Below are 50,714 nucleotides of genomic sequence, written 5' to 3' on the forward strand. Positions count from 1 at the left end.
GTGCACGAGGAATCGGCGCTGCGCCCCGCCACTTTGTGGCGGGGCCCCTCAGCTTTTTCGTTCCTTACGCCTTATGGGCGAAACGCCTCACGGGGCGAGCGGCGGACGGTAGCCGTCGGCCGTGCCCGGGCCGGACGCCGGGGAACCGTCCTCGCGGATGACCTCACCCTGGACGATCTTGCCGTCGGGCTGGTGGATCCGCGCCTGCTGGAAGGCGTCGCCGAAGGTGCCGGCGGGCGCGGCGGCCATCTTGCGCTCCAGGGAGCGGGCGAAACGGCGGCCGACCAGGGCCCGCACGGGCGGGAGCAGCAGGAGCAGGCCCACCGCGTCGGAGATCAGGCCGGGCATGATCAGGAGCAGGCCGGCCAGCATCGTCAGCCCGTTTCCGCTGCCGGGCTGCTGCGGGGTGGGCTGCCTGCCCGCCTGAGCCTGCTGGAAGGTTTCCGTCAGGTTCTTGAAGGCACGCCGCCCGGCCCGCTTGATGACCACCACGCCGAGCACCATGGCGCCCGCGAGCAGTGCGGCGACGGTCACGCCGCCGGCCGCGCCCGCGACCAGGCTGAGCAGCCAGATCTCCAGGATCAGCCAGGCGGCGATCGCCAGGGGAAGGAGCGTACGGGCAGGCGAGCGCCGCCTGGGAGCCGTCGAAGGAGAAACGCCGGTCGTCATGATGACCAGTGTGCCTGGCGGGGCATAAAAGCGACCTCAGTCGGAGGTACCGGACATCCCCTAGGGGTGCCGGGACGGCCCGGCGTCAGGCCTTCCCGGCCTGCCCGGCCTTGCCGGCCTTGCCGGTCAGCTTCTCCACGCGGGCCTGGATGCCCCACTGGGTGACCCGCCACAGGGCCTCGCGCACGATGTCCTTGCTCATCTTGCTGTCGCCGAACTCGCGCTCGACGAACGTGATGGGCACCTCGACGACGCGGAAGCCCTTCGCCACGGCACGGCGGGCCAGGTCGACCTGGAAGCAGTAGCCCGCGGAGGCCACCTCGTCCAGGCCCAGGCCCTCGAGGGTCTCGCGGCGGAACGCGCGGTAGCCGCCGGTGACGTCCCGGATCGGGACGCCCAGCATGAGGCGGGAGTAGGTGGAGCCGCCGCGGGAGAGGAACTCGCGGCTCTTGGGCCAGTTGACGACACGGCCGCCCGGCACCCAGCGGGAGCCCAGCACGAGGTCGGCGCCCTCCAGGGCGGTCAGCAGGCGGGGCAGCTCCTCGGGCTGGTGGGAGCCGTCGGCGTCCATCTCGACGATGACCCCGTAGCCGTTCTCCAGGCCCCAGGCGAAGCCGGCGAGGTAGGCGGCGCCGAGGCCTTCCTTGCCCTTGCGGTGCAGGACGTGCACGTGGTCGTCGCCGGCCGCCAGCTCGTCGGCGAGCTTGCCGGTGCCGTCCGGGCTGTTGTCGTCCGCGACCAGGATGTGGGCCTCGGGCACAGCCGCGCGGACGCGGCCGACGATCAGCCCGATGTTCTCCGCCTCGTTGTAGGTCGGAATGATCACCAAGGCCGTGCCGAGCGGTCCGTAGCTCCGCTGTCCGCCGTCGCTCACTGGGTCCCCTTTTGCGTTCTCGTACGTCCCGTACGTCTTGTCACAGAGGATGATTTTAGAACAGCGATCGGGGCCAGCGGTCCTTCGGGCCGACCCGGCTCCCGCTGGCTGCGGAGCGCCATGGCCGTTGTCTACTGGACCGCCGGGCCCGACCTGGGGCCACCCTCCCCCAGCTACGGCTGGGGGTGCCCCCACCGGCGAAACCTTCCCTCGCCCCCGAGGCGCGGGCGCGGCAGAGCGGACGGGTCCGTCCGGCACGGACGTCCTGTGGTGGACCCGGCCGAACTTATCCGGATCCGACCGCCCTTACCGAACCGCGACCGGTCTCATCACCCCTGTGGCCGTACGAATACCTCCCGGCCGCCGACCACGGTGGCCAGGCACACCGGCAGATCGGCGCCGGGGGTCAGGTCGGGCAGTCCGGGGGTGCCCGAGCGGGGGTCCGTGGACCATCGGGCGACCCGGTCGTCGGGGGCCTGGACGATCAGTTCCGCGGTCTGCCAGACGGCGTAGTCGGCCGGGGCGCCGGGTACGAGGACGCCCGCGTCGTCCCGTCCGAGGGCCCGCCAGCCGCCGCGGGTGTGGGCGGTGAAGGCGGCCCGTACGGAGATCCGGTGCTCGGGGGTCCGGTGGAAGGCGGCCGCGCGGACGGTGCCCCAGGGGTCGAGCGGGGTGACGGGGGCGTCGGAGCCGAAGGCGAGGGGGACGCCCGCCTTGAGCATCGCGGCGTACGGGTTGAGCGTGCGGGCGCGCTCGGCGCCGAGCCGGTCGGCGTACATGCCGTCCTCGCCGCCCCAGAAGGCGTCGAAGGCGGGCTGCACGGAGGCGGTCAGGCCGAGCTCCGCGAAGGCGGCGATGGTGGCCGGGGTCATCATCTCGGCGTGCTCGACGCGGTGCCGGGCAGCCCGGACACGGGCGAGGCCGACCTTCTCGGCGGCCGCGCGGACCCCTTCGACGACGGCGGTGACCGCGGCGTCCCCGATGGCGTGGAAGCCGGCCTGGAGTCCCGCCTCGGTGCAGGCGGCGACGTGCTCCGCCACGGCGCCCGCGTCGAGGTATCCGGTGCCGGTGTGGGAGGCATCGGCGTACGGGGCGTGCAGGCAGGCGGTGTGCGAGCCGAGGGCGCCGTCGACGAACAGGTCCCCGGCGGCCCCGATGGCCCCGAGCTCCCTGGCCCGGTCGAGGTCGCGGTCGGCCCAGTAGCCGAAGACGCGCGGGCCGGGGTGGGTCCGGGCGAGCTCCAGCAGGGCGGTGAAGTCCTCGGCGGAGGAGATGTCGGGTCCCCCGCACTCGTGGACGGAGCCGATGCCGAGGGAGGCGGCCCGGTCCAGGGCGGCCCGCTGGGCCTCGGCGCGCTGGTGGGGGGTGAGGGCGCCGAGCGCGGCGCGGCGTACGGCGTGGTGGGCGTCGCGGGTGAGCGGGGCGCCGTCGTCACCGACCCCGGGGACGAGGTCCAGCAGGGCGGTGGTGACCACGGCCGAGTGGGCGTCGATGCGGCTGAGGTAGAGCGGGCGGCCGCCGGTGGCCAGGTCGAGTTCCTCCGTGCGGGGTGCGCGGCGCTCGGGCCAGCGGGCGGCGTCCCAGCCGTGGCCGAGGAGCACCCGGTCGGCGGGCCGGCTCCGTGCGTACGCGCGTACGCGGTCGAGGGCGTCGGCGAGGTCGACGGCCCCGGACAGGTCCAGGCCGGTGAGGGCGAGGCCGGCGGAGGTGGTGTGGACGTGGGCGTCGGTGAACGCGGGCGTGACGAGCGCGCCGTCGAGGTCGACGACCTCGTCCACGCCCTGTGCGAAGGCGTCGGCGGCGCCCTCGGAGCCGACCCAGGCGATGTGGCCGCGCTCGACCACCATCGCGGTGGCGAAGGGGTCGGCGGGGCTGTGGACCTCTCCCCCGCGCAGGAGGACGGTCCGGGCGGATCCGGTTGCTCCGGCTGCGTCGGCGGAGTCGGCGGTGCGGTCTGTCATGCGGACCAGTCTCGCGGGTCGGACCGCCCCACCGGACCGCGGCCCCCGCACGGACCCCGCGCGGACCCCGCCGGGGCGCGGTCGGGGTGCGGCGCGGACGCGGCACGGGAGCGTCAGGGCGTCAGACGCGCGGGGGCCGCGATTCGTACGGGGTGGAGAGGACCACCGTGGTGCGGGTGGAGACGTGGGCCAGGGCGCGCAGCCGGCCCAGCAGGTCCTCCAGCTCCAGCGGGGTGGCGACGCGGACCTTGAGGATGTAGTTCTCGTCGCCCGCGACGCTGTGGCAGGCCTCGATCTCGGGGACTCCGGCCAGTCGCTCCGCGATGTCGTCCGGCGCGCTCGGGTCGAACGGCTTGACCGAGATGAAGGCCGTCAGCGGCAGGCCCACCGCCTCCGGGTCCACCACGGCCGCGTAGCCGCGGATCACTCCGCGCTGCTCCAGACGGCGTACTCGCTGATGGACCGCCGATGTGGACAGTCCCGTGGCCTTGCCCAGGTCCGTGTAGCTCATCCGCCCGTCCCGCACGAGCAGATCCACGATCTGGCGGTCCAGCTCCTCCATTGCGCTCATAGCCGCACAACCTACGGCCAAGAGCGCTTCAGGCCCAGCGCTGTCCACGGACCGGCTGGCACCTGCACCAGGCATGTGACCAAGGCCACAGGGGTATGGAGGCGTAGGCCGGGCGGTTGTGGTTACTCGTGCCGCGCGACGGGAAGTGCTTGGTGTGGCCGAGGCCGTAGAACCTGCCCGCCCGGCCCACCCAAGGGGGAGTACATCCATGCTGAACACCAAGCGCGCCGGTCGCATCGAACCGGAGCCCCTGGAACTTCTCGATTCCGAGGAGGGTGACGAGCTCGAATACCTCTACGACGCAGAGGGCTTCGAGATCCACCACGCCATCTGCCCCGACTGCGGCCAGTCGATCGCCCTCGTCGCGGACGAGGAATTCCTGCCGCAGCACGCGCTGTGCCTGACCCCGTGGAACCCGTTCGGGCTCACGGTGTGCGCGGGCACCGGGCGGCCCGCGGCCGACGCGCTGCCCACCGTCGACTTCGGCGGCGAGGAGGCGCCCGAGCTGGAGCCCGTCGTGCACCTCACGCTGCCGCTCGGCCTGGACTGGCGGACGCAGCCGTTCTCGCACGTCGGCGGTCCGGGCTCGCGTCCGGTGCAGATGCCGGAGCCCGCGGTGCTGCCCCGGATGCGGCAGCACGCGCAGGCCGCCTGAGCGCGACCCGAGTCACCAGTACGTGCCCTGCACCATGGCGGCCAGGCTGGCGTGGTGCAGGATCAGGCCGTCCGGGTCCGCGGGGATCTCGACCTCGCCGAAGTGCGCCTGCCGGTAGGCGATGCGCAGCATGACGATCCCGTGCCGCAGGGCGGCGTACAGGGTGTGGAACTCCATGTCCCGCGGGGTGTGGCCGGTGAGTTCGGCGTACCGGCGTTCGATGTCCTCGCGGCGCAGGAAGTCCGGCAGGCCGGGCTGGCCGAAGCCGACGGTGAGGTCCTGGAAGAACCGGTGGAGGTAGACGGTCCAGCCGAGGTCGACCTCGCGCGGGGCGCATGCGGCCATCTCCCAGTCCAGGACGGCGACGGGTTCGAAGCCGTCGGCCCGGTAGATGACGTTGCCGATGCGGGCGTCGCCCCAGTTGAGGACGGCCTCGCCCTCGTCGGCCGGCCAGAGCTCCTCCAGGCGGTCGAAGGCCCGCTCCAGCAGCGGCGAGCGGGCCAGGCCCGCCACCACCCATGCGTAGTAGGCGCGTTGGGCGTCGACGTGACGGCGCAGCGGGCTGCCCTCGCCCGGCGGGAGGAGGAACTCCGCCTCCTTGGCCGGGAACTGCTCGTGCAGGCGGCCCAGCAGCGCGACGGTGGCCTCCTGGAGGGCCTCGCGTTCGGCGTCGGTCGCGGCGTGCAGCCAGTTGCCCTCGTACGTGTAGGGCATGACGTCGGGCGGTACGCGGCCCTCGGCGCGGGCCATGACGAAGAACGGCGCCCCGAGCGGGCCGGGGTCCTCCTCCAGCCACTGCACGCGGGGGACGGGGAGGTCGGTGTGGGTGGCGACCAGGCTCATCACGCGGTGCTGGCGGGCCATGTCGTAGGTGGGGAAGACGGTGTAGGCGGCGGGGTCGGCGGCGAGGCGCAGTGCGCAGGCCGTGATCGGGGTGTCGGGGTGCTCGATGTCGAAGAGCAGGGTCTCGCTGGACATGCCGTTGGAGCCGGGGACGCGGGCGCCCGCGACCTTGGCGCCGGGGAGCCGGATGTGGAGCCAGGCGGTGAGGCGCCGGGTGAGTTCCTCGGGTTCGCGGGTGGAGGTGCGGGGACGCGGTGCCGTTGCCATGGGTGGGTCCCTTCCTGACTCTCTACTGCGCGACGGAGGAGTAGTCGGCGAAGCCGCTCGGGTCGTGGCGGCCGAAGCTGCCGTGCTCGAAGATGCCGTGGCCGGTCTGCCCGTCGAGGGTGAAGCGGGCCGAGTGGTCGGTGACGCCGAAGGCTGCCATGGGGTGGGCCGAGGGGTCGGAGAGGTCGTAGACGCGGCGGTCGCTCCAGCCGCGGCCCTGCCAGGTGCCGTGCTGCCAGTCGGCGGCGGGCGGGTAGCCGGCGCCGACGGCGAGCGGGGAGGAGTTGAGGATCTCCACGCCGAGTTCGAGGGGTTTGCGGGCCGGGTCGGTGAGGTGGACGACGGCGCTTCGGGGGTGGCGGCTGCCGGGGCGGTAGCGGATCTCGGTGTGCGGCCAGCCGAGTTGGACGTCGTGGCGGCCGCTGTCCTCGGGGAAGACCTGGACGGCCTCGTTCAGGATGCGGTGGCCGTCGGCGTCCTCCTGGGCGATGACCATGAGGAAGCGGTCCTCGAAGCGGACGGGGATCCAGAGCCAGTGGAAGCCCTCGGGGCGGTGCTCCTCGGCGGCGCGGCCGCCGTCCTCGCCGGGTATGGGGCGTACGCCCCAGCTGCGGTCGCGGGTGCCGGTCCATTCGTGGGGCGTGAGGGTGAGTTCCTCGCCCTTGGCGCGGATGGTGCCGCAGGCGTTGCCCGCCTGGACGAAGCGGCGGCCTTCGAGCATGAGGCGGTCGCCGCGGCGCTGGATGTGGTGGGGCTCCCAGACGGCCGGGAACTCGGCGGTCCAGGTGATGTCGTACGAGAGCCCGTCCGGGTCTTCGGGGTCGGGGTCGCACTGGAGGGTGATCTGCTTCAGGGGGGTGTCGACGAGGATGCGCAGGGGGCCGACGGAGAGGTTCATGCGGTCGTCGGTGAGGGCGTCGGAGGCGCGGACGGCGAGGAGTTCGTCGCCGATGCGCAGGGTGGCGTAGGCGTCGATGACGCCGGCGTTGGGGTAGACGCCGAGGCCGAGGATGAGGACGGCTCGGCCGGCGTGGTCGAAGACGTGGAAGATGCAGCGGTCGTAGGCGTTCCGGTCGCCGCTGACGAGGTGCTTCATCGACAACGGGGCCTGGTGGACGGGGTATTCGTCGAGCGGTACGGGCCGGTCGGCGGGCATGGCGGACCTCCTGGGCACGGGCCGGGCTGGGCCGGGCGGGGCTGGGCCCCGGGCGGAGATGACGGTACGTCAGAAACTGCGCCGGGGGCCATACTTCTGGCACTCCTTGACAGCCCGGCACACCACGCCGTCGCTCTCCGAGGGCGCGCCACGCGGGTCGCCTCCGGCGGGGGCCGCAGGTACCGCCGGGCCGGGCCGCAGCCGGGCCGCCTACCCCCGGGGGAGACACGCCGGGCCACGCGGTCCTCGGCAGCGAGCGCAGACACCGCGCGGGAACCACCGGAGCTCCCCGGCCGCCCCCCGGCGGCGCCGCGCAGGGCCACCGGGGGACGAGGCACACCGGGGCTGCCGGCCACCGGCGGCGGGTGCCGGTGCCGCCGCAGACCGGGCTCCGGGGCCAGCCGGCGGTGGGTCGGCAGGGCCGCTGCTGGGGGACACAGCGGGCCCCGCGGGTCCTCGGCAGCGAGCGCAGGGAGCACCGGAGCTCCGCGGCCGCCCCCCGGCGGCGCCGCGCAGGGCCGCCGGGGGACGAGGCACACCGGGGGTGCCGGACCCCGGCGGCGGCTGCCGGTGCGCGGGAGCGGGCTCCGGGGTCGGTCCCCGGTGGTGGGCGGCAGTGCCGCAGCGGGGTTCCGCGCCTCAAACGCCGGCGGGGCCGTACATGCCGGTGAGGCCGGAAAGGGGAGAGTGGGAGGGGTCGAACGGATGGGCGGCGGCGGGGAGGGGTTACGCGGGGGCGCGGTGGCGCGTTGGCCCGGCATGACCACGATGGAGACCTCCACACCACGGGTGGGGCGTCGGCGGCGGCCGGCCTCGGACGGGTACGAAGAATCGGTTCGGCAGGCGGCGGCCCGACACCCCGACCCGCCCATCTACCTGGCCCTGCTGGCCCGCTGGACCGAGGACGGCCGGACCGTGCCCGGGCTCCGCGACCCGGAGTGGTCCCGGATCGCCTCCTCCCCGATCTGGCCGACCGGCCCCCTTTTCGGCGGCCAGTAGCCCGGGCCCGGCCGCGTCACGCGCGGCAGGGCCCGGGTACGGCTCACGGTCGGCGCGCGCCCTCGGCGCCGGACGTGCGGCTAGCGCGTCTCCGGCCCCGCCAGGTGGCGGGCGATCACCATGCGCTGGATCTGGTTCGTGCCCTCCACGATCTGCAACACCTTCGCCTCCCGCATCAGCCGCTCCACCGGGAAGTCCGCCGTGTAGCCGTAGCCGCCGAGGACCTGGACCGCGTCCGTGGTGACGGCCATCGCCGCGTCGGTGCAGAACAGCTTGGCCATGGCCGCCTGCCGGGAGAACGGCTTGCCCGCGTCCCGCAGCCGCGCCGCGGCCAGGTACAGCGCCCGGCCCGCCTCGATCTTCGTCGCCATGTCGGCCAGCATGAAGCGCAGCCCCTGGAAGTCCGCGATCGGGTGGCCGAACTGCCTGCGGTCCAGTGCGTACGTCAGGGCCTCGTCCAGCGCGGCCTGCGCGACGCCGACGGCGCAGGCCGCGATGCCGAGCCGGCCCGCGTCCAAGGCGGCCAGCGCGATGGTGAAGCCCTGGCCCTCCTCGCCGATGCGGCGGCTGTCCGGCACCCGTACCCCGTCGAAGTGCAGCTGGGCGGTGGGCGAGCCCTTCATGCCCATCTTCTTCTCCGGGACGGCCGCCGTCAGGCCCTGCGCGTCGCCGGGGACCAGGAAGGCCGTGATGCCCTTGGGGCCCTCGGCGCCGGTGCGCGCCAGCACCGTGTAGAAGTCGGCGACCCCGCCGTGGGTGATCCAGGCCTTGGTGCCGGTGATGACCCAGTCCCCACCGTCCCGGACCGCCTTGGTGGTCAGGGAGGCCGCGTCGGAGCCCGCGGCCGGTTCGGAGAGGCAGTACGCGCCCAGCAGGCCGCCGCCGAGCATGGCGGGCAGGTGGGCGCCCTGCTGCTCCTTGGTGCCGTAGCCGGCCAGGCCGTGGCAGGCCAGGGAGTGCACGCTGACGCCGAGCCCGACGGTGAGGCGGGCCGCGGCCAGCTCCTCCAGGACCTGGAGGTAGACCTCGTACGGCTGCTCGCCGCCGCCGAATTCGCCGGCGTACGGGAGTCCGAGCAGGCCGGCCTCGGACAGCAGGGTGAAGACCTCGCGCGGGAAGCGCCCGGCGTCCTCTTCCTCGGCGGCCCGGGGGCGGATCTCCCGCTGTGCGATCTCGCGTACGAGCGCCAGAAGGTCGCGGGACTCCTCGGTCGGCAGCTGACGGTCAACCGGCTGCGGGGCGCGGTCGGTCATGGCGGCGCTCTCCTCATTCGTGGGCACGGGGCGGCGCGTGAGGGTGTGACGCGACGCCGGGTCTCGGTGCTCTCACAGCCGATACTGCCCCGCCGGATCGCGGAAGGGGCTGTTCAGTGGCTGCGGCGGTTGAGTATGCCTGATCAGGAGCTTCCCGTCACGGGTACGAGATCGCCGTCCGGGACGGGCGGAGCCGGGCACTGCGGGACGAACTCCGCGATCACCGTCAGCGTCCCCCGCAGCTGGCGGACCAGGAGGGCCCCGAGCTGGGCGCGGTCCGGCTGGCCGTCGGCCCCCGCTGCCGCCGCACCCGCGCCCGCGCCCGCCGCGAGGGCGCCGATCCACTCCAGCGTGATTCCCTCGACTCCCGAGAGCCAGCCGACCAGGGCCAGCCGTGCGAGGGGCGGGAGGGTCCGGTGCCCGTACGCGCCTTCGGCGATGGTGGCGACCAGTTCCTCGCGGACGGCGTCGCGGATGGCGAGGACCTCGGAGTCGGAGCCGACCCCGCCGGTGACGATGGTGCGGTAGGCGGCCTGGTGGTGCTCGGCGTAGTACAGGTAGCCGTCGACGGTGCGGCGCACCCGTTCGGCGTTGGGGAGCTCGGTCTCCCCGCCGGCGCGGGCGACGAGCTCGGCGACCGAGTCCTCGACGATGGCCAGGTAGTAGCCGCGTTTGCTCTTGAAGTAGTAGTAGATGAGCCCCTTGGCGATGCCCGCCTGCTTGGCGATGTCGTCCACGGAGAGCGCGTCGTACGAGGTGTCGGCGAACAACTTGCGCCCGATGGCTATGAGTTCGGCCCGTCGAACCTGCGAACGCCTGCTCGTCCCACGCTGTTGACTATTATTCAAATTCGGCCCTAGCCTCGAACTGCCACAGGATGTCCGCAGTATGGCATCCGGGCACTTCCCCTGCGCACTGGACGAACACCTCATGGGCAAGGGCACGAGACCCCCCGCGGAGGGCCGGGTCGACTGTAAGAAGCTGAGCAGCAAGGGCCTGGCCTCTTACGTGCAGACGGACCGCTCCGTCGACGGCAAGGGACATCCGGTGGCGCTGCTCGGCATCGGCGAGGCCACCTGGCCGACATCTGCCAGGCGGCCGAGGTGGACACCCCGCTGACCGCCGGCGGTCCGGCCGGCAGGTCACCGCGAGCAGCCTCGTCATCGACGGCGAGGATCTCGACGGCCACGCCACCTTCGGGACGGCCCAGATCGGCCGGGACGCCTCCCCCCTCGACACGGTGCCCGGGGTCGCGGTCGGGACCGAGCTCTTGCTGGTCCCGCTCTCGCCGCTGACCGTGCTGGTCAGCCTGGGTCTCGGGGGGATCGCGGCCATCGGCATCGCGCTGATCGCCGCCGGGATGTTCCTGTGGTTCCTGCCGCAGACCCGGGCGTACGTCTCCGTCCACGCGCTGCTGCTGTCGGTGCTGTCGTCCGTGGCGACCAACCTCGGCGGGTTCCTGCTCGGGATGCTGCTCGGCTGGCGGCGCTGGTGACGGCCGCGCCGCCGGCGCGGGGCGCGCAGGGCGCACCGCGACCTGGCCAGGTTCAGCGGCTGCATCGAGGGGCTGCCGGCTCCGCCGGTCATCCCGCCGTTCGTGTTCATGACCCAGGTGAGCGCCGAGCAGGCGCTGGTCACCTCCGACGTGATCGTCACCGACGGACTGCGGCTGGAGGCCTCGTGATCCCCGTGCAGGCGGCGCCGCTGTGGGGGCCGGGTGCTGGGGGTATCTGCAGGCGGTGGCCGGGTATTTCCTGCTGATCTTCACCCTGATCCACGGGTGGGACGGCAGCGGGTACCGGCGGCTGCTGAGCGCTGATCCGCGGGCCTACGCCGGCTGGTCCGCGGACAGCGCGGTCAACAACGTGCCGGGTTTCGCGACTTCGGGAGGGCTGGCGGCTGCCGGGGGCGGCGGCGGACCTCAAGGTGCCCCGCCTGCCGGCCGTGGTGATCGCCGGGGCGGGGGTGTACGTGCTGCCGTTCGCGGGGGAGCTGGGCGCGAGTGTCCGGCCGGGCTGGTGCTGCTGCCGGCACGCTCGTCGGTGCGGCGGCTCTACGGGCTCGTGGGCGTTGCGGACCCGCACTGGCGGGCAGAGCCGCAGGAGGCGGGCGCCGGGGCCGGGGAGGCCGGGGCGGGGAGGTTAGAGCCAGCCGACCTGGGTGACGAACATGGCGACGACGACCACGAGGATCCAGCCGAGCACGTGCTCGAGCCAGGCGGAGTCCTCCTTGGGGCCACCGGTGCCCACGAGGTTGCGGGCACGGGCAGTGAGGGTGGCGCTGGAAGTCGTCATGCCGTCCAATGTGCCAGCGTTCGCCGCTTTCGCGGGAGAGACGATGGTCACTGGTGGCACGCGTCACGCGGCACACCTCGCACGGCATGCCGCCGGGCCCCGGCCGTGTCAGCCGGGGCCCGGCGGCGGCGGAAGCGTCCGCCCGGGCGGTGTCCGCTCAGGTGGCGGTGCCGCGCCGGTTGTCGCGCCTGCCCCCTGCCATGGCCGCCATGGCCAGGCCGAGGCACACGGCGACGGCGCCGGTGATGACATTGCTCGTCACGCTGCGGGTCGTGTCCATCTCACCGGCGATGACCCACGGGGCGATGATCGTCCAGGCCCCGATCGCGACCGCCGTCCAGGCCATCGCATGGGTGCGCTCGTACGCCGAGCCCAGTCCGCCCATGCACAGACAGAACGCCAGGCCGGCGATGAGGTTGTTGACGGCCAGCGGGCCGAGCACGCTGAACCCGGCGATCCATGGCGAAGCCGCCAGGTACAGGCCCGTGATCAGCGCCAGTGCCTCCACGGCCTGCGCGCTGGGAGTGGTGGTCACCCGCTCGAACCGAGTCCGCATCTCGGCAAGGTCCGGGTGGTGTTCGATGTTCGTGTTCGGATGGGTGGTCATGGTGGGCTGCCTCCTACGAGAAGCCTTACATGCCCTTTATGCCCACAATCTTCCCATTCAGCCCTTCGGACCAGCGGACGTTTTCACGGCGTTCACAGCACTCCTACCTTCCGCAGCGCCTGGATCTGTGCGGCGCTCGGGCGGATCGGGCCGTAGAGGTAGCAGACTCCCCCGGTGCCCGAGACGACCTTGCCCGCGGCGTTGTGCCGCTTGGTGCGCAGCCAGTTGTTCTCGAACTCGCGGCGCCGGTAGACCCGGCGCACGGCCGCGTTCGCGGCCGAGTTGGGGTCGTTGGCGATGACGTCACCGGACGCCGTGAAGCCGATCACGGTCATGAGGTGGCCGGCGGTGCCGTAGCCCGCGCCGGTGAGCTCCTCGGACCGGAAGGACTGGGAGGTGATGGCCGGGATGCCGGCCCGGACCAGCGTCTCCAGGTCGGTCAGCGAGCCGAGCCGGGTGACGAGGCCGGCGAGCTGGCGGTAGGTGGCGGCGTAGGCGGCGTTGAAGGGCCAGTTGCCGCAGCCCTTGTAGGCGGCGTCGTAGGTGGAGCGGGCGGCGTGGCAGACCTGCGGGTCGGCGTAGGTTTTGTTGACCCAGGCCAGGGACTTCGCGGCGGGCCTGCGGCCCCAGAACTCGATGATCATCTGCGAGGAGGTGGGGCTGCACCAGGCCTCGCCGCCGTTGTCGTACTCGGGGTACTGGCCGAGGTGGGTCTCCTGCGAGTAGCGGGGCACCTTCAGCTCGTGCGCCGCGCCCGACGGGGCGGAGGCGGGGACGGTGAACCGGTCCGGGACGTGGGAGACCATCGCTCCCGCCAGCCACACGGTGGGGCCGCGCAGGGCGCCCGGCTTGCGGTAGAGGGTCAGACGCAGCCGCCAGTCCTTGATCCGCAGGCCGCCGGCCGTGGTGGGTGCGTCCACGGCCAGGGTGTCGGTCCAGACGGTGGACTTGCCGTCGGTCTGGCCGTCCACCGAGGTGCGCCGGATGTCGCCGTCGCCGGAGGCCCAGCGGCCCATGACGTACCAGGGGGTGGCGGTGCCGTCGGTGTAGGTGCCGCGCAGCTCGGTCTGGATCCAGGTGCCGGCCGGGGTGCGGGCGTTCCACGAGGCGATGGCTTCGGTGGCGGGCACGGTGGAGACGTGCACCGGGGAGGTCCAGGTGGCGTACTCCCAGGTGCTCTTCTTGCGGGTGTGCGGGTCGGCGTAGTCCATGCGGCCGGCCGGGGTCTTGATCTCCAGGCCGGGGCGGGCGCCGCCGACGGCGGTGGTGCCCTGGTGGAAGCCGGCGCGCCAGTGGGCGTACGAGTACCAGAACCGGTTGTCCACGGTCTTGGCGGACGCCGCCGCGGCGGCGAGGGCCGGGGCGGCGCCCGGGGCGGCGGACGGTGCGGCGCCCGCCGCGGGGCCGGAGGAGGCCGCCGAGGCCCTCCCCCCGGGCAGGGTGGCGGCGGTGGCGGCCGCCAGGGCGACGGCGAGCAGGGCCCGGCGTGGCGTGGGTGCGGTCATCGGCGTGGCCCCCCAGGGGTCGGTGCGGCGGACGGTGCGGTGGTTCGGGCTTCCACGGCCTTCACCCTTGCAGTTCCCGGTGGCCGGACGCCGAAGCCACGCATCCGTGTCGGGGGTGACGCCGGGCGGCCGCCTGGTGCTGTGGCCGGAAAGGTTCACCGCACTACGCTGGCCGGGTGGAGTCACATCAGTCACCCCCCGCGCAGCAGTCACTCGAAACCCTCGCGAGCGCGCTCGCCGCGCTGCCGCCTTCCCTCGGGCCGGTGCGGCTGATCGGCATCGACGGGCACGCCGGGTCCGGGAAGAGCACCTTCGCGGCGCGGCTCGCCGGGGCGCTGGGCGGTGCGCCCGTGCTGCATCTGGACGACGTGGCCACCCACCAGGAACTGTTCGGCTGGGCGGAGCGGCTGCGTGCGCAGGTGCTGGAGCCGCTCGCGGCCGGCCGGGCCGCGCACTGGGCCCCGTACGACTGGGTGGAGCGGCGGTTCGGTCCGGAGCGGGTGCTGGAGCCGGCGGCGGTGCTGCTCGTGGAGGGGGTCGGGGCCGGGCGGCGGGTGCTGCGTCCCCATCTGGCGCGGCTGCTGTGGATGGAGCTGCCGCGCGTGACCTCGTGGGGGCGCGGGCGAAACCGGGACGGGCGTGAACTTTCCGACTTCTGGGACGGATGGGAGCGCGCGGAGCTCGCGCACTTCTCGGATGATCCTTCGCGCCCCTTCGCGGACGCCCTGGTACGCCAGAGCGGTACGGGATACGAGTGGACTTGCGGGACTGCCGTGCCCCCGGGAACGACCGCTTCCGTCACCGCGAGTGACGAGCTCCCCCGGGCCTGAGCGGCTCCTGGAATCCGCTCCTCCCAGGCTCCACCGGGCCGCTTGACCCGGGCGCCGCGGCGGCCTTACGTTCTCAAGGCGCGGTCTTCCAAGGCCGCAGCGGACACGAAGCCCCCGATTGTTCCCCCGTGATCGGGGGCTTCGTTCTGTCCGCATCCGCTCCGCTGCCGCGTCGCGCGGGCGAAACCGACCCCGAATCTTCACGCTGCGTCACCACGACCGCCCGGGGTACGCTCCCGACGCATGCCCGCCGCACCCTACGTAAGGTGCGTAACCGCAGGTACGATGCACCCCTGATTTCATCGGCGCTGGACAACTCGCGCGCACCACGCGGGGGTTGCCGCGCACCACGGGGGCAGGCTTGTGGGGGACGTGATGGATTTCGGCACGCCGGGCAGCACCCACGCCCCGGCCGAACTCGCCTGGCTGCGGGGGGTGGACGCCTGCACCATGGGCGCCTATCCGCAGGCCGAGGAGGAGTTCCGGGCGGCGGTACGACTGGATCCCGCGATGGCCGACGCCTGGCTGGGCCTGCACGCGCTGCGGGTCGACACGACCAACGCCTTATTGCGCATGTACACCCATCGGGACCGTTTCGGCGAGCAGCGGGCACGACACCGGCGGACCCTGAACTCCTGGTACTGGCTGGGCTGGTGGGTGCAGCCGGTCCTGGAGAGCCGCCGCGACCTGCTGCTGGCCCACGCCTCGCACTGGCTGGACGGGCGCCACGTGCCCGAGCTGGACCAGGCGTTGGCGGCGCTGCCCCCGGTGGACGCGGATCCGCAAGTGCGGTTCCTGCACGCCTGCCGGGCCTATCTGGTCAAGGACTGGGAGCAGTTGGTCCGGCACACCGAGCCGCTGGTGGACGATCCGCTGCTCGGCATCGAGGCGGGGCTTTTCGGGGGGATGGCCCGGGTCCGGCTGGAGATGTACGGGCAGGCCGAGCCCCTGCTGTCGGCGGCGCTGATGCGCTGCCGCAGCGAGCAGCCGCAGCGCAAGGAGTTGCGGTACTGGCTGGCGCGGGCGCACGAGGGCACGGGGCGCAGTGCGGCGGCGCTTCCGCTGTACCGGGCGGTGCACCGGGTGGATCCGGCGTTCATGGACACGGCGGCCCGGCTGACGGCCATCGAGGACAGCGATTGCATCGACGGGTACGACGGCTACGAGGGCTATGCCGGGGACTCCCGCGTCGGCGGGCACGGCTTGGCTCCCGGCGGCGGGGGCTTCGCGGCGGTGGCGCTGGGCGGCGGTCCCGTACAGGACATCGCGGCGGACGGGCAGGTGGAGCAGGACCCGCTGACGGCCGCCGATCCCCCGGAGCCGCGCCACGGCCCGGGAACGCCGCCCCAGCCGCCCGGCGCGGGCGGAAGCGGGGGCACGGGCGGGGGCGGGGGCCGGCTGGAGGGCGTACGGCGCAAGGTGTCGGTGCCGCCGCAGCCGGCGCCGGCGGGGCTGCCCACCGGGCCCGCCGATCCGGCGGCGCTCGCCGAGGCGCTCGCGGAGCTGGAGCGGATGGTGGGTCTGGAGCCGGTGAAGCGGCAGGTGAAGGCGCTCTCGGCGCAGTTGCACATGGCCCGGCTGCGGGCCGGCCAGGGTTTACCGGTACAGCCGCCGAAACGGCACTTCGTCTTCTCCGGGCCCTCCGGCACGGGCAAGACGACGGTGGCCCGGATCCTGGGCCGGGTGTTCTACGCGCTGGGCCTGCTCGGCGGCGACCACCTGGTGGAGGCCCAGCGGGCGGACCTGGTGGGCGAGTTCCTCGGGCAGACGGCGGTGAAGGCCAACGAGCTGATCGATTCGGCGATCGGCGGGGTGCTCTTCGTGGACGAGGCGTACAGCCTGTCCAACTCCGGTTACAGCAAGGGCGACGCGTACGGGGACGAGGCCCTGCAGGTGCTGCTGAAGCGGGCGGAGGACAACCGCGACCACCTGGTGGTGATCCTGGCGGGCTATCCGGCCGGGATGGACCGGCTGCTGGCGACCAATCCGGGGCTGTCCTCGCGGTTCACCACCCGGGTGGACTTCCCCAGCTACCGGCCGCCGGAGCTGACCGCGATCGGCGGGGTGCTGGCCGATGCGAACGGGGACCGCTGGGACGAGGAGGCGCTGGAGGAGCTGCGCAGCATCAGCGGGCACGTGGTGGAGCAGGGCTGGATCGACGAGCTGGGCAACGGCCGGTTCCTGCGCACCCTGTACGAGAAGAGCTGCGCGTACCGGGATCTGCGGCTGTCGGGCTTCGCGGGGGATCCTTCGCGGGACGACCTGGCGACGCTGCGGCTGGCGGACCTGATGCAGGCGTACGGGGAGGTCCTGTCGGGCCGTGGGCCGCAGGAGCGGCCGGAGCCGCCGACGCCGTGAGCCGGGCCGGTGTCCTTCCTGCGGCATGACCGGGGCCCCTACGGCATGACCGGGGGCGGACCGGAGAAGGCCGCGATCGCGGAGAGGACCAGGAAGGCGATGATCGCGGCGATCAGGAACCAGACCGCCGAGAGGGGCCGTCCGCCGTCTCGCTCCGCCCACTGCGCGTCCGCCTCGCCGTCACCGAGCCTTCCCCGCAGCAGGGCGCGGACCTGCGCCGCGAACGCCGGGTCCGCTGCCGCGAGTTCCGTCACGGCCGACTCGAGGTCATGGGCGGCGGCCGGTGCGTGCGGTGCGCGCTCGAAGGCGACGACGGCGCCCGCGCGATCGGCCGGCAGCCGGTCGAGGAGCACCTCCCGCAGGCGGCGTGCCACCGGGGAGGGCGCGTCGGGGTCCTCCCTCAGCCGGTCCAGTACCTCGCGGGCCGTGTCCCGGAACTCTGACCGCATGTTCGCGCCCCCTCACACCGTCGTGGCGCGAGTATGACGGACGGCCGTGGCCGCCGGACCCGTCGTGCGACGGATCCGGCGACGGGGTCAGGCGGAGAGCGCGCGCTCCGGGCGGAGTTCGGGCCTGCGGGCCTGCGGGGCCGTGCGGTGGGCGGGGTCGCGGACCTCGCCCACCAGCATCTCCAGGACGTCCTCCATGGCAACCAGGCCCAGGACCCGCCCCGCCGGGTCGGCGACCTGGGCGAGGTGGGTGGCGTCCCGGCGCATGACGCTGAGCGCGTCGTCCAGCGGGAGGGTGGAGCACAGGATGGTCATCCGGCGCCAGACCCGCTGGGGTACGGCCCGCTCCCGGTCCTCCAGGTCCAGTACGTCCTTCACGTGCAGGTAGCCCATGAAGGCGCCGTCGTCGGCGCGGACGGGGAAGCGGGAGTACCCGGTGCGGACGGTGAGCTGCTCGATCTGCCGCGGGGTGGCCGAGGGGCCGACCGTGACGAGCCGGCCCGGGGCGAGGAGGACGTCGGTGACCGGGCGGCTGCCCAGCTCCAGGGCGTCCTCCAGGCGCTCCTGCTCACCGGGGTCGAGGAGACCGGCCTGCCGGGAGTCCTCGACGAGCCGGCCGAGCTGCGCCGAGGTGTAGACGGCCTCGACCTCGTCCTTGGGCTCGACCTTGAAGAGCCGCAGGACGAGCTTGGCGCAGGCGCCGAGGGCGGTGGTGACCGGCCCGCAGAGCCGGGCGAAGGCGACCAGGCCGGGGCTGAACCACAGCGCGGTCTTCTCGGGCGCGGCCATGGCGAGGTTCTTGGGGACCATCTCGCCGATGACCAGGTGCAGGAAGACCACGGCGGCGAGCGCGAACGCGTAGCCGAGGGGGTGGATCATGCCCTCGGGTACGCGGGCCGCGTGGAAGACGGGCTCCAGCAACCGGGCCACGGTGGGCTCGGCGACCGCGCCGAGGGTGAGCGAGCAGACGGTGATGCCGAACTGCGCGGCGGCCATCATGCGCGGCAGGTTCTCCAGGCCGTGGAGCACCTGGCGGGCCCGCTTGGAGCCGGCCGCGAGGGGCTCGATCTGGCTGCGGCGTACGGAGACGAGCGCGAACTCGGCGCCGACGAAGAAACCGTTGGCCAGGACGAGGAGCAGGGCGAAGAGGAGCTGGAGCGCGTTCACCGGCGGCCACCCACCGGTTCCGGCTCGGCGGGCGCGGGCACGGCGCCCAGCGGCGTGGTGCGCACCAGCCGGACCCGTTCGGCCCGGTAGCGGCCGACCTGGCGGACGGACAGCTTCCAGCCGGGGAGTTCGGCACGGTCCCCGGGAGCGGGGATGCGGCCGAGCAGGTCGGCGACGAGGCCGGCGACGGTCTCGTACGGGCCTTCGGGAACCTCGAGGCCTATCCGGCGCAGGGTCTGGACGCGGCAGCTGCCGTCGGCCTCCCAGGAGGGGCGGCCGTCCTCGGCGGGTACGGCGGCCAGCTCGGGGCTCTCGTCCTCGGCGAGGTCGTGCTCGTCGCGGACCTCGCCGACGAGTTCCTCCACGATGTCCTCCAGGGTGACGACTCCGGCGGTGCCGCCGTACTCGTCGACGACGACGGCCATCGGCTGTTCGCTGCGCAGCCGCTCCAGCAGCGGCTGCACCGGCAGGGAGCCGGGTACCCGTAGCGGGGCGACGCAGATGCGGCTGACGGTGGTGCGGCCGCGCTCGTCCTCGGGGACGGCGAGTGCGTCCTTGAGGTGGACGACGCCGGTGATCTCGTCGATGCGGTCGCGGTAGACGGGGAAGCGGGACAGGCCGGTGGCGCGGGTCAGGTTGAGCACGTCGGCCGCGGTGGCCGTGTGCTGGAGTGCGCTGACCCGGATCCGGGGGGTCATGACGTGCTGGGCGGTGAGTTCGCCCAGCGAGAGGGTCCGTACGAAGAGGTCGGCGGTGTCCTGTTCGAGGGCGCCGGCCTGGGCCGAGTGGCGGACCAGGGAGACCAGTTCGCCGGGGGTGCGGGCGGAGGCCATCTCGTCGGTGGGCTCCACGCCGAGCGCGCGTACGAGGCGGTTGGCGACGGCGTTGAGGCCGGCGATGACCGGGCGGAAGGCGCGGGAGAAGGCGTTTTGGGGGCCGGCGACGACGCGGGCCACCTGGAGCGGCCGGGAGATCGCCCAGTTCTTCGGGACGAGCTCGCCGACGACCATCTGGACGGCGGAGGCGAGCAGCATGCCGATGACGACGGCGACGCCGGGGACGGCTCCTCGGGGCAGGCCCGTCGCGGCGATCGGCCCGGCCAGCAGGGCGGCGAGGGCCGGCTCGGCGAGCATGCCGACGACGAGGGAGGTGATGGTGATGCCGAGCTGGGTGCCGGAGAGCTGGAAGGACAGCTCCCGCAGGGCCTTGACCACCGTACGGGCACGGCGGTCTCCGTCGGCTGCGGCGCGTTCGGCCTCGGGTCTCTCCACGGTGACGAGGCCGAATTCGGCTGCCACGAAGAATCCGTTGGCGAGGATCAGAACGAATGCCGCCACGAGCAGGAGTAGCGGGGTGGTCATGCCGCCGCCTCCGGGGGGAGGGCGGCGCGGGTACTACCGGACGATCCGTCCATTGCTGGAGGGAGTCACTCCTCAAGTCGCAGGTGCCCACGGGCCTCGGGGTCCCGGGGCCGGTGGGAGGGCGCCGGTCCGCGCCCCGCCACCAGGGTAGTCACTGAGATCGCCGCCGCAATGGGACGCATCGACGAGCCTCGGCGGGGTCAGTGGTCGTTTGCACCGGTTCCGTGCGTTTCGGCCAGGGCGCGCAGCGTCCGGGCGTCACCGATCGCCTGCTGCTTGGCGACCCCGGGCTGGATGCCCAGTGCAGGCAGGCTCGTGCCGTCGCTGAGGTCGAGGAACACCCAGGGATCGCCGGGGCGGAGGTTGACGCGCAGGATCTGCGCCCACTCCAGGCGGTGGGTCCTGGTGAGGTTGACCACGGTCACGCCGCCCTCGTCGGCGACCACCTTGGGGCGGCTGAGCAGGACGAGGACGGAGGACAGCAGCACGGCGGTGAAGATGAAGCTGATCCGCTCACCCGGATGGAGGGTGTCGAGGAGCAGGGCGATGGCCGTGATGGTGAGGAACATGGCGGCGCCGACGCCCAGCAGAACGACCCGGGTGCGGGTCGGCCGGAAGGTGACCGGCAGGGCGGGCGGTACGTGCTGGGCGGCGGGCTCGGCCATGGGTGCGGTGCCTATCGGAGCGTCGGGACGGCGTACGGGTCAGAGCCGGCAGGCGTGGATCGAGGTGGTGAGGATCGCGCGCGCGCCGAGCGCGTACAGGTCGTCCATGATCCGCTGGGCTTCCTTGGCCGGGACCATCGCGCGGACGGCGACCCAGCCTTCGTTGTGCAGCGGGGAGACGGTCGGCGACTCCAGGCCCGGGGTGAGGGCGACCGCGCGCTCCAGGTGCTCGGCGCGGCAGTCGTAGTCCATCATCACGTAGCTGCGGGCCACCAGGACGCCCTGGAGGCGGCGCAGGAACTGCTGGGCCCGCGGGTCGTCGGTGTCGGTGCCGTTGCCGCGGATCACCACGGCCTCGGAGGTGAGGATCGGCTCGCCGATGACCTCCAGGCCGGCGTTGCGCAGGCTGGTGCCGGTCTCGACGACGTCCGCGATGATCTGGGCGACGCCGAGCTGGATGGCGGTCTCGACCGCGCCGTCGAGGTGGACGACGGCGGCGTCGATCCCCTTCTCGGCGAGGTGCTTGGCGACGATTCCCTCGTACGAGGTCGCGATCGTCATCCCGTGGAAGTCCTCGGGGCCCTTCGCGGTGCCGGGGATGGTGGCGTAGCGGAAGGTGGACCGGCCGAAGTTCAGCGGCAGGATCTCCTCGGCGCTGGCGCCGGAGTCGAGCAGCAGGTCGCGGCCGGTGATGCCGATGTCGAGCTTGCCGGAGGACACGTAGATCGCGATGTCCTTGGGGCGGAGGTAGAAGAACTCCACCTCGTTCTCGGGGTCGACGACCACGAGCTCCTTGGACTCCTTGCGCATCCGGTAGCCGGCCTCATGGAGCATCGCCGCCGCCGGTCCGGAGAGTGAACCCTTGTTGGGGACGGCGATGCGCAGCATGGGGCTTCCTTCGGCGTGGATACGTGAACTACGGGCAGGGGGTGCGGGCCGGTCAGAGGTGGGAGTAGACGTCGTCGAGGGAGATCCCGCGCGCCACCATCATCACCTGGACGTGGTAGAGCAGCTGGGAGATCTCCTCGGCGGCGGCTTCCTTGCTCTCGTACTCGGCGGCCATCCAGACCTCGGCGGCCTCTTCGACGACCTTCTTGCCGATGGCATGGACGCCCTTGCCGACGAGCTCGGCCGTGCGGGAGGTGCTGGGGTCGCCGTTGGCGGCCTTGAGCTGAAGCTCCGTGAAGAGCTCTTCGAAGCTCTTGGTGGGTTTGTTCGCCATGATGGTCCTCAGAATACGGGGTCCACGCCTGCCACTCAGCGCCAGGGTTCGCTGACGGTGCGCAGGGTCATGGCGGTGGAGACGGCGGCGGTGACCGCTTCGTGCCCCTTGTCCTCGTTCGACCCTTCGAGTCCGGCACGGTCCAGCGCCTGCTCGTCGTTGTCGCAGGTCAGTACGCCGAAGCCGACGGGAACTCCGGTGTCGATCGACACCTGGACCAGGCCTTGGGTGACGCCCTGGCAGACGTAGTCGAAGTGCGGGGTGCCGCCGCGGATGACCACTCCGAGGGCGACGATGGCATCGTAACCGCGACCGGCGAGTACCTTCGCCACGACCGGGAGCTCGAAGCTGCCGGGGACGCGCAGCACGGTGGGCTCGTCGATCCCCAGCTCGTGCAGGGCCCGCAGGGCGCCGTCCACCAGGCCGTCCATCACCTTTTCGTGCCACTGGGCCGCGATCACCGCGACTCGCAGGTCTCCGCAGTTCTTCACGCTCAGTTCGGGTGCGCCCTTGCCGCTCACAGCTCTGCTCCTCGGTGGTTCGTGGTGTCGGGGGTGTGGTGCGTGGTTACTGGTTGCCGCAGGCGGACGTGGTCACGGCCGCTTCCAGCCAGGGCAGGTCGTGGCCCATCCTGTCCCGCTTGGTGCGCAGGTAGCGCAGGTTGTGCTCGCCGGCCTCCATGGGCATCGCTTCCCGGTCGGAGACCTCGATGCCGTGCCGTACGAGGGCTGCGGACTTGTCGGGGTTGTTGGTCAGCAGCCGGACGCTGTGGACCCCGAGGTCGGCGAGGATCTGCGCCCCGGCCGCGTAGTCGCGGGCGTCGGCGGGCAGGCCCAGCTCCAGGTTGGCGTCGAGGGTGTCGCGGCCGCGCTCCTGGAGCTCGTACGCGCGCAGCTTGGACAGCAGTCCGATGCCGCGGCCCTCGTGGCCGCGCAGGTAGACGACGACCCCGCGGCCCTCGGCCGTGATGCGTTCCATGGCGGCGTGCAGCTGGGGGCCGCAGTCGCAGCGCTGGGACTGGAAGATGTCGCCGGTCAGGCACTCGGAGTGCATGCGGACCAGGATGTCCGTGCCGTCGGCGGCGGCGATGTCGCCGTGGACGAGGGCGACGTGCTCGACCCCGTCGACGGTGGAGCGGTAGCCGTACGCCGTGAACTCGCCGAAGGTGGTCGGCAGGCTGACCTGGGCCTCGCGGCGCACGGTCGGCTCGGCGGAGCGGCGGTAGGCGATCAGGTCCTCGATGGAGATGATCGTCAGGCCGTGCTTGCGGGCGAAGGGGATCAGCTCGGGCAGGCGCAGCATGACGCCGTCCTCGCCGGCGATCTCCACGATGGCGCCGGCGGGGCGCAGGCCCGCGAGGCGGGCGAGGTCCACGGCGGCCTCGGTGTGGCCGCCCCGGACCAGTACGCCGCCGGGCTTGGCGCGCAGCGGGAAGATGTGGCCGGGGCGGACGAAGTCGGCAGGTCCGCTGACCCCGCCGGCCAGCAGGCGCAGGGTGGTGGCCCGGTCGGCGGCCGAGATGCCGGTGGTGACGCCGTGGGCGCCGCTCGCGTCGACGGAGACGGTGAAGGCGGTCTGCATCGACTCGGTGTTGTGCTGGACCATCTGCGGGAGTTCGAGCCGGTCCAGCTCGGGGCCCTCCATGGGCGCGCAGATCAGGCCGCGGCACTCGCTCATCATGAACGCGATGATCTCGGGGGTGGCCATCTCGGCGGCGATGACGAGGTCGCCCTCGTTCTCGCGGTCCTCGTCGTCCACGACGACGACCGGGCGGCCGGCCGCGATGTCGCGGATGGCCTGCTCGACGGGGTCGAGACGGAAGGGCTCGTGGGTCTCGGCGTCGGGCACGGGCTTGAGGAGGGGGTTGAGGGTCATGCCGTTGCTCCTTCCAGGGCCTGGGCGGGGGTGGTGCGCGAGCGCTGGTACCAGTCGTAGGCGCCCCACAGCACGAGGGCGAAGTACACGACGTAGACGAGGCCGGAGAAGGCCAGGCCGCTGTTGAAGGCGAGGGGGACGCCGACGAGGTCGACGAGGAGCCAGGCGAACCAGAACTCGACCAGGCCGCGGGCCTGGGCGACCATCGCGACGATCGTGCCGACGAAGATGTACGCGTCGGCCCACGGGCTCCACGACAGCTTCGGGAACAGCGTGAACAGGCCGCCGACGGCGAGGGTGCCCAGCGCCGCGCCGGCCAGGAGCAGTCCGCGTTCCTTCCAGGTGGCGGTGCGCACGGCGATCGAGCCGTCCTGGGCCTTTTGGCTGCCGAGCTGCCAGGCGCGCCAGCCCCAGAGCGCCACGGAGATGACGAGGAGCTGCTTGCCGACGCCGCCGGCGAGGTGGGCGGAGGCGTAGGCGCCCACCAGGATCAGGCCGGACAGGAGCTGGGCGGGCCAGGTCCATATGGAGCGGCGCCAGCCGAGGGCGAGGGCGGCGAGGCCCATCAGGTTGCCGATCATGTCGGACCAGATGACCTTCTGGTCGAAGACCTCGAAGGCCTCCGTGTTGAGCCAGGTCAGGGCGCTCACCGTTCGGCTCCGTCCGTGTGCAGCGGGTCGACGCCGGCGGCGAGCAGGCGCTCGACGTACTTGGCGAGGACGTCCACCTCGAGGTTGACCGGGTCGCCGGGCTGCTTGATGCCGAGCGTGGTCAGCGCGAGGGTGGTGGGGATGAGGCTGATGGTGAACCAGTCGGCGGCGGCCTCGACCACGGTGAGGCTGACGCCGTCGACCGTGATGGAGCCCTTCTCGACGACGTAGCGCGAGAGGTTCGCCGGGAGGGCGATCTTGACGAGTTCCCAGTGCTCGGAGGGGGTGCGGGAGAGGATCTCGCCGGTGCCGTCCACGTGGCCCTGGACCAGGTGGCCGCCGAGGCGTCCGCCGAGGGCCATGGGGCGCTCCAGGTTGACGCGGGATCCCTTGGCCAGGGCGCCGAGGCTGGAGCGGTTGAGGGTCTCCTGCATCACGTCGGCGGTGAACTCGCCGTCGGCGGTCTCGACCACGGTGAGGCAGACGCCGTTGACGGCGATGGAGTCGCCGTGCTTGGCGCCCTCGGTGACGACGGGGCCGCGCAGGCGGAAGCGGGAGGCCTCGGCGAGCTCCTCGACGGCGGTGACCTCGCCCAGTTCTTCGACGATTCCGGTGAACACTCAGTGCTCCTTGAGGGCAGTGGGGACGGAGGGGGCGGCGGGGACTGCGGTGATGCGGATGTCCGTGCCGATGCGGACCGTCTCGGTGATCCGCAGCCGGAGCGCGTCGGTGAGGGTGCCGATGCCGGCGTCGGCGAGGGCGCTGCGGCCCGCGCCGAGCAGGACCGGGGCGAGGTAGCCCACGACCTTGTCGACGGCGCCCGCGGCGACGAAGGCGCCGGCCAGGGTGGGGCCGCCTTCGAGGAGTACGGAGCGGACGCCGCGCCGGTGCAGCTCGCGCAGCAGGGCGTCCACGGAGATCCCGTGCTTGTCGGACGGGAGGCGGACCAGCTCCACTCCGGCGAGGTGGCGGGTGGCTGCGTCTTCCAGGTTCTCGGCGACCGCGATCAGCGTGGGGGCGGCGTCGTCCAGGACGCGGGCGGTGGGCCGGATGGTGGCCTGGGTGTCGAGCACGACCCGCAGCGGCTGGTCGGCGGCGGTGAGGCCGGCGGGACCGCGCACCGCGAGGTGCGGGTCGTCGGCGCGCAAGGTGCCGGAGCCGACGATGACGGCGTCGGCCTCGGCGCGCAGCCGGTGGACGTCGGCGCGGGACTCCGGGGAGCTGATCCAGCGGCTGGTGCCGTCGGCGGCGGCGACGCGGCCGTCCAGGGTGGCGGCGTACTTCCACACGATGTACGGGCGCCCGAGGCGTACGGAGGTCAGCCAGGCGGCGTTGCCCTCCTCGGCCCGCTCGGCGAGCAGCCCGGTCTCGGTGGCGATCCCGGCGGCGCGCAGGGTCGCGGCGCCGCCGCTGGCCTGCGGGTTCGGGTCGGGGACGGCGTAGACCACGCGGGTGAGGCCGGCCTCGATGAGGGCGCCGGTGCAGGGTCCCGTACGCCCGGTGTGGTCGCAGGGTTCGAGGGTGACGTAGGCGGTGCCGCCGCGGGCGGCCCCGCCGGCCGCGGCCAGCGCGTGGATCTCGGCGTGCGGTCCGCCGGCCCGCTCGTGCCAGCCCTCGCCGACGACGGTGCCCGACGCGTCGGTGATCACGCAGCCGACGACGGGGTTGGGACTGGTGGAGCCGAGGCCGCGGGCGGCGAGCTCGATGGCCCGGCCCATGGCGGATGTGTCCGCTTCGCGGGCGGATGCGTCGCTGTCGTGCGCGTCGGCGTGTGTCGCCACCGGGTCCTCCTGCCTCATCGGGCACGGACTCCGGGGCCTGTCGGGATACGACAGATGAAGCGGGTTGCGCACAGGGGGACGCCGAGGCCGGAAATACGGCCCTCTCGCTCGCACGTCCCGAGGGACGTGCCGTGAGGACCGCCGGGCGGAACCCGACGGCGGCGTACCGGTGACTGGCCCGCCGCGCACTGCCTCCCATCCGGACTTTAACCGTCGGTCCAGGAGTTTCACCTGGTCAACCGGCCGCTGGCTGCGGACGGGTCGCGGACTATAACCGCCGGTTCGGAATTACACCGACCCCGGAGTGCGCTGCTTACTGGTACTAGGGCCAGTGTGCCACGGGTGATCCGCGGCCATGCGGGTGAGTCAATGTGGCCTGGGTCACAGAACGGTCACTCTTGAGCGGCTTCATCGCGCCACTCGAGCGACCTCGGACGGGACCCCGCTTTGGTCCAGACCTATTGACGGGTTGGTCTAGTCCTCTTAACGTTCCCTTCATCTTCCCCGGGAGACGGCCCGTCAGATGTGCGCACGTCACGGGCCGACACGCACCACATTTCCGCATGTTGTGTCCTGCCACCTCCCCTCCCCAGGAGGCACAATGCCGTCTCCCACACGCACGAGAGCGATGCTCCTGGCATCCGGCGCCGCAATCGCCGGAATGCTGGTCGCGGGCCTCTCCGCGGGCGTCTCGCACGCCGCCGACAATGAATCCTGTCGCCCCGACGGGCTGTACAAGACGGCCGGAGTCGACGTCCCGTACTGCTCGGTCTACGACACCGAAGGCCGCGAGAAGATGGGCGCCGACCACCAGCGGCGCGTCATCGGCTACTTCACCGGCTGGCGCACCGGCAAGGACGGCATCCCCGCCTACCTGCCCGGCAGCATCCCGTGGTCCAAGGTCACCCACCTGAACTACGCCTTCGCCCACGTGGGCGGCGACAACAAGATCTCGGTCGGCGCGGACAACGCGAACAACTCCGCCACCGGGATGACCTGGCCCGGCGTCGCGGGCGCCGAGATGGACCCCGCCCTCCCCTACAAGGGCAACTTCAACCTGCTGAACAAATTCAAGAAGCAGCACCCGAACGTCAAGACGCTGATCTCCGTCGGCGGCTGGGCCGAGACCGGCGGCTACTTCGGCGACGACGGCAACCGCGTCGCCTCCGGCGGCTTCTACTCGATGGCCACCAACGCCGACGGCTCGGTCAACCAGGCCGGCATCGACACCTTCGCGGACTCCTCGGTCGAGTTCGTCCGCACGTACGGGTTCAACGGCGTCGACATCGACTACGAGTACCCGACCACCATGAAGGACGCGGGCAACCCGCTGGACTGGCAGCTGTCCAACGCCCGCCGCGCCGGCCTCGTCAAGGGCTACGCGGCGTTGATGAAGTCCCTGCGCGAGAAGCTCGACCGCGCGGGCGCCGCCGACGGCAGGCACTACCTGCTCTCCGTCGCCGCCCCCTCCTCCGGCTACCTGCTGCGGGGCATGGAGACGTTCCAGATGCAGAAGTACCTGGACTACGTCAACGTCATGTCCTACGACCTGCACGGCGCCTGGAACGAGTTCGTCGGACCGAACGCCCAGCTCTTCGACGACGGCAAGGACGGCGAACTCGCCGCCGCCGGCGTCTACTCCACCTCCCAGTACGGCGGCATCGGCTACCTCAACTCCGACTGGGCCTACCACTACTTCCGCGGCTCCATGCCGGCCGGCCGCATCAACATGGGCCTGCCGTACTACACCCGCGGCTTCAAGAACGTGCAGGGCGGCACCGACGGCCTGTGGGGCAAGGCCCCCGCCACCACCTGCCCGGCCGGCGCGGGTCTGACCAAGTGCGGCGACGGCGCCGTCGGCATCGACAACCTGTGGCACGACCTGGACACGAACGGGGCCGAGTCCCCCGCCGGGTCCAACCCGATGTGGCACGCGAAGAACCTGGAGAAGGGCGTCGTCGGCGACTACGTCACCAAGTACGGCTTCCCCGCGAACACCACCCTGACCGGCACCTACGTCCGCAAGTACGACTCCACCCTGGTGGCGCCGTGGCTGTGGAACGCCCAGAAGAAGGTCTTCCTCTCCACGGAGGACGAGCAGTCGGTGGCCGCCAAGGCCGACTACGTGGTCGACAAGGGCATCGGCGGCACCATGGTCTGGGAGCTGGCGGGCGACTACGCGTACAACGCGGCCAAGGGCCAGTACGAGACGGGCGACACGCTCACCACGACGATGTACGACAAGTTCAAGTCGGCCTCCCCCTACGGCGCCAAGCGCGCCACGATCACCATGCCGACCGAAACGATCAAGGTGGACACGGAGCTCGGGCAGTTCCCGCTCGGCGACTCCAACTACCCCATCAGCCCGAAGCTGAAGATCACCAACAACACGACGGCCACCCTGCCGGGCGGTACGGAGTTCCAGTTCGACTACTCCTCCTCCGCTCCGGGCAATGCCAAGGACCAGTCCGGCTGGGGCACGAGCGTCATCCGCAGCGACCACACGGGCAGCAACGTGGGCGGGCTGAAGGGCGACTACAACCGGGTCTCGCTCAAACTGCCGAGCTGGCAGTCGCTGGCCCCCGGCGCCTCGGTGGAGCTGGACTTCGTCTACTACCTGCCGACCTCGACCCCGTCCAACTGGACGGTGACCTTCGGCGGCAGGACGTACGGCATCACCGGCGACCTGGCACGCGGCGCGACGGTGGTGGAGCCGGGCGGGGCGACGCAGCCGCCGACCACTCCCCCGACCACGCCGCCCACCACCCCGCCGACGACGCCTCCCACGACGCCGCCGACCACGCCGCCGGGCGGGATCTGCACGAACCCGGCGTACCTCGCGGGCCAGACCTACACCGGCGGCAGCCTCGTCTCGCACAAGGGCCACAACTGGAAGGCCCAGTGGTGGACGCAGAACGAGGAGCCCGGCACCACCGGTGAGTGGGGCGTCTGGAAGGACCAGGGCGTCTGCTGACACCCGGAGCGGGCATGTGAGGTGTGAGGACCCGGTGGCCCGGCGGCCACCGGGTCCTCGTCCGTGCTCCTCGTACGATTCCGTCGTGGACACACAGGTCGCCGCGACCGTCGCGGACTTCGAGGAACACCGGCCCCGGATGTTCGGCATCGCGTACCGCATGCTCGGCTCCGCCGCGGAGGCCGAGGACACCGTCCAGGACGCCTGGCTGCGCTGGAGCTCCGCCGATCGCGGCGGGATCGAGCGCCCCGGGGCCTGGCTCGCCAAGGCCGTCACCCGGCTGTGCCTCAACCGCCTCGACTCGGCGCGGGCGCGGCGCGAGACGTACGTCGGCCCCTGGCTGCCGGAGCCGGTCCTCACCGGCGGCGGGGCGCTGGGCCCGCTGGAGTCGGCGGAGCAGCGCGACGGTGTGTCGATGGCGCTGCTCGTGGTGCTGGAGCAGCTGACGCCGGTGGAGCGGGCGGTGTACGTGCTGCGCGAGGCCTTCGCGTACGGGCACCGGGAGATCGCCGACCTGCTGGACCTCTCCGAGGCCAACTGCCGCCAGCTCTACCGGCGGGCGGCGGCCCGGGTGACCGCGGATCCGGAGGCCGGGCCGAAACCGCGCTTCGCGCCGGATCCCGCGCAGTGGCAGGGCCTGGTGGAAACCTTCCTGGCGGCCGCGCGCAGCGGGGACCTGGCCCGGCTGGAGAGCCTGCTCGCGGCCGACGCGCGGTACGTGGCGGACGGCGGCGGGATCGTCAGCGCGGCACGGCGGCCGGTCCTGGGGCGGGAGAACGTGGCCCGCTTCCTGCTGGGCGCGCTGGAGAGGTACGTGGCAGATCTGCCGGTCTCCTCCACCGAGGTCAACGGGGCGCCCGCGCTGGTCTTCGGCGAGGTGGCGGTCTTGGTCGTGGAATTCGAGAATGGGCTGGTCAGCGGTCTGCGGACGATGCTCAATCCGGAGAAGCTGGAATTTCTCCTGCGCCAGTTGTCACATTCCTGAGGGCTGTCCGGTCCCAGCTGGTGAACCCACCCACGAGGGAAGGAACGGACACCATGAGCAGCAGCGAGAACACCGTCCTGGTCACCGGCGGCACCGGGAACCTGGGCGCGTTGGTCGTGACACGGCTGCGGGACGCGGGCCACGAGGTGCGCGTTCTGAGCCGGCACGCCCCGCACTACCCCGTCGACCTGCGGGACGGCAGCGGGCTGGACGCGGCGATGGCGGGCGCGCAGGTGGTCGTGCACTGCGCGTCCACCCCGCGCGGTGGTGACGACGTGGCCGCCGGGCACCTCGTGGAGGCGGCCCGGCGGGCCGGGACGGTCACGAACATCCTCTACATCTCGATCGTCGGGGTGGATGTGGTGCCCGTCGGCTACTACAGGATGAAGCTGAAGGTGGAGCGGATCCTGGAGCGGTCGGGGCTGGGTGTGACCATCCTGCGCACGACGCAGTTCCACGATCTGGTGGCACAGGTGGTGGGTGCGGTCTCGAAGCTTCCGGTGGCGCCGCTGCCCAACGGGGTGCGGGTGCAGCCGATCGCGGTCGAGGAGGTCGCGGACCGGATGGCGGAGCTCGCGGTCCCGGTCCCGGCCGGGCGGGTCGCGGACATGGGCGGCCCGGAGATCCACACCCTGCCGGAACTGGGCCGCGCGTACCTGACGGCCATCGGCCGCCGGCGCCGGGTGGTGCCGCTGCCGCTGGCCGGGAAGGCGTACGCGGGCCTCAAGCGCGGCGGGAACCTGACGCCCGCGCACGCGGTGGGCAAGGTGACCTTCGCCGAGTTCCTCGCGCGGCGGGCGGCGGACGGCCGCTGATCAGCGCCGGGGCAGCCTCGCGAGGGCGGCGGTCAGGGCGGAGTCGCGGCGCCGGTCGAACTCCTCCTCGGTGAAGACCGGGGTGGTGTGGTCGACCGGGATGCCCGGGCCGTCGAAGGTCTTCCCGGCGGCGGTCAGGAACTGTTCGTTGGGCAGGCCGAGGCTCCAGCCGTTGGGGAGGGTGCGGCCCAGGACGTCGGAGAAGACCCCCTGGGTCGGCTGCCCGATGCGGATCGTCCGGCCGGGGCGGTCGAGGAGGGCCTGGGTGAAGGTCTCGCCCGCGCTGACGGTGGATCCGCCGGTCAGCACGGCGATCGGGCCGGTGTAGCGGGGGCCCCGGGCCGGCTGGACGTGGAGGGGCTGGGGGCGGGTGAACCGGGTGGCGTCGGCGGGGTCGTTGCGCACGCGCTTGGCGTAGGCGAAGTACGGGCGGTCCGTGAGCCGGGCCGCCAGCTGGAGGCCGAGTGCGTCGTGGCCGCCGCCGTTGATCCGCAGGTCGATGACCAGGCCGCGCAGGCGGGCGGTGCGCTCGGCGGTGAACACGGTGTCCAGGGCGCGGTCGAGCTCGGCGCTCTCGGCGGCGAAGTCCCCGCTCTCGGTGTAGCCGCTGAAGCCGGACAGCCGCAGGTAGCCGCGGCCGTCGGGGAGGTCGGCGTAGGAGATCCGGCCCTGGGCGAACTCCTGGGGCGGGCGGCCGGCGAGGTCCACGTCCTGGATGTACGCCTTGACGCGCGTGTCGAGTTCCCGGCTGGGGATGGCGGTGCCCGGGCGGCCCTCGGCGAAGAACCGGTTGCCGGCGAGGAGGTGGACGTGGGCGTCGTGGAGGGGGGCGAGCATCTCCTGGAAGACGGCGAAGAGTTCGGCGTCGGTGGTGCCGGCGTGCACACGCGGGCGCTGGCGGTCGCGCACCGCGTTCCAGTCGATGCCCTTGGCGGCGAAGAAGGGGTAGTTCTCCGCGAAGGTCTGCCAGAACACGTCGAAGGTGGCGACCGGGTCCGCGGCGGGGCCGGGGGCCGGGGCATCGCGGCACCGGTCGGGCAGGGCGGCGAGGCGGCGGGCGGCCCGGTCGCCGGCGGAGCCGTCGATGTGCACAGACCCGGGGCGCACGGTGAGGATCTCGCCGTCCTTGGTGGCGTAGCGGAAGGGGCCGCCGCCCGGGAGGCGCCGGGCGCTGTCGCCGGGCAGGCAGCTGACGCCGGTGAGCTGGTACTCCTGGAGGCGGCCGGACTCCACGCGCAGCACGGTGCCGTAGCCGTCGAGCTGCCATACGCCGACGGGGCTCGCGGCCGGGGCACCCGTGTGCGCGGTGGCGGCCGCGGCGGGGCCGGCGAGGGTGGCCGCGAGGGCGAGGAGCACGGCGGTGGCGGCCGTGCGGCGGAGCGTGCGCCCGGGTGTGCGTGTGCCGGCTGTGCCGGCTGTGCTGGTCGTACTGGCTGTGCTGGTCGTACTGGTTGTACTGGTCATCGTGCTGTCCCCGTTCTCGGAAGTCCCTTGCCGGTGCCCAGGATCCGGGGTGGCGAGGGGGCGGGGACATCCGGCAGCCCACCCGGCCCGGGGTGGGGGTAACCCGACGGTGGCGGGCGGGACTCAGCCGAACAGGACCGCCTGGGCCGCCTCGCGGGCGGCGAGGCGGGCGCCCGCCAGGACCGCCGGGTCGCCGAGGGCGGTGGCGCGGACCTCGGTGGTGACGGGGGTCAGGGTGGCGAGCCGGCGGGCGACGCGGGCGGCGAGGTCGGGCCCGCCCGCGCGGCCGAGTTCGCCGCCGAGGACCACGCACCCGGGGTCGAGGATGGCCGTGACGGCCGCCGCGCCGAGGGAGAGCCGCTCGGCGAGGGCGTCGAGGAAGGCCTCCCCGGCGGCGCCCGCGACGGCTTCCTCGGCCGGGCCGTGGAAGCCGTGTTCCGCCGCCAGGGCGGTCACGGCGGCGCGGCTCGCGAGGGCGTGGAACCCGCCGTCGCAGTCGGTGGCCGAGGGCAGTTGGCCGGCGCCGGGCACCGGGAGGAAGCCGATCTCGCCCGCCCCGCCGGAGGCGCCCCGGCGCAGCCGGCCGTCCAGGACCACGGCCGCGCCGACGCCCGCCCCGAGCCACAGCAGGACGAAGGAGTCGATGTCCCGGGCGGCGCCCAGGCGCTGTTCGGCCAGGGCCGCCAGGTTGGTCTCGTTCTCCACCACCACCTTGGCCGGCAGCCGCCGTTGCAGGGCCGCCACCAGGTCCCGGTGCCAGGACGGCAGTCCGATGGTGTCGCCGAGTTCGCCGCTGGCCGGGGCGACCAGGCCGGGGGCGCCGACGACGACGGTGTGCAGGAGGTCCGCGCCGGCCGTGCGGGCCAGGTCGACGAGCCGGTCCACGGCTTCCTCGACCGCGTCGACCGGCAGCGGCGCCTGGGCCAGGGGGGTGCCGAGCAGGTCCGCGACGACCGCGGTCGCGCTGTCGGTACGTACGTCCAGTGCGGCCAGGTAGGCCCGTCGGGCGACGATCCCGTACAGCCGGGCGTTGGGGCCGCGCCGCTGTTCACCGGACTCTCCCACGACCTCGATGAGCCCGGCGTCGGTGAGCCGTTCCACGAGGTCGGCGACGGAGGGGCGGGAGAGGCCGGTCAGCTTCTTGAGCTGGGTGGCCGTCAGCGCGCCCTCGTCCTGGAGGAGTCCCAGCGCGAGACGGTCGTTGATGGCCCGGGCCGTACTGGGCGAAGCCGGGGAAGCGGGGGAAGTCACGGCGCCCATCTTAGGGAGCTTCGGGGCCCTAACCATCAGGAAGGGTCCCTGATAGTTTATGGCCCATGACCGGGGAAACCGACCTCAGCCCGGCGCGCCTGCGCCATGCCCGCCTCGCCATCGCCGCCGTCTTCTGCGCGCACGGCGCGGTGACGGGCTCCTTCGCCACCCGCATCCCCTGGATCCAGGAGCATTCCCAGCTCAGCTCGGGCACCCTGGGCCTGGCCCTCGCCTTCCCCGCCCTCGGCGCGGCGCTCGCGATGCCGCTGGCCGGGCGGGTGGCCCACCGCTTCGGCGCCCGGACCGCCCTGCGGGGCCTGCTGGCGATGTGGACCCTGTCGCTGATCCTCCCGAGCCTCGCCCCGAACCTGGTGGCGCTGTGCTTCGCCCTCTTCGTCTACGGGGCCACCTCCGGGATGGCGGACGTGGCGATGAACGCGCTCGGCGTGGAGACCGAGAACCGGCTCGGCCGCTCGATCATGTCCTCGCTGCACGGCATGTGGAGCGCGGGCGCGCTGGCCGGCTCGGCCGCCGGTACGGTCGCCGCGCACGCCGGCGCCGACGCGCGGCTGCACCACCTGGTCGCCGCCCTGGCGTTGACGGTGGCCGGGCTGGTCGCCGTACGGGGCGTGCTGGACCTGCGGCCCGGCCAGGACGCGCAGGCGCCGCCGCACTTCGCGCTGCCGCCCAAGTCCGCGCTGTACATCGGGGCGATCGGTTTCTGCGCGGTCTTCGCGGAGGGCGCGAGCATGGACTGGTCCGCCGTGTACCTGCGGGACGTGCTGCACACCGAGGCAGGACTCGCGGCCGCCTCCACCACGGCCTTCGCGCTGACCATGACGGTGGCGCGGCTCGCCGGGGACCGGGTGGTGGACCGGTTCGGCGCGGTACGCACGGTCCGCGCGGGCGGCGTACTGGCCACGGCGGGCGGGCTCCTGGTGATCGGGGTCCGGCACCCGGCCGCGGCGATGGCCGGCTTCGGGCTGATCGGGCTCGGCATCGCGGTGGTGGTCCCGCTGGCCTTCGCGGCCGCGGCGCGCAGCGGGCCGGCCCCGGCGCAGGCCATCGCCGGGGTCGCGACCATCACGTACACATCGGGGCTGATCGCCCCGTCGGCGATCGGCGCGGTGGCCGACGCGAGCTCGCTGGTGGCGTCGTTCGGTCTGGTCACGCTGTTGGCGTTCGCGCTGACAGCGGGGGCCGCCGTACTGCGCGGGCGGCCCGCGGCGGGCGGCGGGTCCCTCGCCGCCAATCGGGACGAACCTGCCGGTATCCAGCCGTAATATGGCCGCTGGCCGCACGGCGGCCCGGCAGCTTGACCCGGCACCGGACGACCCGGACGACCCGGACGACAACGGAAGTGGTGGAACATGGGCCTCGGCGTGCGCTGGACCCTGCACGGAGACGGGCGGACCCCCGCCCCCGGCGCGGTGGTCCGGCCGGACGAGCGGCTGTCGTGGCCGCGTACCGCCGGGCTGGGCGCCCAGCACGTCGTGGCGATGTTCGGGGCGAGTTTCGTCGCGCCGGTGCTGATGGGCCTGGACCCGAACCTGGCCATCATGATGTCCGGCGTCGCCACGGTGATCTTCCTGCTCGCGACGCGCGGCCGGGTCCCCTCGTACCTGGGCTGCTCGCTCTCCTTCGTGGGTGTCGCGGCGGCGATCCGGGCGGGCGGCGGGGACAGCGCGGTGGTCACCGGCGCGGTGTTCGTCGTCGGCGCGGCGCTGTTCCTGGCAGGGCTCGCGGTCCAGCGGTTCGGCGCGCGGATCATCCACGCGGCGATGCCGCCGGTGGTGACCGGCGCGGTCGTGATGCTGATCGGCTTCAACCTGGCGCCGGTGACGGCCTCGACGTACTGGCCGCAGGACCAGTGGACGGCGCTGCTGACGATGCTGTTCACCGGGCTGGCCGTGGTCTGCCTGCGCGGCTTCTGGTCGCGCATCGCGATCTTCCTCGGCCTGCTCTTCGGGTACGGCATCTCGTGGGTCTTCGACCGGGTCTTCGGAAAGATCCACTCCACGGCGGGCGGACCGGAGGCCGTGGATCACTGGCGGCTCGACCTCTCCGGTGTCGGCAAGGCCGACTGGATCGGTCTGCCGAGCTTCCACGCGCCGTCCTTCGAGTGGTCGGCGATCCTGATCGCGCTGCCCGTGGTGATCGCGCTGATCGCCGAGAACGCCGGGCACATCAAGGCGGTCGGCGAGATGACCGGCGATCCGCTCGACGACGAGCTCGGCACGGCCATCGCGGCCGACGGCGCCGCGTCGATGCTCTCCACGGCGGTGGGCGGCCCGCCGAACACCACGTACTCCGAGAACATCGGCGTCATGGCCGCCACCCGGGTCTACTCGACGGCCGCGTACTGGGCGGCGGCGGGCTTCGCCCTGCTCTTCGGGCTGTGCCCCAAGTTCGGCGCGGTCGTCGCCGCGATCCCGGGCGGGGTGCTCGGCGGGATCACCGTCATCCTGTACGGCATGATCGGCCTGCTCGGCGCGCAGATCTGGATCAACGGACGGGTGGACCTGCGCAATCCGCTGAACCTGGTGCCGGCCGCGGCGGGCATCATCATCGGCATCGGCGGGGTCAAGCTGCACATCTCCGACAGCTTCGAGCTGGGCGGCATCGCGCTCGGCACGATCGTGGTGATCACCGGTTACCACACGCTGCGGTACTTCGCCCCCGCGCACCTGAAGCAGCAGGAGCCGCTGCTCGACGCGGGCACCTCCGGGTACGACGAGCCCGACGGCGACGCCCCTCAGGACAAGCGGGGTTGACGAAGCTTCGCCCGAACCGGGGAAGCGTACGGCCAAGTTCCCCGCAGGAGCCCCCGCGGCTGCGACGCTGCCACCCATGGAAGCGGTACTCGCGCGGATGCGCGCCCTGGACGAGCGGCTCCCCGCGCAGGACGGCGTGGCCGTCTTCAACCGGGTGTACCTGACGGTGACGCAGACCCTGCACAGGCAAGTGCAGCGCGGGGAGTTCCCGGCGCCCCGGGCGGCGCGGACGCTGAGCGTGCGGTTCGCCGAGCGCTACCTGACGGCGGTGGAGGCGGACCGGGCTCCGGCGTGCTGGCGCCCGCTGCTCCAGTACCGCCGCCACCCGGGCATCCGGCCGCTGCAGTACGCGCTGGCCGGGATCAACGCCCACATCGGGCACGACCTCGCGCTCGCGGTGGTCTCCACCTGCCGGGCCCTGGACTGCGAGCCCCGGGCCCTGGAAGCGGACTTCGACCGGGTCGGGGACACCCTGGTCTCGCTGGAGGAGCGCATCCGCGAGGACCTGATGCCGGGCCCGGACCTGCTGGAGATCGCCGACCCGCTGACCCACCTGCTCGGCTCGTGGAGCCTGGAGCGGGCCCGCTCCGGCGCCTGGGCGGCGGCCCGCCTGCTGTGGACCCTGCGCCGCTCCCCCGACCTGGCGGAGGAGTTCACGCAGTCGCTGGACGCCGGCGTCGGCCTGGTGGGCCGCTGCCTGCTCACTCCGACCCCCTTGAAACCCCGCGCGGCCTGCGCGTACGCCCCCTGAGGGCTGTCCCGTACGACCACCGGCTCGGAGTTCGCCACGTACGGGCTCCGCGCGGCGGACGTGGGTGGCCGGGGACGCTCCCCGGCGGGAGTCGCGCCGCGCCGCCGAGGTGCGGGCATGAGTACGGGCCGCCGCCGCGTCGTTGCGCGGGGGCGGCCCGTGGTCACGGGGCCTGGAGGGGTCAGTCCTCCGGGAGTTCGACCGGGGCGATCTCGTCGTAGAGGTCGCCCGGGCCCGGGTTGGTGGCGTCCGTGGAGCCGCCGAGGTGGTGCATGACGCCCCAGACCGCGTTGAGGGCCGTCTGGACCGCGCCCTCCGCCCAGCCCGCCGTCCAGGAGATGTCGTCGCCCGCGAGGAAGATGCCGCGCTTGTCCTCGGGGAGGCGGTCCTGCATGAAGTGGGTGAACAGGCGGCGCTGGTAGCGGTAGTGGCCCGGGAGGTTGGCCTTGAACGCGCCCATGAAGTAGGGCTCGTTCTCCCAGGACACCGTCACCGGGTTGCCGATGATGTGGCGGCGGATGTCGACCTTCGGGTAGATCTCGCCGAGGGACTTCAGCATGACCTCCATCCGCTCGTTCGCGGACAGCGGCAGCCACTTCAGGCTGTCGTCGCACCACGTGTACGAGAGGCAGATGACGGCCGGCTTGTCCGGGCCGTTGTCCAGGAGGTACGTGCCGCGGGTCATCCGGTCCGTGAGGGTCATCGACATGACGTCGCGGCCCGTCTCCTCGTCCTTGTCGAGCCAGAAGGGGCGGTCGACCGGGATGAAGAGCTTGCTGGACTCCATGTAGTGGGTGCGCTCGATCGCCGTCCAGTGGTCGATCGGGAAGAGCGTGTCGTCGCACGCGATCTTCGACAGGAGCATCCAGGACTGGGCCGTGAAGATCGCGGCGCGGTACGTGCGGATGTCGCCGGACGCGTCCGTCACCGTGATGCGGTTGCCGGCCGTGCGGTGCAGGCGGGTGACCGCGGGGCGCGGGGCGCCCTCGTGCAGGGTGGACAGCGAGGTGCCCTGGGCCCAGTGGACGATCTTCTCGGGCTCGCGCTCCCACAGGCGCAGCGGGAGCTGCTGCGAGCCGCCCACGATGCCGCGGTGGTGGTCGTCGGCCTCGGTGTAGACGACGCGCAGGATCTCCAGGATGGAGTTCGGGAAGTCGGTGTCCCAGCCGCCCGTGCCGAAGCCGACCTGGCCGAAGATCTCGCGCTTGCGGAAGGACTGGAAGGCCTCGGACTTGCAGAGGAAGCCGTAGAAGGTCTCGTCGTCGAGCTTCTCGACGAGCTTCGCCCAGATCTCGCGGATGCGCGGGACGTCCCGCTCGCGCATCGCGGTGTTCATGTCGGAGAAGTCGGCGCCCTCGTCCAGGCAGGCGTTCCACGCGGCGGACACGTCGCGGTAGACCTGCGGCAGGTCGGCGATGGTCTCGGCGTAGTGGGTCTCGCCCTTGAGGTCGACGACCGTGGAGGGGGTCGACTCGGCGAGCGGGTTCGGGAAGGGCTCCGTGACCAGGCCGACGAGGTCGATGTAGTGCTGGAGGGCGGTGGAGGACGGCGGGAAGCGCATGGCGCCCATCTCCGCCGTCAGCTCCTCGGTGCCGGCGCCCTCGAAGCCGACGGTGCGCAGCCGGCCGCCGATCTGATCGGCCTCGTAGACGACGGGCTTGAGGCCCATCTTCATCAGCTCGTACGCCGAGATGATGCCCGACAGCCCGCCGCCGATGACGGCGACCTCGGTGCCGTGCTCCGTCGCCGGTATCTGGCCGAGGCCGGCCGGGTGGGCGAGGAAGTCGTCGTACGCGTAGGGGAAGTCCGGGCCGAACATGGTGATCGGCGGCTGTCCGTCGCTGTGCGGGACGGCGGTGGTGGGCACCGTGGACGTCATGGGGTACGGCTCCTTGCGGGGTCGGGCAGGGGGGAGGGGTCAGACGAGGGAGGCGTACAGCCCCGGGCGCCGGTCGCGCAGGTATGGGTTGGTCTGGCGCGAGGCGTGCAGCAGCTCGGGGTCGGCCTCGCCGAACACCAGCTCCTCACCGCGGCCGGCCCGGGTCCGGGTGACCCCGTCGGGGCTCGCCAGGCAGCTGAGTCCGACGAACTCGAACTCGCCTTCCGGGCCGGTGCGGTTGACGTAGGCGATGTACATCTGGTTCTCGAAGGCCCGTACGGGGACGAGCTGTTCGGCGACGAACTGGAACGGGTGCATCTGCGCGGTCGGCACCAGGAGGAGGTCGGTGCCGGCGAGCGCGTGCGCCCGTACGTTCTCCGGGAACTCCACGTCGTAGCAGATCATGAGGCCGATGCGCAGGCCTGCGAGGTCCGCCTGGACGACGGGGGTGTCGCCGGGGGTGAAGGCCTCCTGCTCGAAGCAGCCGAAGAGGTGGGTCTTGCGGTAGTTCGCGAGCGCGGTGCCGTCGGGGCCGATGAGCTGGGCCGCGTTGTAGACCGCCTCCCCCGCCCGCTCCGGGTAGCCGTACAGGACGGCCAGCCCGTGGCGGCGGGCGATCTCGCCGATGGCGCGGGCGGACATGCCGTCGGCCGGTTCGGAGAGACAGGCGATGTCCTGCACGTCCAGCGCGTAGCCGGTCAGGAACATCTCCGAGGTCACGAGGAGCCCGGCCCCGCCCTGTGCGGCGCGCGCCGCGGCCTCGTCGAGCGCCTTGAGGTTCTCGGCGGTGTCGCCGAGCCGTCCGGAGCTCTGGAGGAGTGCGGTGCGCAGCGGGGGCATGGGCGTACCTCTGTGGCAGGAGGGGTGGGGGTCATCAAACGGTACGTTTGCGCGTTCGACCGCGACAAGCCGCGACCGTTGCTCCGCGCATCGAATCGTTGCGTGTTTCCGGGCCTGTGCGGCGATTCGTTGCGCGGGGCCCGTGGTGACCCCGTGGCGACCCCCGTCGCCCCCGCTGCGGGGAGTCTACGAGGCTTCGCGGAAGGCCGGGTCCGCGCTCAGCCGGCACAGGTCGTCGAGGATGTCGGGGGTGTGGTTGGAGACGACGCGGCCGCTCCAGGTGTCGCACAGGGCGGGGACGGCGAGCGGGCCGGCGTGGTGGTGGCCGGTGGCCTCGTAGGCGCGGCGCAGTGCGGCGTGGCCGTCGGAGGGGTCGGCGGAGGGGTCGGCGGAGGCGCCGGCGGAGGCGCCGGAGTCCGCGGCGAGGAGGGTGGTGGCGACGGAGCCCTCCAGGCCGAGGAGGACCAGCGCGCGGGACACGCTCAGGGACAGCGGACACCCGGCGGAGAGGTACAGGCGGTAGCGGTGCGGGACCGGCGAGAAACCGGCCCCGATCCGCCCGCGTAGGACCGGGGCCGGTCCGGTACGGGACAGACGCGCCGGCGGGACCGGGACCGCGACGGGGCCCGCGGACGCGGCGCCGGCCCCGGCCTGCGGGGTGACGGACTCGGGCGCCTGCGGCAGGGCGGGCCGGGGCAGACGCGCCGGCGGGACCGGGACCGCGACGGGGCCCGCGGACGCGGCGTCTGCCCCGGCCTGCGGGGTGACGGACTCGGGCGCATGCGGCAGGGCGGGCCGGGGCAGAGCGGACGGGGACACGGCGCACTCGGGCTGGGGCAGAGCGGACGGGGACACGGCGGTCTGGGACATGGCTCTCCTGCGGGCAGCGGCGCGGACGGAAGTGGCGGAACGGGGAGGCCCCGGGTCGGCGCAGATCCGGAGGACGGGGAGGACGGGGGAACTGGAGGACGGGGAGGACGGGGAGGACGGGGAGGACGGGGGGGGGACGGGGAGGACGGGGAGGACGGGGGACCCGGAGCTTCGAGGATCCGGGGCGGGGGATCCGCTAACCCGGGGGTCCGGGGAGCCGGGATATGGGCGATCAGCGCTCCGGACAGGGATCACCGCTCCAGGCCGAGAGCACCGCTCCGGGCCGGGAGCACCGCCCCAGACGAGGAGCACCGCTCCAGGCCGAGAGCACCGCTCCGGGCCGGGAGTACCCCAGAGGAGGAGCACCGCTCCAGGCCGGGAGCAGCGCTCCAGGCGCGGAGTGCCACTCCAAACGAGGAGCACCGCTCCGAGCCCGGAGCAGCGCTCCAGACAGAGAGCGCCGCTCTGAGCAGGGAGCGCCAATCCAGACGAGGAGCACCACTTCGGGCTGGGAGCACCGCCCCAGACGGAGAGCACCGCTCCGGGCCGGGACCACCGCTCCCGACGAGGGCACCGCTCCGGGGCGGAAGCACCGCTCCGGGGCGGAAGCACCGCTCCGGGCCGGGATCAGCGCTCCAGACGGGGAGCAGCGCTCCGGGCGCGGAGCACCCCCCAGACGGGAAGCACCGCTCCAGACGCGGAGCACCGCTCCGGGGAGGCCGGCGGGGGTGGGGAGGTCAGCCGCGTGCGGCGAATGCGCTGCACACGCGCAGGAGGTCAATGTGCAGGCGCCGGGTCAGCCACCAGCGGCGGAGGGTCCGTGCCCCCGCGCTCGCCGTCCAGGCCTGCTCCACCGGTGCCGTCCCGTCCCGCTCTCGGTGCCCCGCCCCCGGATGGTTAGGCTTTCCGGGGCGGGCACATGTCTTTCGTGGCCGTCTCCCCGCAGTCTCGTGGTGGCGCCGGGGGCCGTCAAGAAGGCGGTCACCGCCGACTTCGGCGCCCCGCTCGGCGCCGACGGAAGGAAACTCCCCTCCATGTCTCTTGAGACCCCGTCCGGTACGGCCCTCAGCGCGCCCCTCGACACGGCCCTCGACGCACCCCTCGACAACCCCGTCTGGGCGGCGCTGACCGGCCCGCACCGCGGCTTCGCCGAGACCGGGCCGCGGGGTCTCGCCGCCCGCTACAGCGCCGACGCGTCGCCGTTCGCCGCGCTCGCCGACCCCGCGGACCCACGGGCCTGGGCCGATCTGGCCGAGCTGACCGGCCCCGGGGAGGGCGTCTGGGTCACCGGGCTGCTGACCCCGCCGGCCGGGTGGGTCACGGTCGTGTCGGTGCCGGGCGTACAGATGGACGGGCGGGCGGTACGGGCCGAGGCCGACCCCGAAGCGGTCCGGCTGGGCCCCGGCGACGTGCCGGAGATGCTGGAGCTGGTCTCGCTGACCAAACCCGGACCGTTCTTCGACCGCACCGTCGAGCTGGGCACGTACCTCGGGCTCCGGCACGAAGGCCGGCTCGTCGCGATGGCCGGCGAGCGGATGCGCCCGGCCGGCTGGTCGGAGATCAGTGCGGTGTGCACCCATCCCGCGCACCGCGGCAAGGGGCTGGCCGGCCGGCTGGTCCGCGCGGTCGCCGCCGCCGTCCGCGAGCGCGGGGACAGCCCGTTCCTGCATGCGGCCGCGGAGAACGCCCCGGCGATACGGCTCTACGAGGCGATGGGTTTCACCGTGCGCCGCGAGCCGCAGTTCATCGGGCTTCGCACCCCCGAAAAGAAGCCTTAACACTGGTTAACACGACTTAACACAAGGGCCGTTGCATACGGCAGGCACCTCGCATAGCGTCCGAACGGGCCGGGCGATGAACACCGGGGACGGGCAGGAGGCGGACGTGATCGCACAGACGAGAAGCGCCCACCACCCCACCGCCCCGGTGCCGGGCGCGGGCCAGGCAGTCCTCTGCAAGAACTGCCTGGCCCCGCGCGGCCTGCCCCCGCACGGCCCGGCCCCCGCTCCCACCGCCCCGCACTCCCACCGCCCCGCACTCGCCGCGCCCGGGGCGTCCGGTGCGGCTTCGCTCCCGGACCCACATCGACCTTCAGCGGGTGGCCGCCGCACTCTGTCGCTCCCGATCCGCGGCTGCTGAAACTGCACTGCCGGGGGCCGAGCCGCAGGCCTACGCCGGGCAAGTGGGCGACGTACTGGCCCTGTTGCGCGGGGAGTACCGACCGGCTGCGGTTCGCGACGAATCGCCACGTCAGCCCGGCGAGCGCACTGGAGGCGGCCGAGGGCGGCGCGGGAGCCGGCCACCGGGTACGAGCCCTGGGCACGAGCCCCGGGTACGGGCCCTGGGTACGGGCCCTGGGTACGCAGCATCCGTACGGCTGAGGGCCGCGAGCCCTTCCCGGCGCCGGACGAGGCCCGTGCGCTGACCGGGAGCTGGAGGGCGGCGGACCACGCGCTGGTCGCCGACCGGGTGGAGACCCGGTTCGCCCAAGCCCCCGCGACGGTGGCCGACCACCTGGAGTGCCTCCAAGAGGCCACGGGCGGCGACGAGTTGCTCATCACCACGATCACGTACGAGCACGCGGACCGGGTCCGCTCGTACCGGATGCCTGGCGCAGGAGTGGCACCGGCGCCGGTAACCGGACCACTTTGCCCACGGCAGGTTTCGGGGCGCGCTGCGCGGTCAGACGCGGGACAATCCACGGAAAGGAACTGCCATGACCGACGTCACCCTCCTGCCCGGCTCCGCGCTGCACCACTGGCAGTGGCAGTCCCACGCGGCCTGCCGCGACCTGGGCTCGGCCCGCTTCTTCCACCCCGCGGGCGAGCGGGGCGAGGACCGCGAGGAGCGCGACGAGGCGGCGAAGCGGGTGTGCGCCGCCTGCCCGGTCCGCACGGCCTGCCTGGCCCACGCCCTGCGCACCCGGGAGGCCTTCGGCGTCTGGGGCGGCCTGACGGAGGAGGAACGCCACACCCTCCTCACCGCCCCGGGCTCGCCCCGCCGCAGCGCGTACGCGCCGGTCAGGCAGGGGCGCCCGAGGTGAAGCGGCGCAGGAGGGGGGAGAGGACCAGGACGGACTTGGTGCGCTCCACGAAGGGCTCGCCCGCGATGCGCTCCAGGACCCGCTCGAAGTGGCGCATGTCGGAGGCGAAGACCTGGACGAGGGCGTCCGCGTCACCGGTGACGGTCGACGCGGACACCACCTCGGGGTACCGCTCCAGACCTCGCCGGATGTCGTCCGGCGAGGTGTTGTGGCGACAGTAGATCTCGATGAAGCCCTCGGTCTCCCAGCCCATCGCGGCGGGGTCCACGCGGACCGTGAAGCCGGTGATGGCGCCCTCGGCGCGCAGCCGGTCCACGCGGCGCTTCACGGCGGGGGCAGAGAGCCCGACCTCGGAGCCGATGTCCGCGTAGGAGCGGCGGGCGTCCTCGGCGAGGGCGTGCACGATGCGTTCGTCGAGATCGTTCAGTCGCACTGCGGGTGGATCACTTCTCTGCTGTGGCCAGACGGGAGCGGCGGATGCCGTACAGGAAGTAGACCACGAGGCCGACGGCCATCCAGCCACCGAAAGCGACCCACGTGGCGACCGGCAGGCTGTACATCATGTAGGCGCAGGCGAGGAAGCCGAGGATCGGCGTGACCGGGAAGAGCGCCACCTTGAAGGTGCGCGGCATGTCGGGCTTGGTGCGGCGCAGGATCACGACGGCGATGTTGACGAGGGCGAAGGCGAAGAGTGTGCCGATGCTGGTCGCGTTCGCGAGCTCACCCAGGGGGATGAAGGCCGCCAGCGCGCCGCAGAACAGGGAGACGATCACCACGTTGGCGCGCGGGACGCCGGTCTTCGCGTCGACCTTGGCGAACACCTTGGGGACGAGGCCGTCGCGGGACATCGCGAAGAGGATGCGGGTCTGGCCGTAGAGGACGGCGAAGACGACGGAGAAGATGGCGATGACCGCGCCGGCCGCGAGGACGACGCCCCAGAAGCTGTCGCCGGTGACGTTGGTCATGATCTGCGCGAGCGCGGCCTCGGTGCCCTCGAAGTCCTGCCACGGCATGGCGCCGACGGCGACGAAGGCGACGAGGACGTACAGGACGGTGACGATGCCCAGCGAGAGCATGATCGCTCGGGGCAGGTCCTTCTTCGGGTTCTTGGCTTCCTCACCTGCGGTGGAGGCGGCGTCGAAGCCGATGTACGAGAAGAAGAGCGTGGAGGCGGCGGCGCTGATGCCGGTGACGCCGAGCGGGGCGAGCGGGGCGTAGTTGCCGGACTTGATGCCCATGACGCCGATGCCGATGAAGAGCAGCAGGGTGACGATCTTCACGCCGACCATGATCGAGTTGACCCGGGCGCTCTCCTTGGCGCCGCGCATCAGGAAGACCATGGAGAGCAGGACCACGACCAGTGAGGGCAGGTTGATCCAGCCGCCGTCGCCCAGCGGGGCGGCGGAGAGCTTCTCGGGGATGGTGATGCCTATGGTCCCGTCGAGCAGCTCGTTGAGGTATTGGCCCCAGCCGACGGCGACGGCCGCGACCGACACGGCGTACTCCAGGACCAGGCACCAGCCGCAGACCCAGGCGACGAGCTCGCCCATGGTCGCGTAGGAGTACGAGTACGAGGAGCCGGAGACCGGTACGGAACCGGCCAGCTCGGCGTAGGACAGGGCCGAGAACAGGGCGGTCAGGCCCGCGATGATGAAGGAGATCGTGACGGCCGGGCCGGCCTTGGGGGCCGCCTCGCCGAGGACCACGAAGATGCCGGTGCCGAGCGTGGCGCCGATGCTGATCATCGTCAGCTGCCACATGGTGAGCGAGCGGCGCAGGGACCCGCCCTCACCCTGGCCGCCCTCGGCGACGAGCTGCTCGACGGGCTTGCGGCGCAGCAGCGGGTGCGCGGGCTTGCGGGGCTCGGACGTGAGCGGTGGCGCCTGGCCGTGGTCGAGCACGAGGGGACTCCTTGTTCGCTGCGGGTGGGGATGGTCGGCGTCGACCGCAGCGGTCCGGAGCAGTTCCAGGGCAGGGCAGGGCCTGTCTGGGCATGGGGGGACCGCCGAGCAGGCGGTCCGCGCCACTCCACGTACAGCGAGTGAGCCTACGAGCTGAGGGATACCGCCCGTAATGCACCATCCTTGCACATTGGCGCACGATCGTTGCGCGGATCTGTCCCGGATGGTCCTTTGTTGCGTGCGGATGATCGATCAGTGCGCGGGGGCTCCATTTCGTCGTTCTTGACACTTCGTCAGATCTGCCGCAGCGTGCCGTCATGGATCTGGACGTGCTCTATGAGATCGACGTGCCGCGGCCCTGGCACGAACCCCATCCGCACGGACAGCGGACCGCCGAGCAGCGCGCCTACCGCGAAGCGGTCGAGCAGATCCGGCTCGCCGACCGGATGGGCTTCCGCACGGTCTGGGCGGTGGAGCACCACTTCCGCGAGGGGCGCTCCCACTGCCCGGCCCCCGAGGTGCTCCTCGGGCACCTCGCCGGGCTCACCGAGCGCATCCGGCTCGGCTTCGGGGTGACCCTGACCCCCTTCGGCTTCACCCCGCCCCAGCGGATCGCCGAGAAGGTGGCCACCGTGGACGTGCTCTCCGGGGGCCGGGTGGAGTGGGGCACCGGGCGCTCCACGCCCATGGAGCAGGCCGCCTTCGGCGTGGACCGGGAGAAGTCCCGGGACGACTGGCGCGAGGCCATCGGGATCGTGACCGGGATGTGGCGCGAGGAGTACTTCGAGTACGCCTCCGAGCGCTTCCGCTTCCCGCGCCGCATGGTCACCCCCAAGCCGGTGCAGGACCCGCACCCGCCGGCCTGGATGGCCGCGACCTCCGCCGGCTCGGCCGAGGTCGCCGGGGAGAACGGCCTCGGGCTGCTCTCCTTCTCGATCATGCAGCCGCTGGAGGCGATGGCCCGGCAGGTGGCCGCGTACCGGGCCGCCGCCCGCGCCCCGCGGCCGCTCACGGACGTCACGACGAACCGGGTCAGCGCCTACACCCTGGTCCACGCGACGGCGCCGCGCACCGAGCCGGGCGCCCGCGTCTGGGACTCCGTGGCCTGGTGGTACTCCAACCTGGCGCGCTTCACCCTCGACTGGGAGCTGCCCCACCTGACCCCCGAAGAGCGCGAGCGGACCTTCCCGCTGCTCACCCCGATCCTCGAAGGGAACGTGCCCGTACGGGAGTTCAGCGACGGGGACATGATTTTGATCGGGGACGCGGAGGCGATCGTCGCCAAGGCCAAGCGGTACGCGGACCTCGGCGTGGACCAGCTCATCTGCTACGTCCAGTGGGGGTACCTGGAGCACCGGGAGATCCTGCGGACCCTGGAGATCCTGGGCAAGGAAGTCATCCCGGAGCTGGCCCGCTACCGGCCCCGGACGGCTGCCCCGTGAGCACCGAGCCCCTCGACACCTCCTTCGACGCCTCCTTCGACACCTCCCCCGTCCCCGACTACCCGGCCCTGCACCGCCTGGACGGCCGCGGCTTCGTCCTCCTCGGCGCCGGCAACGGCATCGGCCGCCAGAGTGCCCACGCCCTGGCCGCCGGGGGCGCCCGCGTGCTGTGCGCGGACGTGGACGCCGGGCGCGCCCGGGCCGTCGCCGCCGAGGTCGACGGCGTCCCGTACGCCGTCGACGCCACCCGGCGCGAGGCCGTACGGGACCTTTTCGACCAGGCCCCGCGGCTGCTCGGCGGCCGCCCGGTCGGCGGAGTGGTGGACGTCATCGGCATGGCCCGGTACGCCGCGCTGCCCGAGATCGACGACGCCGGCTGGGACTGGCACTTCGACCTGGTGCTGCGGCACGCCTGGCTCGCCGTCCAGTACGGCGGCGAGGCCGTCGCGGCGGCCGGGGGCGGCCCGCTGGTCTTCGTCGCCTCCGTGTCGGGGCTCACGGCCGCCCCGCTGCACGGCGCGTACGGGGCCGCCAAGGCCGGGCTGATGTCTTTGGTGCGCTCCGCGGCGGTCGAACTGGGCCCGCGCGGGGTACGGGTCAACGCGGTGGCCCCGGGGGTCGTCTGGACCCCGAGGGTCGCCGCCCTGCTGGGCGGCGAGGGCCGGCGGCGCAATGCGCAAAACGCCCCGCTGGGCCGCGTCGCCGAGACCTCGGACATCGCGGCCGCCCTGTACTTCCTCGCCTCGCCGCAAGCTTCGTACGTGACGGGGCAGACGCTGGTGGTGGACGGCGGGGTCGGCGTGAAGTTCCCGTACCCGACGATCGGAGGCGAACAATGAGCGCGCAGCCCCCCGGGCGGACCGAACCGGCCCACGACGGCTCCGGAGCCTCCCCCGGCCACTGGCTCGACCCGGTCCCCTTCCTGCGCGGCGTGGCCTGGCTGGACAAGGGCCGCCCGGTGCGCGCCGACCCGGCGGACACCATGCGGCTGCCCTGGGACACGGGCGAGCGGGCCACCCTGCCGATTGGGGTGCGGCTGGAGTTCACCGCGCAGGGCGCGCGGGCCGTGGAGATCCGCTACCGGGCCACCGTGCCCGGCCCCACCGACGCGCTGCGCGACGTGGCCCACGGGTTCGCGCTCTGGGACCGGCACGGGGTGGTCCGCGAGGTGTTCACCGAGCCGGCCGCGGAGGCCGTCGTACGCATCGAACTGCCCCGGTCGCACGGGCCGTTCACCGTGCACCCTCCCGAGACGCAGTCCCCGCTGATCCTCGGCCTGCGCGGGATCGGCGGCGCCGTCACCCCCGCGCCGCCCGCCCGGCGCTGGGTGGTGCACGGCGACTCCATCACCGAGGGCTGGTGGTCCACCCGCCCCGCGCACGGCTGGCCCGCGGTCACCGGCCGTGCGCTCGGCTGGGACAGCGTCAACCTCGGGTACGCGGGCGCCGCGCGGGGCGAGCTCGCCACCGCCGAGCAGCTCGCGGAACTTCCCGCCGACGTCCTGACGCTCGCCTTCGGCACCAACTGCTGGTCCCGGGTGCCGTTCTCGGCCCCCCTCCTGTACGAGACCACGCGCGTGTTCCTCGAACTGGTCCGCCAGGGCCACCCCCGGACTCCGCTGCTGCTGGTCTCCCCCGTGCTTCGGCCCGACGCGGAGCGCACCCCGAACAAGCTGGGCGCCACCCTGGGGGCGTTGCGCGATGCGATGGAGCGGGCCGCCAGGGACCGGATCGCCGCCGGGGACGACCGGCTCTCGCTGCTGCCCGGGCGGGACGTGCTGGGGCCCGAGCACCTCGCGGACGGGCTGCACCCGAACGACTCGGGACACCTGACGCTCGGCCTCGCTGTGGCCACGGCCCTGCGGCGGGCCGGGTTCACCGCGGACTGAGTGAAACACCCCACAGCGCCCGGCTTGAACAGACCGGACCCCACGCGGCGTGTCCTGCACACAGTTGCCGCCGCTCCGCAGTCGGAGCGGCGGGCACCGCAGACACACACGTGGGAGAGATCAAGATGGGCATGAAGCGCGGAACCACCCTCGCCGCCGTGGCAGTTGTCGTCGCCCTCACGTCGACGGCATGCGGCGGGGACGACGCGAAGTCGGCCGACTCGCTCAAGCCGGCCGGGGCCGCCGCCGCCGCCCAGGACCCCGCCGCGGACGACGGGTACGGTTCGAGCGGTTACGGCGACGCGGGGGACTCCGCCTCGGAGGCGAAGCCCGCCGGACAGTTGGCCATCACCCCGAACGACCAGATCGGCTCCCTCCTCACCGACAGCGCCGGCCGCACGCTCTACCGCTTCGACAAGGACACCGCCAAGCCCCCGAAGTCGAACTGCGACGGGGACTGCGCGAAGACCTGGCCGGTGGTCGCGGCGGGCGACGTGACCGCCGCCGCCGGCATGGACCCGAGCCTGCTGGGCGAGGTGGTCCGCACCGACGGCACCAAGCAGCTGACGGTGGCGGGCTGGCCGATGTACCGGTTCGGCAAGGACACCAAGGCCGGCGACACCAACGGCCAGGGCGTCGGCGGCACGTGGTTCGCGGCCGCGCCCGACGGCAAGAAGGCCGCGAAGGCGGCCCCCGCCCCGGCGGCCGCCGGCCAGGGCGCGAGCGCCCTCGCCGTGGCCAAGGACCCCAAGCTCGGCGACCACATCGTGGACGGCAGCGGCATGACCGTCTACCGCTTCAAGCCGGACACCGCCTGGCCGATGGTGTCCAAGTGCGAGGGCGACTGCGTGGCCAAGTGGCCGGTGGTGCCGCCCGTGGACCAGGCCGACGCCAAGGGCATCATCGAGAAGAACTACCTGGTCCTGGACCGCCCCGACGGCAAGAAGCAGCAGACCGTGAACTGCTGGCCGGTCTACACCTTCACCGGTGACAAGAAGGCGGGCGACGTCAACGGGCAGGGCATCGGCGGTACGTGGTACGCCGTGGCCCCCGACGGCAAGCTCATCACCGTCCCTTAGTCCGGCCCGGACACTCGGCCACCGGACCACACGGTCCCCCGGCCCCTTTGCCACCTGACCGCGCGGCCCCCGCCCCGCCTCCCTCCCCCGGGGCGGGGGCCGCGCACCGTTTCCCCCGGACGGAGCGGAACCTAGTAGTGCTTGGTCAGGTCGGGGCTGGTGTGGGTATGCCGTGGTGGCAGGTGGGGCAGACGCCGGTCCATGTCGCGAGGAGGGTCTGTAGCTCGCGGACGATGCGGTAGAGGCTCAGGCCGGCGCCGTGTCTTTTGGGGCTCTGGCCAGTCGTTGCAGGGTGCAGAAGGCGTGTGCGACGGAGACGAGGGTGACGTGGTGGTGCCATCCGTTCCAGGTGCGGCCCTCGAAGTGGGCCAGACCCAGGGCCTGTTTCATCTCCCGGTAGTCGTGCTCGATGCGCCAGCGGAGCTTGGCCAGGCGGACCAGGGTGGTCAGCGGGGTGTTGGCGGGCAGGTCGGAGAGCCAGAACTGAACAGGTTCCGGTTCGGTGGCCGGCCACTCGGCCAGGAGCCAGCACTGCGGCAGTTCCGGTCCGTCGACGGCTTGGCGGACCTCGCGTCCGGAAGGTCGGACCCGCAAGGCCACGAACCGCGAGTACATCCGTTTGAAGCCGCTGCGGCCGGTGCCGGGCCGGGAGCCCTCACGCCATTGCACCGGCTTGGCCGCCTTCCGGCCTGCCGCGATGACCAGTTGTTTCACCGACTGTGGCTTGTCGGGGTACTTCGCCACCG

General features: G+C 72.9%; 48 protein-coding genes and 1 riboswitch. Of the genes, 18 read left to right on the forward strand and 30 right to left on the reverse strand.

The window, feature by feature from the left end; genetic code table 11:
* Positions 1–87 precede the first annotated feature (87 nt).
* The 4 genes from fxsA to ACFWBF_RS24025 all read right to left on the reverse strand — a co-directional run bounded on the left by fxsA (position 88) and on the right by ACFWBF_RS24025 (position 4,066).
* Positions 88–669 carry an FxsA family membrane protein gene (gene fxsA / locus ACFWBF_RS24010; protein ID WP_385605456.1) on the reverse strand — a complete coding sequence of 194 codons (582 nt, stop codon included), beginning with the start codon at positions 667–669 and terminating at the stop codon, positions 88–90.
* A gap of 85 nt (positions 670–754) precedes the next feature.
* Entirely contained in the window at positions 755–1,543 is a 789-nt protein-coding gene (locus ACFWBF_RS24015; protein ID WP_385605457.1) for a polyprenol monophosphomannose synthase, read from the reverse strand.
* 329 nt (positions 1,544–1,872) lie between these two features.
* Positions 1,873–3,504: an amidohydrolase gene (locus ACFWBF_RS24020; RefSeq protein ID WP_385605459.1), complete on the reverse strand. Its 1,632-nt coding sequence runs from the start codon at positions 3,502–3,504 to the stop codon at positions 1,873–1,875.
* A 121-nt stretch (positions 3,505–3,625) separates the two neighbouring features.
* Positions 3,626–4,066 carry an Lrp/AsnC family transcriptional regulator gene (locus ACFWBF_RS24025; protein ID WP_365918508.1) on the reverse strand — a complete coding sequence of 147 codons (441 nt, stop codon included), beginning with the start codon at positions 4,064–4,066 and terminating at the stop codon, positions 3,626–3,628.
* Between the two features lie 217 nt (positions 4,067–4,283).
* Between ACFWBF_RS24025 and ACFWBF_RS24030 the strand changes: the two genes are divergently transcribed.
* Positions 4,284–4,730: a hypothetical protein gene (locus tag ACFWBF_RS24030; RefSeq protein ID WP_385605460.1), complete on the forward strand. Its 447-nt coding sequence runs from the start codon at positions 4,284–4,286 to the stop codon at positions 4,728–4,730.
* A gap of 12 nt (positions 4,731–4,742) precedes the next feature.
* On the opposite strand, the gene ACFWBF_RS24035 is transcribed toward ACFWBF_RS24030, so the two are convergent.
* The gene (locus tag ACFWBF_RS24035; RefSeq protein WP_385605462.1) at positions 4,743–5,840 is read right to left on the reverse strand and encodes a phosphotransferase family protein; all 1,098 of its coding nucleotides are present in this window, start codon (positions 5,838–5,840) and stop codon (positions 4,743–4,745) included.
* Positions 5,841–5,862: 22 nt separating this feature from the next.
* On the reverse strand, positions 5,863–6,996 hold the full coding sequence (locus ACFWBF_RS24040; RefSeq protein WP_385605464.1) for a hypothetical protein: 1,134 nt from the start codon (positions 6,994–6,996) through the stop codon (positions 5,863–5,865).
* A 759-nt stretch (positions 6,997–7,755) separates the two neighbouring features.
* Between ACFWBF_RS24040 and ACFWBF_RS24045 the strand changes: the two genes are divergently transcribed.
* Positions 7,756–7,995 carry a hypothetical protein gene (locus ACFWBF_RS24045; protein ID WP_385605465.1) on the forward strand — a complete coding sequence of 80 codons (240 nt, stop codon included), beginning with the start codon at positions 7,756–7,758 and terminating at the stop codon, positions 7,993–7,995.
* An 80-nt stretch (positions 7,996–8,075) separates the two neighbouring features.
* Here the strand turns inward: ACFWBF_RS24045 and ACFWBF_RS24050 are convergent, their stop codons facing one another.
* Positions 8,076–9,248: an acyl-CoA dehydrogenase family protein gene (locus ACFWBF_RS24050; protein ID WP_385605467.1), complete on the reverse strand. Its 1,173-nt coding sequence runs from the start codon at positions 9,246–9,248 to the stop codon at positions 8,076–8,078.
* A gap of 143 nt (positions 9,249–9,391) precedes the next feature.
* Entirely contained in the window at positions 9,392–10,096 is a 705-nt protein-coding gene (locus tag ACFWBF_RS24055; RefSeq protein WP_385605469.1) for a TetR/AcrR family transcriptional regulator, read from the reverse strand.
* 40 nt (positions 10,097–10,136) lie between these two features.
* Here ACFWBF_RS24055 and ACFWBF_RS24060 point away from each other — a divergent pair, with 40 nt between their 5' ends.
* Entirely contained in the window at positions 10,137–10,367 is a 231-nt protein-coding gene (locus ACFWBF_RS24060) for a hypothetical protein (RefSeq protein WP_385605471.1), read from the forward strand.
* A 121-nt stretch (positions 10,368–10,488) separates the two neighbouring features.
* The gene (locus ACFWBF_RS24065; protein WP_385605473.1) at positions 10,489–10,743 is read left to right on the forward strand and encodes a DUF6114 domain-containing protein; all 255 of its coding nucleotides are present in this window, start codon (positions 10,489–10,491) and stop codon (positions 10,741–10,743) included.
* A gap of 646 nt (positions 10,744–11,389) precedes the next feature.
* On the opposite strand, the gene ACFWBF_RS24070 is transcribed toward ACFWBF_RS24065, so the two are convergent.
* The 3 genes from ACFWBF_RS24070 to ACFWBF_RS24080 all read right to left on the reverse strand — a co-directional run bounded on the left by ACFWBF_RS24070 (position 11,390) and on the right by ACFWBF_RS24080 (position 13,654).
* A complete protein-coding gene (locus tag ACFWBF_RS24070) occupies positions 11,390–11,542 on the reverse strand; it encodes an SCO1431 family membrane protein (RefSeq protein WP_385605475.1) in 153 nt (50 codons plus the stop codon).
* 157 nt (positions 11,543–11,699) lie between these two features.
* The gene (locus ACFWBF_RS24075; protein ID WP_385605477.1) at positions 11,700–12,149 is read right to left on the reverse strand and encodes an SPW repeat protein; all 450 of its coding nucleotides are present in this window, start codon (positions 12,147–12,149) and stop codon (positions 11,700–11,702) included.
* A gap of 92 nt (positions 12,150–12,241) precedes the next feature.
* Positions 12,242–13,654: a C39 family peptidase gene (locus ACFWBF_RS24080; protein ID WP_385605479.1), complete on the reverse strand. Its 1,413-nt coding sequence runs from the start codon at positions 13,652–13,654 to the stop codon at positions 12,242–12,244.
* A 176-nt stretch (positions 13,655–13,830) separates the two neighbouring features.
* On the opposite strand from ACFWBF_RS24080, the gene ACFWBF_RS24085 reads away from it, so the two are divergent.
* The gene (locus ACFWBF_RS24085) at positions 13,831–14,484 is read left to right on the forward strand and encodes a uridine kinase (protein ID WP_385605481.1); all 654 of its coding nucleotides are present in this window, start codon (positions 13,831–13,833) and stop codon (positions 14,482–14,484) included.
* 375 nt (positions 14,485–14,859) lie between these two features.
* Positions 14,860–16,842 carry an AAA family ATPase gene (locus ACFWBF_RS24090; RefSeq protein ID WP_385605483.1) on the forward strand — a complete coding sequence of 661 codons (1,983 nt, stop codon included), beginning with the start codon at positions 14,860–14,862 and terminating at the stop codon, positions 16,840–16,842.
* A 38-nt stretch (positions 16,843–16,880) separates the two neighbouring features.
* Here ACFWBF_RS24090 and ACFWBF_RS24095 read toward each other — a convergent pair whose 3' ends face one another.
* From ACFWBF_RS24095 to ribD, 11 genes are all read right to left on the reverse strand, one after another.
* The gene (locus tag ACFWBF_RS24095) at positions 16,881–17,291 is read right to left on the reverse strand and encodes a hypothetical protein (protein ID WP_385605484.1); all 411 of its coding nucleotides are present in this window, start codon (positions 17,289–17,291) and stop codon (positions 16,881–16,883) included.
* A gap of 87 nt (positions 17,292–17,378) precedes the next feature.
* Entirely contained in the window at positions 17,379–18,458 is a 1,080-nt protein-coding gene (locus tag ACFWBF_RS24100; protein ID WP_385605486.1) for a hemolysin family protein, read from the reverse strand.
* The gene (locus ACFWBF_RS24105) at positions 18,455–19,819 is read right to left on the reverse strand and encodes a hemolysin family protein (RefSeq protein ID WP_385605488.1); all 1,365 of its coding nucleotides are present in this window, start codon (positions 19,817–19,819) and stop codon (positions 18,455–18,457) included. The genes ACFWBF_RS24100 and ACFWBF_RS24105 overlap by 4 nt, the downstream gene beginning before the upstream one ends.
* A gap of 200 nt (positions 19,820–20,019) precedes the next feature.
* Positions 20,020–20,484 (reverse strand): PH domain-containing protein, encoded by a 465-nt coding sequence (locus tag ACFWBF_RS24110; protein WP_385605490.1) that lies wholly within the window; start codon positions 20,482–20,484, stop codon positions 20,020–20,022.
* 39 nt (positions 20,485–20,523) lie between these two features.
* Entirely contained in the window at positions 20,524–21,372 is an 849-nt protein-coding gene (gene hisG / locus ACFWBF_RS24115; protein ID WP_385605492.1) for an ATP phosphoribosyltransferase, read from the reverse strand.
* A gap of 52 nt (positions 21,373–21,424) precedes the next feature.
* Positions 21,425–21,706 (reverse strand): phosphoribosyl-ATP diphosphatase, encoded by a 282-nt coding sequence (locus ACFWBF_RS24120; RefSeq protein ID WP_385605494.1) that lies wholly within the window; start codon positions 21,704–21,706, stop codon positions 21,425–21,427.
* A gap of 35 nt (positions 21,707–21,741) precedes the next feature.
* Entirely contained in the window at positions 21,742–22,227 is a 486-nt protein-coding gene (gene ribH / locus ACFWBF_RS24125) for a 6,7-dimethyl-8-ribityllumazine synthase (RefSeq protein ID WP_215031692.1), read from the reverse strand.
* A 46-nt stretch (positions 22,228–22,273) separates the two neighbouring features.
* Positions 22,274–23,581, reverse strand: coding sequence for a bifunctional 3,4-dihydroxy-2-butanone-4-phosphate synthase/GTP cyclohydrolase II (locus ACFWBF_RS24130; protein WP_385605496.1), 1,308 nt, complete (start codon positions 23,579–23,581; stop codon positions 22,274–22,276).
* The gene (locus ACFWBF_RS24135) at positions 23,578–24,231 is read right to left on the reverse strand and encodes a nicotinamide riboside transporter PnuC (RefSeq protein WP_385605498.1); all 654 of its coding nucleotides are present in this window, start codon (positions 24,229–24,231) and stop codon (positions 23,578–23,580) included. The genes ACFWBF_RS24130 and ACFWBF_RS24135 overlap by 4 nt, the downstream gene beginning before the upstream one ends.
* The gene (locus tag ACFWBF_RS24140) at positions 24,228–24,851 is read right to left on the reverse strand and encodes a riboflavin synthase (protein WP_385224881.1); all 624 of its coding nucleotides are present in this window, start codon (positions 24,849–24,851) and stop codon (positions 24,228–24,230) included. The genes ACFWBF_RS24135 and ACFWBF_RS24140 overlap by 4 nt, the downstream gene beginning before the upstream one ends.
* Positions 24,852–26,030: a bifunctional diaminohydroxyphosphoribosylaminopyrimidine deaminase/5-amino-6-(5-phosphoribosylamino)uracil reductase RibD gene (ribD, locus tag ACFWBF_RS24145; protein WP_385605500.1), complete on the reverse strand. Its 1,179-nt coding sequence runs from the start codon at positions 26,028–26,030 to the stop codon at positions 24,852–24,854.
* Between the two features lie 163 nt (positions 26,031–26,193).
* A riboswitch (FMN riboswitch) is annotated at positions 26,194–26,324 on the reverse strand.
* A gap of 289 nt (positions 26,325–26,613) precedes the next feature.
* On the opposite strand from ribD, the gene ACFWBF_RS24150 reads away from it, so the two are divergent.
* From ACFWBF_RS24150 to ACFWBF_RS24160, 3 genes are all read left to right on the forward strand, one after another.
* Positions 26,614–28,986, forward strand: a complete 2,373-nt coding sequence (locus ACFWBF_RS24150) for a chitinase C-terminal domain-containing protein (protein ID WP_385605502.1) — start codon at positions 26,614–26,616, stop codon at positions 28,984–28,986.
* 85 nt (positions 28,987–29,071) lie between these two features.
* Positions 29,072–29,971 carry an RNA polymerase sigma-70 factor gene (locus tag ACFWBF_RS24155; RefSeq protein ID WP_385605504.1) on the forward strand — a complete coding sequence of 300 codons (900 nt, stop codon included), beginning with the start codon at positions 29,072–29,074 and terminating at the stop codon, positions 29,969–29,971.
* Between the two features lie 53 nt (positions 29,972–30,024).
* A complete protein-coding gene (locus ACFWBF_RS24160) occupies positions 30,025–30,786 on the forward strand; it encodes an SDR family oxidoreductase (RefSeq protein ID WP_385605506.1) in 762 nt (253 codons plus the stop codon).
* On the opposite strand, the gene ACFWBF_RS24165 is transcribed toward ACFWBF_RS24160, so the two are convergent.
* Both ACFWBF_RS24165 and ACFWBF_RS24170 read right to left on the reverse strand, forming a co-directional pair.
* Positions 30,787–32,250: a S41 family peptidase gene (locus ACFWBF_RS24165; RefSeq protein WP_385605508.1), complete on the reverse strand. Its 1,464-nt coding sequence runs from the start codon at positions 32,248–32,250 to the stop codon at positions 30,787–30,789.
* Between the two features lie 123 nt (positions 32,251–32,373).
* A complete protein-coding gene (locus ACFWBF_RS24170; protein WP_385605510.1) occupies positions 32,374–33,510 on the reverse strand; it encodes an ROK family transcriptional regulator in 1,137 nt (378 codons plus the stop codon).
* Between the two features lie 56 nt (positions 33,511–33,566).
* Here ACFWBF_RS24170 and ACFWBF_RS24175 point away from each other — a divergent pair, with 56 nt between their 5' ends.
* From ACFWBF_RS24175 to ACFWBF_RS24185, 3 genes are all read left to right on the forward strand, one after another.
* Positions 33,567–34,784, forward strand: a complete 1,218-nt coding sequence (locus ACFWBF_RS24175; RefSeq protein WP_385605511.1) for an MFS transporter — start codon at positions 33,567–33,569, stop codon at positions 34,782–34,784.
* An 87-nt stretch (positions 34,785–34,871) separates the two neighbouring features.
* Positions 34,872–36,275, forward strand: a complete 1,404-nt coding sequence (locus ACFWBF_RS24180; protein ID WP_385605513.1) for a uracil-xanthine permease family protein — start codon at positions 34,872–34,874, stop codon at positions 36,273–36,275.
* A 76-nt stretch (positions 36,276–36,351) separates the two neighbouring features.
* A complete protein-coding gene (locus ACFWBF_RS24185) occupies positions 36,352–37,026 on the forward strand; it encodes a DUF5995 family protein (protein WP_385605515.1) in 675 nt (224 codons plus the stop codon).
* A 181-nt stretch (positions 37,027–37,207) separates the two neighbouring features.
* On the opposite strand, the gene ACFWBF_RS24190 is transcribed toward ACFWBF_RS24185, so the two are convergent.
* From ACFWBF_RS24190 to ACFWBF_RS24200, 3 genes are all read right to left on the reverse strand, one after another.
* Positions 37,208–38,905, reverse strand: a complete 1,698-nt coding sequence (locus tag ACFWBF_RS24190; RefSeq protein WP_385605517.1) for a flavin monoamine oxidase family protein — start codon at positions 38,903–38,905, stop codon at positions 37,208–37,210.
* A gap of 39 nt (positions 38,906–38,944) precedes the next feature.
* Complete coding sequence (locus tag ACFWBF_RS24195; RefSeq protein ID WP_385605518.1) at positions 38,945–39,745, reverse strand: carbon-nitrogen hydrolase family protein; 801 nt, start codon at positions 39,743–39,745, stop codon at positions 38,945–38,947.
* A 186-nt stretch (positions 39,746–39,931) separates the two neighbouring features.
* On the reverse strand, positions 39,932–40,615 hold the full coding sequence (locus ACFWBF_RS24200) for a hypothetical protein (RefSeq protein ID WP_385605519.1): 684 nt from the start codon (positions 40,613–40,615) through the stop codon (positions 39,932–39,934).
* Positions 40,616–41,649: 1,034 nt separating this feature from the next.
* Here ACFWBF_RS24200 and ACFWBF_RS24205 point away from each other — a divergent pair.
* Together ACFWBF_RS24205 and ACFWBF_RS24210 are read left to right on the forward strand one after the other, a co-directional pair.
* Positions 41,650–42,393, forward strand: coding sequence for a GNAT family N-acetyltransferase (locus ACFWBF_RS24205; RefSeq protein ID WP_385605521.1), 744 nt, complete (start codon positions 41,650–41,652; stop codon positions 42,391–42,393).
* A gap of 938 nt (positions 42,394–43,331) precedes the next feature.
* The gene (locus ACFWBF_RS24210; RefSeq protein ID WP_385605523.1) at positions 43,332–43,658 is read left to right on the forward strand and encodes a WhiB family transcriptional regulator; all 327 of its coding nucleotides are present in this window, start codon (positions 43,332–43,334) and stop codon (positions 43,656–43,658) included.
* On the opposite strand, the gene ACFWBF_RS24215 is transcribed toward ACFWBF_RS24210, so the two are convergent.
* Positions 43,636–44,091: an Lrp/AsnC family transcriptional regulator gene (locus ACFWBF_RS24215; protein WP_007262967.1), complete on the reverse strand. Its 456-nt coding sequence runs from the start codon at positions 44,089–44,091 to the stop codon at positions 43,636–43,638. The two genes, ACFWBF_RS24210 and ACFWBF_RS24215, sit on opposite strands and share 23 nt — an antisense overlap.
* A gap of 10 nt (positions 44,092–44,101) precedes the next feature.
* A complete protein-coding gene (locus tag ACFWBF_RS24220; RefSeq protein ID WP_385605525.1) occupies positions 44,102–45,559 on the reverse strand; it encodes an amino acid permease in 1,458 nt (485 codons plus the stop codon).
* 317 nt (positions 45,560–45,876) lie between these two features.
* Here ACFWBF_RS24220 and ACFWBF_RS24225 point away from each other — a divergent pair, with 317 nt between their 5' ends.
* The 4 genes from ACFWBF_RS24225 (at position 45,877) to ACFWBF_RS24240 (ending at position 49,968) form a co-directional block, all read left to right on the forward strand.
* Complete coding sequence (locus ACFWBF_RS24225) at positions 45,877–47,001, forward strand: LLM class flavin-dependent oxidoreductase (protein ID WP_385605527.1); 1,125 nt, start codon at positions 45,877–45,879, stop codon at positions 46,999–47,001.
* A complete protein-coding gene (locus ACFWBF_RS24230; protein WP_385605529.1) occupies positions 46,998–47,840 on the forward strand; it encodes an SDR family NAD(P)-dependent oxidoreductase in 843 nt (280 codons plus the stop codon). The genes ACFWBF_RS24225 and ACFWBF_RS24230 overlap by 4 nt, the downstream gene beginning before the upstream one ends.
* Positions 47,837–48,889 carry a GDSL-type esterase/lipase family protein gene (locus ACFWBF_RS24235; protein WP_385605531.1) on the forward strand — a complete coding sequence of 351 codons (1,053 nt, stop codon included), beginning with the start codon at positions 47,837–47,839 and terminating at the stop codon, positions 48,887–48,889. The genes ACFWBF_RS24230 and ACFWBF_RS24235 overlap by 4 nt, the downstream gene beginning before the upstream one ends.
* A gap of 125 nt (positions 48,890–49,014) precedes the next feature.
* Complete coding sequence (locus tag ACFWBF_RS24240) at positions 49,015–49,968, forward strand: SCO0930 family lipoprotein (protein ID WP_385605533.1); 954 nt, start codon at positions 49,015–49,017, stop codon at positions 49,966–49,968.
* 246 nt (positions 49,969–50,214) lie between these two features.
* Here ACFWBF_RS24240 and ACFWBF_RS24245 read toward each other — a convergent pair.
* Positions 50,215–50,714, reverse strand: a 500-nt coding sequence (locus ACFWBF_RS24245) for a transposase (protein ID WP_385605535.1), incomplete at its 5' end; no start/stop codon positions are given.

The sequence above is a fragment of the Streptomyces sp. NPDC060028 genome, assembly GCF_042736725.1.
Classification (GTDB): domain Bacteria; phylum Actinomycetota; class Actinomycetes; order Streptomycetales; family Streptomycetaceae; genus Streptomyces.

What these genes read in the sequence shown, in the direction of transcription:
- ACFWBF_RS24195 (WP_385605518.1), bottom strand. Translation starts at nt 39,745, where the DNA reads ATGCCCCCGCTGCGCACCGCACTCCTCCAGAGCTCCGGACGGCTCGGC.
- ACFWBF_RS24050 (WP_385605467.1), bottom strand. Translation starts at nt 9,248, where the DNA reads ATGACCGACCGCGCCCCGCAGCCGGTTGACCGTCAGCTGCCGACCGAG.
- ACFWBF_RS24035 (WP_385605462.1), bottom strand. Translation starts at nt 5,840, where the DNA reads ATGGCAACGGCACCGCGTCCCCGCACCTCCACCCGCGAACCCGAGGAA.
- fxsA (WP_385605456.1), bottom strand. Translation starts at nt 669, where the DNA reads ATGACGACCGGCGTTTCTCCTTCGACGGCTCCCAGGCGGCGCTCGCCT.
- ACFWBF_RS24080 (WP_385605479.1), bottom strand. Translation starts at nt 13,654, where the DNA reads ATGACCGCACCCACGCCACGCCGGGCCCTGCTCGCCGTCGCCCTGGCG.
- hisG (WP_385605492.1), bottom strand. Translation starts at nt 21,372, where the DNA reads ATGCTGCGCATCGCCGTCCCCAACAAGGGTTCACTCTCCGGACCGGCG.
- ACFWBF_RS24060 (WP_385605471.1), top strand. Translation starts at nt 10,137, where the DNA reads ATGGCATCCGGGCACTTCCCCTGCGCACTGGACGAACACCTCATGGGC.
- ACFWBF_RS24205 (WP_385605521.1), top strand. Translation starts at nt 41,650, where the DNA reads ATGTCTCTTGAGACCCCGTCCGGTACGGCCCTCAGCGCGCCCCTCGAC.
- ACFWBF_RS24225 (WP_385605527.1), top strand. Translation starts at nt 45,877, where the DNA reads ATGGATCTGGACGTGCTCTATGAGATCGACGTGCCGCGGCCCTGGCAC.
- ACFWBF_RS24150 (WP_385605502.1), top strand. Translation starts at nt 26,614, where the DNA reads ATGCCGTCTCCCACACGCACGAGAGCGATGCTCCTGGCATCCGGCGCC.
- ACFWBF_RS24045 (WP_385605465.1), top strand. Translation starts at nt 7,756, where the DNA reads ATGACCACGATGGAGACCTCCACACCACGGGTGGGGCGTCGGCGGCGG.
- ACFWBF_RS24120 (WP_385605494.1), bottom strand. Translation starts at nt 21,706, where the DNA reads ATGGCGAACAAACCCACCAAGAGCTTCGAAGAGCTCTTCACGGAGCTT.
- ACFWBF_RS24165 (WP_385605508.1), bottom strand. Translation starts at nt 32,250, where the DNA reads ATGACCAGTACAACCAGTACGACCAGCACAGCCAGTACGACCAGCACA.
- ACFWBF_RS24130 (WP_385605496.1), bottom strand. Translation starts at nt 23,581, where the DNA reads ATGACCCTCAACCCCCTCCTCAAGCCCGTGCCCGACGCCGAGACCCAC.
- ACFWBF_RS24185 (WP_385605515.1), top strand. Translation starts at nt 36,352, where the DNA reads ATGGAAGCGGTACTCGCGCGGATGCGCGCCCTGGACGAGCGGCTCCCC.
- ACFWBF_RS24030 (WP_385605460.1), top strand. Translation starts at nt 4,284, where the DNA reads ATGCTGAACACCAAGCGCGCCGGTCGCATCGAACCGGAGCCCCTGGAA.
- ACFWBF_RS24170 (WP_385605510.1), bottom strand. Translation starts at nt 33,510, where the DNA reads ATGGGCGCCGTGACTTCCCCCGCTTCCCCGGCTTCGCCCAGTACGGCC.
- ACFWBF_RS24180 (WP_385605513.1), top strand. Translation starts at nt 34,872, where the DNA reads ATGGGCCTCGGCGTGCGCTGGACCCTGCACGGAGACGGGCGGACCCCC.
- ACFWBF_RS24200 (WP_385605519.1), bottom strand. Translation starts at nt 40,615, where the DNA reads ATGTCCCAGACCGCCGTGTCCCCGTCCGCTCTGCCCCAGCCCGAGTGC.
- ACFWBF_RS24110 (WP_385605490.1), bottom strand. Translation starts at nt 20,484, where the DNA reads ATGGCCGAGCCCGCCGCCCAGCACGTACCGCCCGCCCTGCCGGTCACC.
- ACFWBF_RS24210 (WP_385605523.1), top strand. Translation starts at nt 43,332, where the DNA reads ATGACCGACGTCACCCTCCTGCCCGGCTCCGCGCTGCACCACTGGCAG.
- ACFWBF_RS24105 (WP_385605488.1), bottom strand. Translation starts at nt 19,819, where the DNA reads ATGACCACCCCGCTACTCCTGCTCGTGGCGGCATTCGTTCTGATCCTC.
- ACFWBF_RS24160 (WP_385605506.1), top strand. Translation starts at nt 30,025, where the DNA reads ATGAGCAGCAGCGAGAACACCGTCCTGGTCACCGGCGGCACCGGGAAC.
- ACFWBF_RS24075 (WP_385605477.1), bottom strand. Translation starts at nt 12,149, where the DNA reads ATGACCACCCATCCGAACACGAACATCGAACACCACCCGGACCTTGCC.
- ACFWBF_RS24175 (WP_385605511.1), top strand. Translation starts at nt 33,567, where the DNA reads ATGACCGGGGAAACCGACCTCAGCCCGGCGCGCCTGCGCCATGCCCGC.
- ACFWBF_RS24240 (WP_385605533.1), top strand. Translation starts at nt 49,015, where the DNA reads ATGGGCATGAAGCGCGGAACCACCCTCGCCGCCGTGGCAGTTGTCGTC.
- ACFWBF_RS24040 (WP_385605464.1), bottom strand. Translation starts at nt 6,996, where the DNA reads ATGCCCGCCGACCGGCCCGTACCGCTCGACGAATACCCCGTCCACCAG.
- ACFWBF_RS24190 (WP_385605517.1), bottom strand. Translation starts at nt 38,905, where the DNA reads ATGACGTCCACGGTGCCCACCACCGCCGTCCCGCACAGCGACGGACAG.
- ACFWBF_RS24095 (WP_385605484.1), bottom strand. Translation starts at nt 17,291, where the DNA reads ATGCGGTCAGAGTTCCGGGACACGGCCCGCGAGGTACTGGACCGGCTG.
- ACFWBF_RS24025 (WP_365918508.1), bottom strand. Translation starts at nt 4,066, where the DNA reads ATGGAGGAGCTGGACCGCCAGATCGTGGATCTGCTCGTGCGGGACGGG.
- ACFWBF_RS24090 (WP_385605483.1), top strand. Translation starts at nt 14,860, where the DNA reads ATGGATTTCGGCACGCCGGGCAGCACCCACGCCCCGGCCGAACTCGCC.
- ribD (WP_385605500.1), bottom strand. Translation starts at nt 26,030, where the DNA reads ATGAGGCAGGAGGACCCGGTGGCGACACACGCCGACGCGCACGACAGC.
- ACFWBF_RS24070 (WP_385605475.1), bottom strand. Translation starts at nt 11,542, where the DNA reads ATGACGACTTCCAGCGCCACCCTCACTGCCCGTGCCCGCAACCTCGTG.
- ACFWBF_RS24235 (WP_385605531.1), top strand. Translation starts at nt 47,837, where the DNA reads ATGAGCGCGCAGCCCCCCGGGCGGACCGAACCGGCCCACGACGGCTCC.
- ACFWBF_RS24020 (WP_385605459.1), bottom strand. Translation starts at nt 3,504, where the DNA reads ATGACAGACCGCACCGCCGACTCCGCCGACGCAGCCGGAGCAACCGGA.